This is a genomic window from Collinsella sp. MSK.8.10 (assembly GCF_019041915.1).
GTDB lineage: Bacteria > Actinomycetota > Coriobacteriia > Coriobacteriales > Coriobacteriaceae > Collinsella.
The window spans coordinates 1-46,563 of the sequence record NZ_JAHPYF010000010.1; the positions used below are offsets into that span (position 1 = coordinate 1).

Here is a 46,563-nt window from a genome sequence, read left to right on the forward strand (position 1 = left end):
GGGTCAGCCCGTGGGAGGCCAGGGCGCCGCTGACCGGTGGACGGCACCGAGCCGTACGCTTGAACTGAGAAGGGGGAGGCCTCGCGGCCTCCCCCTTTTTGCGTTATATACACGTTGTACTTTGGGACCTAGCTCCCCCGTATTCGCTCTTACTGTTTGGCTGTATTTTGAGTTCTTCTAGTGTATTTGAGCGATAATTACTCGCATTGGCGTTAGGGAGGGCTTGATGTTTACCGTATTTGTCTTGGGCAATATTGCTTCGGGTAAGTCGACTGCCTGCCGCTATTTCGAATCTCGTGGCGCTATGCTAATCGATCTGGATGAGCTTGCAAAATCGCTGTATGTGCCGGGCTCTGATATCGTCAATGCTCTCGCGGATGAATTCGGTTGGGACATTTTGGATGAGGATGGCGGCATTCGCCGCAACATCCTCGCTTCTCGAGCTTTTGCTTCTCCTGATTCGGTCGCACGGCTCAATGGCATTGTGCATCCCGTTCTCATTGAACAGCTTTCGCTTAGGATTCTCGATCCGGTTTGTTGTACGGTTTCATCTCCTCGTTATCGCTTTGCAGTGGTCGAGGTTTCTGCTCCGACTGGTTTTGAGGATGCATTTGGCTTGGCTGATGAAATTCTGGTCATCAGCGCCCCTTTGTCAGTTCGTCGCGAGCGCGCTATTCAACGTGGCATGGAGCCATCTGATTTCGATGCCCGTTCTGCTTGCCAGCCCGAAGAGTCTGCGCTGTGCAATCTCGCTACAACTGTGATTGACAATGCGGCAGACGATAACTCGCTCTTTGAACAACTGGACGCATGGCTTTCGCGCCATGGGTTCGGGGATGTAGTGGATAAGGAGGAGGCCGATGCCTAAGACACGTTTCCTTACGTGGTATCGCCTTATACCGCTGGTTGCCGTTTTTGCCTTCGGCCTTATTTCATTCGTTTACTCGTATGCTCCTGCCGCTTTCTTTAAGCCGCTGTATCCGATTGACTACGAGGCGTATGTAAAGCAATCCAGTATTTCGCATAATCTGGATCCGTATCTGGTGTGCGCTGTCATTAAGTCTGAATCGAATTGGGATCCCGAGGCCGAGTCGAATCAGGGTGCTCAGGGATTGATGCAGCTGATGCCCGAGACTGCCCAGGATATGATCGCCAAGGGCCTTGTCGACGGTGGCGAGTATTCGGCCGACAACCTTAACGATCCGGCTACGAATATCGAGTTTGGCTGTGCGTATCTCTCGTATCTTCTAGCGTATTTTAACGGGTCGACTGACAGTGCCATTGCCGCCTATAACGCCGGCATGGGCAATGTCGACGGATGGGCGCAGCAGAGTACGTCGCTTCATAATGCAATCACCTTTCCCGAGACGCAGGCGTATCTGATTCGTGTCAATAATGCCTGGGTTCGCTACAAGACCCTCTATCCCGATCGGTTCGTATAGGACTATGCCTGCCGCCTGCGTATACTGCAGATATATGAGTTAGGAGTATCCATGGCGGAATTTGAAGTAGAACGCGTTGGTGGTGAACTTAAGCGCTTTGGCGTTGAAGGCTCTGACGTGCCGTTTAAGGTCGTGTCTCCCTATGAGCCTGCCGGTTCCCAGCCTAAGGCCATTGAGTCGCTTGTGCAGGGCGTGAGGGACGGAGACCGCTATCAGGTTTTGCTGGGCGTGACTGGTTCGGGCAAGACCTTCACGATGGCAAAGACTATCGAGGCCCTGGGAAAGCCGACGCTGGTCATGGCTCCGAATAAAACGCTCGCCGCTCAGCTTGCGAGCGAGCTCAAAGAGTTCTTTCCCAACAACGCTGTGGTCTACTTCGTCTCGTACTACGACTACTATCAGCCCGAGGCGTATGTGCCGCAAAGCGATACATATATCGAGAAAGACTCCTCGATTAACGAAGAGGTTGAGATGCTGCGACATCAGGCGACCGCATCGCTGCTCTCTCGACGCGATGTGATCGTTGTCGCATCGGTCTCGTGTATCTATGGCATTGGCTCTCCTGAGGACTATGCGGGTCTGGCTCCAAACGTCGACAAGAAGGTGCCGCTCGAGCGCGATGACTTTATCCATGCACTTATCGACATTCAATATGATCGCAATGACTATGACCTGGCACGCGGCACGTTCCGCGTGCGCGGCGATGTTGTCGACGTGTATCCGCCTTATGCCGAGCATCCGTTGCGGTTTGAGTTCTTTGGCGACGAGGTCGAGCTGATTGCCGAGATCGATGAGGTCACCGGTGAGATGCTTCGTGAGTACGAGGCCATCCCCGTATGGCCGGCATCGCACTACGTGACCGAGAAGCCGAAGGTCAAGGCGGCTCTGAAATCGATCAGCGAAGAGTGCGAGAAGCGCGTGGCGGAGCTCAAGGCGACCGACAAGTTGCTCGAGGCGCAGCGTCTGCAGCAGCGCACCGATTATGATCTTGAGATGCTCGAGACGATGGGCTTTTGCAACGGCATCGAGAACTACTCGCGTCATCTGGACGGTCGCAAGCCGGGTGAGCCGCCGTTTACCCTAATCGATTACTTTCCCAAGGATATGCTCTGCATCATCGATGAGAGCCATGTGACGGTGCCGCAGATTCGCGGCATGCACGAAGGTGACCGCTCGCGTAAGGTGACGCTGGTGGAACACGGTTTTCGCCTGCCCTCGGCGCTCGATAACCGCCCGCTTCGTTTCGATGAGTTTGAGGCGAGGATTCCCCAGTTCATCTACGTTTCGGCAACACCGGGCGACTATGAGCTGCGGGTTAGCCAGAACGACGTTGAGCAGATTATTCGTCCGACCGGTCTGCTCGATCCCAAGATCGATGTGCGTCCGGTTCGTGGGCAGATTGACGATCTTGAGGACGAGATTCGCGAGCGCGTTGCCCGCAAGGAGCGCGTGCTGGTGACCACGTTGACCAAGCGCATGGCCGAGGACCTGACCGACCATCTGCTCGACGCGGGCATTAAGGTCAATTACATGCACTCTGATACGGCGACAATGGACCGTGTCGAGATCCTGCGAACGCTGCGCGAGGGCAAGATCGATGTCCTCGTTGGCATCAACCTGCTTCGCGAGGGCTTGGATCTCCCCGAGGTCTCACTGGTGGCAATTCTCGATGCCGATAAGGAAGGCTTCTTGCGCAACCGCCGTTCGCTGATTCAGACGATTGGCCGCGCGGCCCGTAACGCCGATGGCGAAGTCATCATGTATGCAGACGTTGTGACCGATTCGATGAAAGAGGCCATCGAGGAGACGCAGCGCCGTCGTGAGATTCAGATGGCATATAACGAAGAGCATGGCATTGTGCCCAAGACAGTGCGCAAGGCCATCAACGACATCTCAAGTTTTATTGCCGAGGCCGAAAAAACCGTGGGTTCCAAGGGGCGCTCGAAGGGCGACTCTCTTGGCCATGGCGCATTCTATACGCCCGATGAGTCGGGCGAGGGCGGCGTGCCGGAAACGGTGGCGCCCGAGCAGACACTTGCGGAGCAGATGGAAGAACTGCCGCATGACGAGCTTGTGCGGATTGTCGAATCCATGGAAGAGGATATGCGTAACGCTTCTGCCGCCATGGACTTTGAGGAGGCGGCGCGCCTGCGCGATGCCGTCGTTCAGATTCGGGCGATGCTCGAGGGCGCGTCTGAGGACGAGACGATCGAGCGCTTACGTTCACAGGCCCGCAAGGGTTCCACGTTCGCATCGGGCAGAAAACGCCAGGGCGCACGGTTTAAGAAATAGCGAACAGGCCCCGAGTTCCCTGTGGAGCTCGGGGCCTGTGTCTTTTGCGCACTGGAATTCGTGCGTTAGAGGTCTGCAATCAGGGCTTCGGCACAACGGATGCCGTCGGTGGCCGCGCTCATGATGCCGCCGGCATATCCAGCTCCCTCACCACAAGGGTAGAGGCCCGGGGTCGACACGGCATGGCACGTTCGGTCTCGGGTGACAGTGACAGGTGAGCTCGAACGAGTCTCCACGCCGGTAAGAACGGCATCGGGGCGGTCGTAGCCTCGTAGCTTTTTTCCGAGTAGGGGAAGTCCCAGGCGGAGCGACTCGACGATATGCTGCGGCAGGGCTTCGTCAATTGCCGTCCAGGTCACACCGAGCGGATAGGTGGGCTTTACCTTTCCGGGCGCCTTGCTGGCGCGTCCTGCGAGGAAATCTCCGACGAGTTGTGCCGGTGCGTTCCAGTTGGAACCGCCCAGGCGATAGGCGGCCGCCTCGCAGGCGCGCTGGAGCTCGATGCCGGCGAGCGGGTCATCGTTGGGAAGGTCCTCAGGCGTGACGTTAACGAGCAGGGCGGCGTTTGCGTTGCGTCCGTCGCGGGCATTGAGGCTGGCGCCGTTGACGCACAGGTGGCCCTGCTCGGAAGAGGCGGCGACAACCTGCCCGCCGGGGCACATGCAAAACGAGAACACGCTGCGGCCGTTGGGAAGATGGGCGACGAGCTTGTAGGGGGCTGCTCCGAGGGCAGGATGTCCCGCCAAGGCTCCATATTGGGCTCGGTCGATATCGCGCTGCGGATGCTCGATGCGAACGCCCATGGCAAAGGTCTTTTGTGCGAGGGCCACGTTGTGGTCCTTAAGGAGCTCAAAAATATCGCGAGCAGAATGCCCGCAGGCGAGGATGAGGTGCTTTGTCTCGATTGGCTCGTAAGCGGCGTCTTGGGACGATTGGACATCAATACCGGTGATGGCGCCAGACGCGTCGATGTGAATGTCGACGAGCTTTGTTCGATAACGGACGATACCTCCGAGCTGCTCGATGCGCTGGGATATAGCGGTGACAACCGTGGGAAGGATGTCGGAGCCAATGTGCGGCTTGGCATCCCACAGAATATCGCGGGGCGCACCCGCCTCGACGAAGGTTTCGAGGATAAGGCGATGGGCGGGATTTTTTGTTCCCGTATTGAGCTTGCCGTCCGAGAAGGTCCCCGCGCCGCCCAGACCAAACTGGATATTACTCTCGGGGTCGAGGATGCGCTCCTTTAGAAAGAGGTCGATCGCATGCGAGCGGCGAAATGCCGGGTCGCCGCGCTCGATGAGCAAGGGCTTAAGACCTGCTTTGGCGAGCGTTAGCGCGGCGAAAAGGCCAGCGCATCCGGCGCCGATGACGACGGGGCGCTCTTTGGGTGCGCCGGAAACGGGGAAGGGGAATGAAGGCTCATCGTCATCTATCGCGCGTACGTGCGAGCGGTCACGTTCGGAAACGCTGCCGACCGCCTCTCGCTCGAGGTGGGGACTGGTCAGCTCAACACGAAAGCTCAGGATAAAATGGACGTCTCGTTTTTTGCGAGCGTCGATTGACTTGCGGTGGAGCTCGATGGACTTGATCTCGGAGCCCTTGCAACGTAGGACGCGCTTGGCGACTCGCTTGCCAACAATGAGGCAGGCATTTTCATCGCCGGCTTCATCGAGCGACGCGTTGACTTGGGTGATTTCGATCATCGAGGTCTCCTTAGAGGCAAGAAAGAGGCCGTCCGGTATCCCAGACGGCCCGAATGCGTTTTTGATTATAGACTGCGCGGCTACAGGCTGCTTGCAGCGCGAATGCCCGAGAGCCATGCCCACGCAAGGTTAAAGCCTCCGCAATCGGCGTCGATGTCGAGCGCTTCGCCGCAGACGTAAAGCGGGGCGTCGACAACGCTGCGCGCGCGTAGACTGGGTGTTGAGATGCTCTCGACAGATATGCCACCACGCGTGACCTGCGCCGAGCGCTCCTCGGCGGTTCCTTCGACGAGCAACTTAAAGTGCTTGAGGATCGAGACCAGGTGGATGACATCGTTGGAGCCTGGATGGCACTGCTCGAACGCTGTGCAGACGACGCGGGAGAGTTGCGGGGCAAGCATACCGTCGAGCCAACGGGGATCGCGGGGCGAAAAGCCGCCGAGCAGCTCAACGCGCCGGTTAAGCATATCGAGCAACTCGTCTTTAGAGAGGTCGGGGAAAACGTCGAGCAGGATCGTATCGCCGCGCTGGATACGACGGGAGAGGTTGAAGACAGCGACGCCCGAGATACCGAAGGTTCGAAACAGGACTTCACCGTCTTCGTGCCAGAGCTCATTATGATTGCGGGCGAGCGTCAAGCGGGCGCGGACGCGCAGGCCATCCAACGTCTTGAGTGCCGCCCGATCGCCGACGACCGTTGCCGATACGGGGCAGAGGATGGGGCGCAGCGAAGTGAGGGGGAGGCGAAACGTATCGGCGATACCGGTGGGGTTGCCACCCGTGGCGATAATTACGGCATGTGCCTCCAGGGCCTCGTTCTTGCGAGGGACATCGGCGAGCGCTTTCCGAAGCGAGCGGAGCTCCGATTTTCGGTCGTCGTGCTTTTTTGCCTTGAGCGCCCGCGCTGGACGGTCTATTTGGAGTGCCCAGCCTTCGGAAGCTTTGTGTGCCGAGGCAACGTTGGCTCCGCAGATTAAGGTGATACCCAGGCGGTCGCAAACATTGAGAAGTGCGTCGCGCACCGATTCGGCGCGAAGGGAGCGCGGGTACAGCCGGCCTTCCTCGGAGGTTGTCATGATGCCCAGCGAGGAGAAGAAACCCATAAGCTCTTGTTCGGGTTGGGGGCCCATGACAGATTCGACGAATGCGGGGTGGTTATACCGCTGAGGATCAATCGATTCGTTGGAGAGGTTGCAGCGGCCGTTACCGGTCGCAAGGAGCTTAAGGCCGCAGGCGACATCGCGCTCAACGATGCAGACGCTTTTGCCAGCACGTGCGGCCGTAATGGCGGCGGCGAGGCTTGAAGCCCCGCCGCCGATTACCAGGACGTCATAGAAGGCGCTCGTGTTCACTTAGGCCTCGTTGGTCTCGTGCGGGGTAATAGCCTCGACGGCAGAGACTGCCTTGGGCAACATGCCATCGGGCAGCGCGGTCTCGACCTCGCCCTTATCGCAGGCCTCGGCGAGTGCCGGATTAATGGGAAGCGTGCCCAAGATGTCGAGGTTATAGCGCTCTGCGACCTCGGGGAGCTTGCTCTTGCCAAAGACCTCGATCTTCTTGCCGCAGTCGGGGCACTCAATATAGCTCATGTTCTCGACGATGCCCAGAATGGGGACGTTCATCTTCTCGGCCATGTTGACCGCCTTGGCGACGATCATCGAGACCAGATCCTGCGGGCTCGTGACGATGACGATGCCGTCGACGGGCAGTGACTGGAAGACGGTGAGTGCGACGTCGCCTGTTCCCGGAGGCATGTCGACCAGCAGGTAGTCGATGGGGCCCCACGAGGTCTCGCTCCAGAACTGCCTGATGGCGCCTGCGATGACCGGACCGCGCCAAAGGACGGGGTCGGTCTCGTTTTGGAGCAGAAGGTTGGAGCTCATGACCTTGACGCCGTGCTCGGAGATTTCAGGCAGCATGAGGTTGCCAAGGGCATGGACGTGGCGTCCGCTCATACCGAACATCTTGGGGATAGAGGGACCGGTGATGTCGGCATCGAGGACGCCGACCTTGTGGCCGTGACGGGCAAGCTCGGTGGCGATGGCACCGGTGACAAACGACTTGCCGACACCGCCCTTGCCGGAAAGCACGGCGATGACGCGTTTGACCTCGGACAGCGTGTTCTCCTCAAATTGCGACGGCGACGTTTGTCCGCCGGCGGCCTGTGCATGCTCGCAACCCATGTATGACTCCTTTGTATATGTTGGGGCCGGGGCCCCGTGATGTGACACGAGCGTCATTGTACCCTCGTTTGCGAGCGGGAGTCATTTGCGATGCATTTGGGCCGAGCGTGCTTGCAATACGATGGGTCCAAGCGAATGGGCGGGCTTACTGAACTTTGCTGGCGAACTCGAGGTATTGCATGCGCTGCAGCTTGTCGATCGTCGAGGCGTATGGGCTGTCTTCAGATTCCAAGTCGTAGCGCAGCCCGTCGGCACCAAGGTAGCCGGCGACATTGATGGTGGGCACATCTGACCTTGTTGCAAGCAGAGCCTTTTGATAGTCGGTGAGCGGGGCGCCGATCTTATTAAGGGTAATGGCTGCAATCTCGTTTGCCCCGACGGTGTCGTAGACGTTGAGCTCGGTATTGCCGGCGATTTCATAGTTAGCCCAGACAAAATATGTCGACTGATAGATACGGAAAGCGTGGCTTGCCGTATCTTCCTGAGGGTACAGCTCGTCGTTGAGAGTCGTTGCGGCGCTCGGCTGATGGTCGCCAAAAAAGACAAGGACAACCGGTCTGCCGATATTGCGGAGCTCGTTGATAAAGTACTCGAGGTCCCGGTCGGATGCGTCGATGCAGGTAAGATAGGTGTTGAGCGCGCTATTGGCACCCTCGCTGGCTCCCTCGACCCAATAGTTTGTCAGCTCCTCGGCGGGAACGGTGCCATAGTCGTAGCCGCCGTGATTTTGCATCGTGACGTCAAAGATGAACTGCGGGGCTTCGTCGGTTCTAAGCAGGTCGAGTATCTTGTCGTAGGTGGCGTAGTCGCATACGCCGGCATGGTAACAGGGCGCACCTTCGAAATCGCCGATTGAAAGAAAGTCTCCAAAGCCCAGCTGCTGATAGATTTTATCTCGATGGTAGTTGACGGGGTTTTGCGGGTGCATAGCGGTAGCGGTATACCCAAGCTCCTTAAGGTCCTTTGCCAGGCTGTTGACGCCATTCATCTGATATAGCTGATAGGGGATTTTGCCTAATCCGACAAAGGCCGTTGTCGCTCCGGTCAAAAATTCGAATTCGGAGTTCGCCGTTCCGCCACCGGCGACCGAAGCGAGCATGGTGCCGCGAACAAGTGTGTCGGGAAGCGAGTTGTAGAATGCGGGGCCGGTGTACCCGGCCGCCTGGAGCTGCTCAAAGCACGAAAGGTCGCTAAAACTCTCGTTCATGACGGCAACAATCGTCGGCTTGATTTCATTGAACTGGGCAACGGCCGCCGCGCGCTGCTCGCTCGAGCCATACGTGCTGTCGTAGGTGGCGGCGAGCTCCTGCTCGATGCTCTGCGCCTCATCGGGCGTATAGCCTTCGGGCTTCTCAATGGGCAACTCGTTGACCATTTCGGTGAACGAAGTGATAAAACCCTGAGACGCATACGTGGTGATGGGCTGCCAACGGTCAAATCCAAAATTCAGCGCCTGCTCCAAGTCGATGCTGGAAAAGCCCGAGAGCCCCACAACGGTCACTAGCAGAAAAGCGCAGAGGTTAGCGGCGATTGCGGGGAAGACATGGGTGGGCGTACGGAGCTTGTGCGGTCGGATAAGCGAAAGAAGCCCCAGGGAAATCTCCAGCAGGGCTAGAGAGGTTACGATTCCGGCGGTAAAGGTAAACTCGTATCCCTCGCTCACTTCCATTGCGGTGCCAAGGGCCAAGATATCGCTTGGCAGGATGGCCTCGCCTTTAAACGTTATGACGAAGTGCTCGGCAATGCCAAGGATGCAACAGACGACGGGCACGAGGGCCATGACGCCTCCATGACGCTGTCCCAGCAAATAAAGGGAGAGCAGAACCGTCGCGAGCAGCCCGACGGAAAACCCGAATGAGTTGGCGGGAATGCGATAGAACGTTTCGTTACAGGCAATTTCGAGTGAAACGAACGAGAGCGCTGAAACAGCGGCGATGACAAGGATGTCACGGCAAATACAGGCAACCGTTCCCGTCGCAAGATCGGTTTGGTCGATAAGTCCCGAAACCAAGGGCTCGACAAGAAGTATGACGGCGGTAGCACCGAGCGCCGAATAAGAAAGGACCCATAGGGAATTGTCCTCATTTACGAGCAATTGATTCGTAATCCATGCAGCTACCATGCCGAGCGGGATGAGGAGCGTCGCGCACCAAAAGACGCGGGCAATGGGCGGCTTTTCATTGTGTTTGATTGAAAAATATACGCGCACCACGACGATGGCCACGATAAGGACGGCGATGAATATGGGCAGATTGGCCATGTCGCTCGAAGTGATTTCAAGGGGGATATCTTCGGTCATGGACGTTCCTCTGTTACGGCAAATTAAGTTCAGTATTAGATTACTGTAACCTTTCCACGGCATTTCGAGAAACAAAGCGCCCGATACGCAAAGCTAAAGGTCTGCGAATCTTGTATTACGAACATCTGTGCGCGTCGAGTGCGCTAAACTCATCGGCAGTATGATTCGATGCAATAGGAGGCAAGGAGCTTCCATGTCTGATTCTTCTATCGTTATTCGCGGCGCTCGTGAGCACAACCTCCGTGATATCGATGTTTCCATTCCGCGTGACCAACTCGTGGTCATTACCGGTCTTTCTGGCTCGGGCAAGAGTTCGCTGGCATTTGACACTATCTATGCCGAGGGCCAGCGTCGATACGTCGAGAGTCTTTCGAGCTATGCGCGCCAGTTCTTGGGCCAGATGGACAAACCCGACTTGGATTCAATCGACGGCCTTTCGCCGGCGGTGTCGATCGACCAAAAGACGACGTCTAAAAACCCTCGCTCGACGGTTGGCACTGTAACCGAGATTTATGACTATCTGCGCCTGCTGTTCGCCCGTGTGGGCACCCCGCACTGTCCCGAATGCGGCCGCGTCATTGAGCGCCAGACGACCGACCAGGTTGCCGACAAGGTCTTGGCGGCGGGGGAGGGCCGCCGCGCGTTTGTGCTGGCACCGGTGGTGCGCGGGCGAAAAGGCGAGTACACCAAGCTGTTTGAGGACCTTCGCGCCGAGGGCTTTAGCCGCGTGCGTGTCGACGGCGAGGTTCGCTCGCTTGATGACCCTATCGATTTGGATAAGAAATTCAAGCACGATATCGAGGTCGTGGTCGACCGCATCGTGATTCGCGAGAACTCGCTGGGCCGTATTGCCGAGTCCGTTGAACAGGCGACTGCGCTGGCGCACGGCAATGTGAACGTATACTTGCTGCCCGACCGCGACGCTCCCGAGGGGACCGAAGGCGAGTTGCTGGAGTATTCGCTGGCGTTAGCGTGCCCGGAGCATGGACACTCCATCGATGACCTGCAGCCGCGTGATTTTTCGTTTAACGCTCCCTATGGCGCATGTCCTGAGTGCGACGGCCTGGGCTTTAAGAAAACCGTTGATGCCGAGGCGCTGATCGAGGACCCCTCGAAGTCCATTGCCGACGGAGTCTTTGGTAGCCTGTTTGGCAATTCGAACTACTATCCGCAGATTTTTGCTGCGGTCTGCAAACACTTTAAGGTGAGCGCTGATACGCCGTGGGAGGACTTGCCCCCTCGCGTGCGTCGTGCATTCTTGGATGGCCTGGGCGATACGAAGATCTCGGTCGACTACCAAAAGCTCGACGGACGTCGCAGCCAGTGGGATACCAAGTTTTCGGGCGTTCGCAACATCCTGTACGAACGCTATACCGAGACGACGAACGAGAACACCAAGGCGCGCCTGGAGAAGTACATTCGCGAGGAGCCGTGCTCGACCTGCCACGGCGCTCGTTTGCGCTCCGAGATGCTCGCCGTCACCGTGGGCGGTAAGTCCATTTACGAGGTTTGTTGCCTGTCGTGCCGTGAATCGCTCGAGTTTTTTGAGGGCTTGGAACTCACCGAGCGCCAACAGTTTATCGGCGGCCGTATCGTCAAGGAAATTCTGGAACGTCTGCGTTTTCTGGTCGATGTTGGACTCGACTATCTGACACTCGATCGCGCCTCGGCGACGCTTTCCGGTGGCGAGGCACAGCGTATTCGACTGGCAACGCAGATCGGCGCGGGTCTCATGGGCGTGCTCTATATTCTGGACGAGCCCTCGATCGGTCTTCATCAGCGTGACAACGAGCGCCTGATCAAGACGCTCGAGCGCCTGCGCGATATCGGCAATACCGTTATCGTCGTCGAACACGACGAGGATACAATCCGTGCCGCCGACTACGTGATCGACATGGGGCCCGGCGCCGGTGTCAACGGCGGGCACGTAGTCGCGGCGGGAACGCCTGCTGATATCATGGCGTGTCCTGAGTCGATGACGGGCGCTTATCTGACCGGCAAACGAATGATTCGGGTGCCTGATGAACGGCGCAAGCCCGGTCGCGGCTGCCTTAAAATTACGGGCGCTCGAGCCAACAACCTCAAAAACGTTACTGCCAAGATCGAGTTTGGTACGCTTACGGTTGTTACCGGCGTGTCGGGATCAGGCAAGAGCTCCCTGGTTACCGACACCATTGCGCCTGCCCTTACGAATGCTATTCACCGTTCGACGCGCCCCGTGGGTCCGTATAAGAAAATCGAGGGCATCGAGTGTATCGATAAGGTTATCGATATCGACCAGTCGCCGATTGGCCGCACGCCGCGTTCCAACCCTGCTACCTATATCGGCCTGTGGGATGATCTTCGCGCGCTGTTTGCGAGTACGCCGGAGTCGAAGGCGCGCGGCTACTCGCCGGGTCGTTTCTCCTTTAATGTGAGTGGCGGGCGCTGCGAGGCGTGCAAGGGCGACGGGCAGATCAAGATCGAGATGCACTTCCTTCCCGATATCTATGTTCCCTGCGAAGTTTGCGGCGGTAAACGCTACAACCGCGAGACACTCGAGGTCACCTACCGTGGCAAGACCATCTCGGACGTGCTCGACATGAGCGTCACCGAGGCGCTGGCCTTCTTTGGGAATATCCCGCAGATTAAGCGCAAGCTCCAGACGCTGTACGATGTAGGCTTAGGCTACGTGAGCCTGGGCCAGCCCGCCACGACGCTCTCGGGCGGCGAGGCGCAGCGTGTGAAGCTCGCCAAAGAGCTTCATCGACGCCAGACGGGCAAGACGTTCTATATTTTGGACGAGCCGACGACCGGGCTTCATTTTGAGGACGTCCGCCAGCTGCTCGATGTGCTGCAGCGCTTGGTCGATGCGGGCAACACGGTGCTGGTGATTGAGCACAACCTTGATGTCATCAAGGTTGCCGACCGCCTGATCGATATGGGTCCCGAGGGCGGTAACGGCGGCGGAACCGTCGTGGTTTCGGGTACACCGGAGCAGGTTGCGGACTGTCCGCAGAGTTATACGGGCAAGTTTTTGGCGCCGTTGCTCAGGCGTGACCGGGAGCGCCAGGCTCAACTTGATGCTCAATAAATAGGCGATTCAGTTTATGGGCGCCATCGACTCCTCGTGATTCGATGGCGCTTGCTGTGTCGAAGTGACGTATGCTGCCGAATTGGACATATACTTAATCTTTGCGTCCGAATGCGAGGGAAAGGATATGTCATGGCAAAGGCTGTAAAGACGCCAAAAACCAATGCGATGCGCGAGCTGGAAAGTGCCGGCATTTCCTATGTTCTACATACGTACGAAGACGATGGTGATGAGTCGGTGGGCCTGGGGGTCGCGATTTCGGAGCAGCTTGGCGAGGAGCCCGGTCAAGGATTTAAGACTTTGGTCTGCGTGACACCGTCCAACGACTATGTCGTGTGCTGCATCCCTGTTGCCGACGAGCTCGATCTAAAGTCCGCCGCGCGTGCCGCGGGGGAGAAGTCCTTGGCCATGATGCATGTGAAGGATTTGCTTGCGGCGACTGGCTACGTTCGCGGCGGCTGCAGCCCGGTCGGTATGAAAAAACGCTACCGGACGCTCATTGATGAGACATGTGTCCTTTGGGATACCATTTTTATTTCGGGAGGCAAGCGCGGTTATCAGCTCGAGCTTGCACCCGATGATTTAATTGCATTTTGCGGGGCGACGGTTGCCGCGATTACGAGAGAGGACTGAGCGATGCCGCAGGAAGAATTGAAGCGCGGAGCTCATTTTGCAAGAGAATCTGCGCCTCAGACACCCTCGTCCGAAGCTCCTTCGTCGCGAGATGACACTGACGACATGGGCTCGTCGGACTACTCCACGGTTGGTCGTTCCGCCGGGCTTATGACCATCCTGACCATCGTGTCTCGCGTCACCGGTTTTATCCGCACGTGGGCAATGGCGGCCGCTATCGGCATGTCGCTACTCTCGTCCTCCTATCAAGTCGCCAACAACCTGCCCAATATGCTCTACGAACTCGTGATGGGCGGCATGCTCGTGACGGCGTTTTTGCCCGTGTACATGGGCGTGAGGCGTGAGCAGGGTCGCGAGGCCTCGAACGAGTACGTGGGCAACCTGCTCGGCATTCTGCTTTTGGTGCTGGGTGGCATTTCGTTGCTGGGGACCGTGTTCGCCCCGGGCTTTATCTGGACGCAATCGTTCCTTTCGGGTGACGGCGGCAGCATGGATACCGCTGCGTTCATGTTCCGTTTCTTTGCCATCCAGATTCTGTTTTATGGTTTGGGCTCGGTGTTCTCGGGCGTTCTCAACGCACACCGCGACTACTTCTGGTCGACGTTTGCCCCGGTCCTCAACAATGTGATCGTCATTGCGAGCTTTATGGGTTTTGCGCCCGTGTCCGCACAGTTTGGCGAACGTGCCGGCATCATCTTGATTGCGGCCGGTACGACCCTCGGTGTCTTTGTTCAGATGGCATGTCAGATCCCCGCGCTTGGCAAGCACGGCGTGCATCCCCATATCCATATCGACTTTAAGGACCCCGCACTGCGCCAGACGATTGCGCTCGGTATCCCGACGCTGCTCGCCACGGTGTGCATGTTTGTCTCGACTTCTATCACCAACGCTGCCGCGCTGGTGGTCCAGCCCGAGACTGGTCCTTCCGTCATCGCCTATGCGCGCCTGTGGTACACGCTGCCCTACGCGCTGATTGCCGCCTCGCTTTCGACGGCGCTCTATACCGAGCTCTCTCACGACGCACAGGAGAAGGATTACGACAGCGTTCGCACGGGCATTTCGCGTGGCGTCGCCCAGATGCTGTTCTTCCTGATTCCGTTCGCGCTGTACCTGATTGTCTTCGCACGTCCGCTCAACATGATCTACTGTGCTGGCAAGTTCGATGAATCCGGCGTGACGCTGGTGTCCGAGTACCTTGTCTACCTGGCGCTCTCGCTGCCGCTCTACGGCGTGGTCGTGTTGATGCAGAAGAGCTTCTCTGCCTTGCTCGACATGAAGCCCTATAGCCGCTATTGCCTGTATTCCGCCATCGGCCAGGCCGGCTCGGTTCTGCTGTTTGGCGTTGTGCTGGGCTTCGGTATGCCGGCAATCGCGCTTTCGTATGTCGTCGATTACGTGATCTTGGTCGGTTGCTCGCTGTGGTGGCTGCGTCGTCGTCTGCGTGGCCTTCAGGTCAAATCTATCCTGCATGGCGGTTTCTTTGGCCTTTTGTTCGGCGGCCTGGGTGCTGCCGCAGGCGCCGGCGTCATGTGGGCGCTTGAACACTTTGTCGGGGCACTTGGCGGCTCGATTCTGATTACTCTTGGCTACGTTTGCGTTGCGGGTGTCGTCTCGCTTGCTGTTACCTTTGGCCTTGCCGTTGTCCTTAAGATGCCCGAGGTCTCGGCGCTGCTTCGTCGCAAGTAGGTGCGTGTGGCCGGTCACGACAACATTCCAACACTCGCCGAGCAGGTTTCGCGCGTTCCCACGCAGCCCGGATGCTACCTTTGGAAAGATGCCAAGGGCGATGTCATCTACGTTGGCAAGGCGAAAAACCTGCGTTCCCGTATGCGCCAGTACGTGACGCTGCAGGATGAGCGCCAAAAAATACCGCTCATGATGCAATTGGTTGCGAGCTTTGACTACATCGTTGTCGAAACCGAGCATGAGGCGCTTGTACTCGAGCGCAACCTGATCGGCCAGTACCATCCGTACTTTAACGTCGACCTCAAGGATGACAAGAGCTACCCCTTTATCGCCATTACAAAGGGCGACCTGTATCCCGCTATCAAATACACGCGTGAGCGTCATAAGCCGGGAACGCGCTATTTTGGACCCTATACCGATAGCCGTGCGGCACGTGAGACGATAGATACGCTGCGCAAGGTTATCCCCATCTGCTCTGCATCCTGTGCGGAGTGGCGTCGTTGTCGCCGTATCATCGAGTCCCACAAGGGCGAGGAAGACATCGTCAATATGATTTGCGCACAAAACGGGCGTCCCTGCTTCGACTACCATGTCGGGCGCGGGCCGGGTGCGTGTGTCGGCGCGATTTCCCCGGCAGACTATGCCAAGAACGTCAAGCGTGTCGAGCGCTTTTTGTCGGGCCATCGCAAGGATGTCGTCGACGAGCTGACTTCCGAGATGGCGGATGCCGCCGAGGCACTCGATTTTGAGCGCGCGGCACGCGTCAAGCGTCGTTTGGAGGTCATCAGGGGTCTGGACGACCGTCAGCAAGTCGTTTTTCCCTCCAGTGTCGATATCGATGTCATCGGTTTCTATCGCGAGGAGACCATCTCTGCCGCTTGCGTCTTTGTCGTGCGTGAGGGCCGAACAGTTCGCACCTGCGAGTTCATTCTCGACAAGGGTCTTGATGTTGACGAGGAAGAGCTCCAGTCGGGCTTTCTTAAGCGCTATTACGACGAGACGGCTGATATTCCAGCTGAGATAAACCTCTCTGTCGAGCTTGAGGATGCGGAGGCGCTGGGGGAGTGGCTTGCAGGTAAGCGCGAGCGTTCCTGCCATCTCCATAGGCCGCAGCGTGGCGAAAAGCACCGTTTGCTCGATATGGCATCCAAAAATGCGCGCCATGCCCTCATGCGCTACATGATGCGAACGGGGTACGCTGACGACCGCACCAATCAAGCGCTCCTAGAGCTCGAAAGCGCGCTGGCGCTGCCGGCGCCGCCGATGCGTATCGAGTGCTTCGATATCTCGACGCTGCACGGAACCTTTACCGTCGCCTCGATGGTGGTGCTTACCAACGGGCGCGCCGACAAGAGCCAGTACCGTCGTTTTAAAATTCAGGCCGAATTGGACGAGGCAAACGACTTCGTGTCGATGTCCGAGGTTTTGGGACGACGCTATGCTCCCGAGCGCATGGCCGACGAGCGCTTTGGCTCGCGCCCCGATTTGCTCGTTGTCGATGGCGGTAAGCCGCAATTGACCGCTGCGATCAAGCAACTTGAGGCTCTTGGGCTCGATATACCAGTTTGTGGCTTGGCAAAGGCCGATGAGGAAGTTTTTGTGCCTTGGGACGAGACTCCCGTCGTGCTGCCGACCGGGTCCGCGTCGCTCTATCTAATTAAACAGGTACGCGATGAGTCCCACCGATTTGCCATCACGTTCCACCGCGAGTTGCGCGATAAAGCCATGACGGTTTCGGTACTCGATGACGTTCCGGGCGTGGGACCCACCAGAAAACGTGCCCTTATGCGCCATTTTGGCTCGATGAAGCGTTTGCGCGCGGCGAGCGAGCAAGAGATCGCGGAAGTTCGCGGCATACCTGCCGATGTTGCCAAGGCGGTCCACGAGGCGCTCGTTGCATGGAATGCCGAGCGCGCCCAGACATCGGCCAACCGTTCCGAAAACTAAATGCGCTTCTAAACAACTGATATACATGATTGCGCGATTTTCAACCATTTATTACGCCATGATTGCCTGCTGGTTTCGGGTTTTATTAACGCTAAAACGTTTGACTAACCCAAGCGAAAACCCTGCTATCCTGCGGGTTGACGAAGACTGATATCTCACCTCGCCGATACATACTGTCTGGCGAATCGTTTGTCAACGAATTCGGTGAACGGTAGTAAATACCGTTCAAGCGTATGTATGTATCGGTCGCCGAGCGCGGCACCTCAGTTGGGTTCGTCGGTAGGTAAGGTATATATCGTCCGCAAGTTGCGCGGGGGCAAGTCTAGGTGCTCCCGAGTAAGATTCTCTATTGATAGGAGAAGACATGGCCATCATCAACAAGGGTATGTCCAGGCGTTCGTTCCTCGGCCTCACCGGCAGCGTCGCTGCTGTCGCAGGGCTTGGTCTCACCGGCTGCGGTGGCAGCTCTAGCGACGAGGGTTCCGCTTCCGGTTCCACCGATTCCGCCAACCGTGGCGGCGGCGTGATCACCGCTGGTTCCGCTTACGCTCCGTCCAGCTTCGATCCCGCCAGCACCGGCTCCGCTGTGGGCCTGGGTGCTAACTGGCACGTCGTCGAGGGCCTCTACGGCATCGATTACCACGACTACAGCACCTTCAACGAGCTCGCCACCGACGATCCCAAGTCTGTGGACGACACCACTTTCGAGGTCACCATCCGTAAGGGTGCCAAGTTCTCCGATGGCACCGAGGTCACCGCTGACGATGTCGTTGCCTCCTACACCGCTTGCGCCGCTTCCGCTACCTATGCTCCGTTCTTCCAGCCCTTCGAGTCCATCGAGGCCAAGGACGCCAGCACCGTGACGGTCAAGACCAAGGTCCCCAACTTCTCCCTGCTCAAGGATCGTCTGGCCATCGTCCGCGTTACCCCGGCCACCCAGACCGAGGAGGATCGCGCCAAGCAGCCGATCGGTTCCGGCCCCTGGATGTACGACTCTATCTCCGATACCGAGATCACTCTGGTTCCCAACCCCGAGTACAACGGTGAGTATGCTGCCGAGGATAAGAAGATCCAGTACAGCATCCTGACCGACCCCACCGCTCGCGTTACCGCTCAGCAGGAGGGCTCCACGCTCGTTATGGAGCTCGTTACCGCTGACGCCGTCGACCAGCTCGAGAGCGCCGGCTGCAAGATCGATAACGTTCAGGGTTTCGGCACCCGCTTCATCATGTTCAACGTCGCCAAGGAGCCTTGGAACAACGTCAAGGTCCGTCAGGCCGTCATGTATGCGCTCGACACCGAGAAGATGGTCAGCAACACCTTCGCCGGCCTTGCCACCGCTGCCAGCTGCTACCTGCCCAAGAGCTTCACCAACTATCATGAGGCTTCCACGGTGTACAAGACCGACGCCAAGAAGGCTAAGAAGCTCATCGAGGAGTCTGGCATCACCCCGGGTGCCATCACCCTGCGCACCACCGACAACGAGCAGATTAAGGGCATGGCCGCCCAGGTCAAGAACGACCTCGACGCTCTCGGCTTCGATGTGACCATCCAGACCGATACCTCGCCGGCTACCTACGCTGCCATTGACGGCGGCGAGGCCTACGATATCCTCCTTGCCCCTGGCGATCCTTCCTGCTTCGGCGCTGATCCCGACCTGCTGCTCAACTGGTGGTACGGCGACAACGTCTGGATGCAGACCCGTTGCCCGTGGAAGGAGTCCGCTGAGTGGCAGAAGCTCCACGGTCTCATGGACGAGGCTCTTGCCGCCGAGGGCGACGAGCAGCAGAAGAAGTGGAACGAGTGCTTCGACATCATTGCCGACAACGCCGTTCTGTACCCCGTTGTCCACGTCAAGACCGTCTCCGCTTCCTGGGACGATCCGTCCACTGCGCCCAACGGCGAGGCCCTCGATGGCTTCAAGGGCATCGGCACGACGAGCATGTCCTTCAGGGGCGTTGCGACCGTCAAGGCGTAAGACTCGCTTGAGTCTGTATGCAGGATGTCGGTCGTTGGGATCGTATCCTCATAGTTGAAACAAAGACCCGGGCGGCAACGATGTCGCTCGGGTCTTGTAATGAGTATCCGTACTCATATACCAGTTGGTCCTACCGACAAAAGAAAGGGGAGAGAACGTGAACAACTTGCTACGTTTGATTGGAAGGCGTCTTGTGGCGCTGCCGATTATGGCATTGGGCGTCACCGTCCTGGTGTTCTTCCTTATGTCGTTCTCCAAGACCGACCCCGCCTACACGGCGTTGGGTGACGGTGCCTCGCCCGAGGCGGTTGCCGAGTACCATGAGAAGTATGGTCTGGACGACCCCTGGCCCGTGCGCTACGTGCGCTATATGGGCGATTTGATCCATGGCGACATGGGCACCTATGGTGCTGCTCGCAACTCCGTTGCCAAGCGCATCTCCACGGCCCTGCCCGTCACGATGCAGCTGACCTTCATCGGTCTTGCCATCGGTGCGGTCGTTTCGTTTTTGCTCGGCGTCATCGCGGCACTGTATCGCGACAAATGGCCGGACCAAGTGATCCGCGTCTTTTCCATCGCCGGCTTGGCAACCCCGTCGTTCTGGCTTGCCGTTCTGTTGATCCTGCTGTTCTCTTCCTACCTTAAGGTGCTCCCGGCATCGGGTGCTCTGCCTCACTTCACCACGAATCCGGTTGGCTATCTGGGACGTATGATCATGCCCGCCATCGCCTTGGCATTTCCGCTGACGGGCCAGATGACTCGTATCGTGCGTACCGCCATGGTCGAGGAGCTCGACAAGGATTATGTCCGTATGGCTCGCGGCGCCGGCGTTCCCGAGAAGGTCGTCGTCGGCATCAACGTTCTTCGCAATGCGCTGATCACCCCGGTCACCACCCTCGGTCTTAAGATCGGTTACCTCATGGGCGGCGCTGTCGTCATCGAGGTTATCTTCAACCTCCCCGGCATGGGCACCGCGATTCTGCAGGGCGTTCAGGGCAACGAGGCGAACCTGGTTCAGGGCGTCGTCATCGTCGTTGCTCTCGCCTTCATCATCATCAACATCGTGGTTGACATGCTCTACCTGCTCATCAACCCGCGCATCAGGACGGTGTAGATTATGGTAAAGATTCGAGAGAAGCAAACCGAGCAGCTCGAGAAGGCTGCCTCCAAGGGGCTCAAGCTCGGTGGCTGGAAGAAGATGACGCTGTCTTCTAAGATTGCCGCCGTCGTGCTGGTGCTGGTCGCCCTGACTGCGATTCTGGCGCCCCTTCTTGCCCCCTATAGCCCGGTCGAGATCTTTACGGCTCGCCAGGCTCCCGGCAACGGATTTATCTTCGGTACCGACGATAAGGGTCGCGACATTCTGTCGCGTATGCTCTACGGTGGTCGTTACTCGCTGATTATCGGCTTTGGCGCCACTGCCATGGCTCTGGTCTGCGGCTCGGTCGTGGGCGCCCTTGCAGCGGTTTCGCGCAAGGCCGTCTCCGAGACGATCATGCGTATCTTGGACATCATCATGTCCATCCCGGGCATCGCCCTCGCGGCCGTCTTCGTCTCCATCCTGGGCAACTCCGTGCCGTCGATCATCTTCGCCATTGGCTTTATGTACACTCCGCAGATTGCCCGTATCGTGCGCGCCAACATCGTGTCCGAGTACGGCGAGGACTATGTTCGTGCGGTCATCGTTTCCGGCGCCAAGGCTCCGTGGATTTTGATCAAGCATGTTCTGCGTAACTGCATCGCCCCGATCATGGTCTTCACCGTTACCCTGGTCGCCGACGCCATCATCTTCGAGGCCTCGCTGACCTTCATCGGCGCTGGTATCCAGGAGCCCACCGCTACCTGGGGCAACATCCTCGCCGACGCCCGCGGCGGCGTGCTCGCTGGCCGTTGGTGGCAGGCGCTGTTCCCGGGCCTGGCCATCATGATTACCTGCCTGGCGCTCAACATCCTCTCCGAGGGCATTACCGACGCTATGGCCGCTGCCCCCTCCGCCGCCCTGGATCCGACCGATTCCTCCAAGCGTCGCGAGGCCGACCTGCTGGTCTCCGACCCCGTTCGCGCCTACAAGGAGCAGGCCCAGTCCCTCTCCGCTCGCCTTGGCGCCCTGCGCGATGTCGAGCTCAAGCGTGACGATCGCCATGTGCCCGACGAGTCTGTCGAACCGATTCTCTCGGTCCGTGACTTCTGTATTCAGTTTGAGCATCACGGTGATATCAACGTTGTCGACCATGTCAACTTTGACGTCCGTCCTGGTCAGACCATGGGCCTGGTGGGCGAGTCCGGTTGCGGTAAGTCCATCACCACGCTGGCCATCATGGGCCTGACCGACGATGACGAGCACCTTTCCGGCGAGGTCCTCTGGGAGGGCCGTGACCTGCTCAAGATGAGCAAGAAGGAGTGGTTCGGCCTGCGCGGTACCGATATCGCTATGGTCTATCAGGACGCCCTGTCCTCGCTCAACCCCTCCATGCTCATCTCTGCCCAGATGAAGCAGCTCACCAAGCGCGGCGGAACCCGTAGCGCCGAGGAGCTCCTGGAGCTCGTCGGCCTCGATCCCAAACGCACGCTCGAGAGCTATCCGCACGAGCTTTCCGGCGGCCAGCGTCAGCGTGTCCTGATCGCTATGGCCCTTACCCGCGACCCCAAGCTGGTCATCTGCGACGAGCCCACGACCGCTCTGGACGTTACCGTTCAGAAGCAGGTCATCAAGCTGCTCAACGATCTTCAGGCCAAGCTCGGCTTTGCCATGATCTTCGTTTCGCACGACCTGGCGCTGGTCGCCGAGGTCGCCCATAACATCACGGTTATGTACGCCGGTCAGGTTATCGAACAGGCGCCCACCAAGGAACTGCTCACCAACCCGATCCACGAGTACACCCGCGGCCTTCTGGGCTCCGTTCTGTCCATCGAGAGCGGTTCGGGCCGTCTGCACCAGGTGCCCGGCGCCGTTCCGAGCCCGCGCGATTTCCCCAAGGGCGATCGCTTCGCGCCCCGCTCGAGCCATCCGCGCATCGGCCTGGACACCCGTCCGGTCTTCAAGCGCGTGCCCGGCACCGAGCACTTCTATTCCGAGCTCCCCGACGAGGTGCTCAAGGCAAATGGTTTGACCCCTCACGCGGAGGTGATGTAGATGAGCGAGACCGCAGTCAACGGCGTCGAGCCGATCATCTTCCTTGATGACGTCCACGTCACCTTTAGGACCCGTACCGGCTCGATTCTCCACCCCAACCTGGTTCACGCCGTCCAGGGTGTAACGATTAAGCTCATGCCCGGTCAGACGATCGGCATCGTCGGCGAGTCCGGTTGCGGTAAGTCCACCACCGCCAACGTCATGTGCGGCCTGCAGGCCCCCACGAGCGGCAAGGTCTACTTTAAGGGCAAGGACGTTACCAAACGTACCGCCGAGGACCGTCGCCACATGGGTCGCGTCATCTCGGTCGTGTTCCAGAACCCGGCCACGGCGCTCAACCCCCGCATGGTCGTTCGCGAGCAGCTGCTCGACCCCATGCGCGTCCACAACCTGGGTACCGAGGCCGAGCAGGAGAAGCGCGTCAAGGAACTCTTGGAGCTCACCGGTCTGCCCAGCTCCGCTGCCGAGGTTCTTCCCGGCCAGCTTTCGGGCGGCCAGCGCCAGCGCGTCGCAATTGCCCGTGCCCTGTCGCTGAACCCCGATGCCATCATCGCCGACGAGCCCACCTCGGCTCTGGACGTTTCGGTCCGCGCGCAGATTCTGAACCTGCTGACCGACCTTAAGAAGGAGCTCGGCCTGGCCATGGTGTTCATCAGCCATGACATCCAGACGGTCCGCTATATCTCTGACGACATCATCGTTATGAATGGCGGCAGGATCGTCGAGCAGGGCGAGGCCAAGCAGGTCTTCCAGCACCCCCAGGACCCCTACACCAAGATGCTGCTCGGCGCTGCGCCGTCGCTGCTGCACCCCAAGCTCGGCGAGTAGCCTCGCTTTCCCTCCCGTGCGCCCGGTTCCCTTGCCGGGCGCACCTCCGTTGCGATTTCGAAAGGTTGGGTTCACGAGCCATGCCAAGTGCTCAGGAGCTACAACATCAATTTGGTGAATATCGAGGCGCCATGCCCCGTCCATCAGATTTCGATCTCTTTTGGAAGGATCGCATGGCCGAGGCCGACGCCGTCGGGCTTGACTATGCGATCGAGACGGCATCGGTCACCGATGCCGCGACCTGCCAGCTTTTCGACCTCTGGTATACCGGCATGTGTGGCGCTCGCCTGCATGCCAAGTACCTTAAACCCGTCTCGGACGAGCCCGTGCCATTGGTGCTTCAGTTTCATGGGTATCCGGGTGCAAGCCGCAGCTGGTTTGAGCAGGCGTCGTTTGCGGGCATGGGCATGGCACTCATCGCCCTCGACTGCCCCGGCCAAGGAGGTCCCTCCGAGGATATTGGTGGATTTGAAGGCACGACGGTTGCCGGGCATATCGTTGCCGGTATCGACGGCGACCCGGCCAATCTCTACTATGTCCGCCTGCACCAAGATATTCGCATCCTGTGCCGCATCGTTCGCGAGCTCGAGGGCATCGATCTTTCCCGTGTGTTTGTGAACGGCGCGTCGCAGGGCGGCGGTTTGGGCATTGCGACCTGTGCGCTTAACAGCGAGCTTATCAATCGCGCCGCCATCCTCTATCCCTTCCTGTCGGATTTCCGTCTGGTCTGGGATTTGGATGCCGACGACATTGCCTACGAGGGCCTGCGCTATTGGTCTCGCTGGTTTGACGAGGACTCGACTCGTATTGACGAAGCCTATGCCAAGCTGGCGTACTTCGATTCCAAGAACTTTGCCCCTATGGTCAAATGCCCCGTGCTGTTTGGCACGGGCACAGCCGATATCGTCTGTCCTCCGGCGACGCAGTTTGCGGTCTACAACAACCTGACCTGTGAAAAGCGTCATGAGTTCTTTGAAGGCTTTGGCCACGAGGAGATTCAGGATTTTGACGATCTGATCATTCCGTTTTTCTGTAAGGGAGGGGAGGCTCATGTCTAAGTGCGAGAGCAATATCGATGAGCTGATTGTCCCCGAGCTTGCGGGAATTGCTGGGACGGTTTCGTCAAGGCTCGCAGAATATCGGGACTGGCGCGGTGATGTCCAAGCAGATGTTTCCGATTTAGAGACATGCGCTTCGAATCTTGAGATTCAAGGTCCGGCCATTACGGCGATTGACTTTGTTAATCCCTGCGCCCGTTACTCGGAGGTCTCCTTTGAGCTCGGTGACGATGCGATTCACGCTCGTTTGATCGAGCCTGTCGGTCGTGCCCGAGTATCTGAGCGCGTGCCGCTGTGCCTGATGTTCCACGACATCGATCGGCCTGTGCGCGGCTGGCATCACATGACGAGATTTGCCGCCATGGGGTATGCCGTGCTTGCACTGGATGACGATGTTGCTGGTGCGGACGACCTGCAGAGGGGGATTTCTTCGCCCGCTTTTGTCGAGCGCGTCCGTTGGGGTTGCGCGCTGGCGAAGGTGGCGCGCAATCTTGATGGCATGGACCCCGACCGCATCTTTGCATGGGGTGAGGGTCTTGGCGGCGGAGTCGCGCTGGCGGTTTCTGCTCTGGACGAGCGGGGCCTCGCCTGCACGGCGGTTGCCAATCCGCTTCCTGACGGCCTCGAGGCGCTGTCGTCTCGGGTGCGCGGATCGGTGCTCATGGGCACATCGCTTATGGATACCGTGAGCGATCCCAAGGATCAGTTTGCCGTATTCAACGGTCTTGAGTGTGACCGGAGGCATATCATCTATGCCAAATACGCTCACGAGCGCATCAATGCGTTCGAAAACGAAGTCGTCGACTTCTTTAACCAAACGTTCTACCCGTGTTCTTTGGCCTAGACGGCCTGGACACTGCCAACAAGAGTGGGCGGCATAGGGCTGCCCGCCAGACAACTAAGGAGATTCTTGTGGCAACTCAGAAATTCACCGGCGTTATCCCTCCCGTCGTTGTTCCCGATACCGAAGACCACCAGCTCGATGTTGCCTCCTTTGAGCGCAGCATCAACCGCATGATCGATGCCGGCGTCGATGGCTTGTTCTTCTTGGGCTCCTCGGGCGAGGTCGTCTTCTCCACCGACGAGCGTCGCCGTCAGATCATCGCCGAGGCCGTCCGTATCGTCGACCACCGCGTTCCCGTTCTGGTCGGCATCATCGACACCGAGACCGAGCGCATGATCGAGCACGGTAAGGTCGCTCAGGAGCTGGGCGCCGATGCGCTTGTCGCCACCTGCCCGTTCTATGCCCTGCAGGGCATGACTGAGGTCGAGGAGCACTTCCGCATCCTGCATGAGGAACTCGACCTGCCCATCTTCGCCTACGACATTCCCGTGTGTGTCCACACCAAGCTCCCTTGGAAGCTCCTTGCCAAGCTCGGTGCCGAGGGCGTTCTGGCCGGCGTCAAGGATTCCTCGGGTGATGACATCTCGTTCCGCTACCTCGTTCAGGAGAACGAGAAGAACGGCCATCCGATGAGCATTCTCACCGGTCACGAGGTTGTTGTCGACGGCGCCTACCTCGGTGGCGCCGACGGTTCCGTCCCGGGTCTCGCCAACGTTGAGCCCGAGGGCTACGTGCGTCAGTGGAAGGCCGCTCAGGCTGGTGACTGGGCTACCGTCAAGGCCGAGCAGGACCGCCTCAATGAGATTTCGCACATCTGGGATGTCACCTCGGGCGTCCAGGGCTATGCCGGTGGCGTCGGCGCCTTCAAGACCGCTATGAACCTCATGGGCATCTTCGACAGCCCGACCATGCCGCGCCCGGTGAAGGCCATGACCGGCGAGAACGTCGAGGCGATTAAGAAGGTCCTTCAGGACAACGGTCTCCTTTAAAGCTTTCCCGGGCACCCGATCTTGGGGCTCAAGCGGTCGAGCGTGACCCATTAGGTCAACGCCCGACCGCTTTCACCCCAACCTCGGGCACCCGGGAAACCTTTACCAAGCTGCGGCGATAACGCAGCCTTCATTTCCTGTAGTTGTTTTTTATCTCCTAAGGAGAGCGACATGGAGAACAAGTACGTCTGCTCTGTCGATATCGGCGGCACCAAGATTGCGACCGCCATTATGGAGTACCCGGCTGACGGTAGTGTGCCCCATCCCGTTTTTGAGGCCGAGGTTCCCACCGAGGCCCAAGAGGGCGGCGAGGCCGTCTTCCAGCGTATCGAGGCGTCCATCAAGGCTGCTCTCGAGGCGAATCCCGATGTCGAGGTCCTTGGCGTCGGTATCGGTGCCGCCGGCGTTGTCGATCCCAAGACGGGTGCCATTGCGTATGCCAACGAGATCATGCCCGGCTGGTCCGGCGTTCAGTTGGGGCCGCGTCTGCGCGAGGACCTCGGTCTTCCCGTTGCCGTTGTAGGCGACGTGCAGGCTCATGCTCTGGGCGAGGCCCACTGGGGCGTCGGCAAGGGCAAGTTCTCCGTCTTGTGTCTTGGCATCGGTACGGGCATCGGCGGCGCATATGTCGAGAACGGCCGCGTGATGCAGGGCTTCCATGGTGCTGCCGGTCATATGGGCCACATCGAGTGCTCGGCTGCCGCCGGCATTCCCTGCGCCTGCGGGCGTTCCGGCCATCTGGAGTCGGTTGCTTCGGGCACTTCCATTGGTCGTATGTACGATGAGCGCTTTGGTCGCGTCGACCCCAGCCGTCCTTCGGTCGGTCGCGATGTGAACGACCTGTGCCGTGCGGGCGACGCAAAGGCGACCGAGGTCATCCATGACGCCGGCTTTGCGCTGGGTGCCAGCTTGGGCTCTCTCGCTAACATCCTGGACCCTGAGGTCATCGTGCTTTCGGGTGGCGTGATTCATCAAGGTCCCGATTGGCGTTCGCAGACGTGGAAGGATTCGGTGCACGAGGGCTATGCCAGCCAGGCGCTCGATCCGCTTCAGGACACGCCGATCCTCATCGGTTCTCTGGAGGGCGATGCTCCGCTCATCGGTGCCGCCGAACACCTTCTTGCATCGTTGAAGTAAACATAACTACCAAGTGCGCCTTCTGAGGTGCCGCAGATTGACGTGAAAGAGGAGCGAAGCGTACTTCGGTACGTGAGCGACGGTTTGAACGTCAAGGTGCGGTGTCTCAGAAGGCTGTTTTTAGAAAGGTTGAGTCGAACATGACCGTCGATCCTTTGATTCAATCCCTGAAGGGCAAGCTCGTCGTGAGCGTTCAGGCGTATATGGGCGAGCCGCTTCGTACGCCCGAGACCATGGCTCAAATGTCTCGCGCTTGCGAGCTTGGCGGCGCCGCCGCCATTCGCTGCCAGGGCCTTGCCGACATTGCCGCCATTAAGGGTCGCTGTGAGGTTCCCGTCATCGGCCTGTGGAAGGATGGGCACGAGGGCGTTTATATCACGCCGACGCTGCGTCACGCTCGCGCCTGCGTTGCTGCCGGTGCCGATATCGTGGCGATCGACGCCACCGATCGTCCGCGCCCCGATGGCAAGACGGTCGAGGATACCTTCCGCCCGCTGCACGAGGAGGGTGTGCTCCTGATGGCGGATTGTGCCACCATCGAGGATATTCGCCGTGCTGTTGATATGGGCTTTGACCTGGTATCCACCACGCTTTCTCACGGCGTCGCCGCCATCGACTGCACCATGGCCGATGGCCCCGATCTGCCGCTCCTGCGTCAGGCGACCGAGGAATTCCCCGGCCTTCCCATCATTTGCGAGGGTCGCGTGCATACGCCCGAGGAGGCTCGCGCCGCGATCGATGCTGGCGCCTGGGCCGTTGTCGTCGGCACCGCCATCACGCACCCCACGAGTATTACGAGTTGGTTCAAGGCTGCGCTTGAGGCGTAAGACAGGCCTCGTATCCGCTCGGGGCGGTATACTCAATATAGGCAATTGACCGCGCGGGATCCGGGTTGCTGGGTCCCGCGCTTGTTTTCGGGAGGCAGCACATGCAAAAGGGAGATGCCATGGATGCGGCGGAGCGCTCGGAGCGCATCCCCGATATCGTCATCATCACCGGAATGTCCGGATCGGGCCGCACGCAGGCCATGCACGTGTTCGAGGACATGGGCTATTTTTGCATCGATAACCTGCCTCCGCGTCTCATCGCCCAGCTTGCCGAGCTCGTCGGCATCAATACGGGCGTGGGCAGGCATCTCGCCGTCACCTGCGATTTGCGTAGCCAGGGACTGTTTGACGAGTTGCTCGATGCGGTCGCCGCGCTCGAAGAGCGCGAGATGAGCTGCGACATCGTGTTCCTGGAGGCTTCTGACGAGGTGCTGATTCGTCGCTACAGCGAAAATCGCCGCCGTCATCCCATTGCCAAGCCGGGGGAGACTACGGCCGATGCCATTCAGCGCGAGCGCCTTCAGCTTCAGGGCGTGCGCGACCGAGCCGATATGATTATCGACACGAGCCGTCTGCGCACCTCTGCGCTGCGCAACAAGCTACGTATGGCATTTTCCGAGCTGTCCGACCAGCAGCTCATGGACGTCCACGTGTTCTCGTTTGGCTTTAAGCACGGCATGCCCGTCGAGGCGGACATTATGATCGACGTCCGCTTCCTGCCTAATCCGTTCTACGATCCCGAGATGCGCACGATGACCGGTCTCGATAAAAAGGTCTCCGATTTTGTTCTGGACCATCCCAAGACGCAGGAGTTTTGGAAGGCTTGGACACAGCTGCTCGATACGGTGATGCCGGGCTATATCGCGGAGGGTAAGCCGCAGCTTTCTATCGCCATCGGCTGCACGGGCGGCCAGCACCGCAGCGTTGCCATTGCCGAGGCCACGGCCCGTTACCTGGAAGGCGCTCAGTACCATGTGAGCATCTCCCACCGCGACCTGTCGCGCGCCAACACGAAGGCATAGGCCTGCATGTCGTTTACCGCTGAGGTGCGCGACGAGCTTGCGCGCTGCGAACCCGAATGTGAATACTGCGACTTGTCGACGCTTGCCGCCCTCACGCGCGTGAGCGGTACGCTCTCGCTTACCGGCTCTGGGCGGTATCGTTTGACGGTTGCGACTGAGACGGGAGCCGTCGCGCGCACGATGATCACGCTGACGCATCGTATCCTTAAGCTCAAAACGGAGTTCACCGTCCGTAAATCTGTATTGCATAAGGTTCGAAACTACCTCATCACCTTGCCTGATCAGCCCGATTTGGATAAGGCTCTGGTGCTGCTGGGCATTCTCGACCGTAGGGGAGGGCTCGTCGCAGGTGTGCCGCGTCACATTGTCGCCCGTCCATGCTGTAGACTTGCCTATATCCGCGGCGCGCTCATCGCGGGCGGCTTCGTGGCCGATCCACGCGGCGATTTTCATCTGGAGATCGCTGTGCAGGGCGAGCAATATGCCAAGGGACTTTGCGAGCTGTTGGAGCAGATTGGGGTCCATGCTCGTGTTAATGCACGGCGGGGGTCATATGCCGTGTACATTAAGAGCGCCGAGGAAATCGAGCATCTATTAAAGCTGATTGGTGCCAAGCGCAGCGTTGCCGAGATTGAGGAGGCGCGCGCGGTCAAGTTGGTTAAGAACGATGTGAACCGTCGCGTGAATGCCGAGCTCGCCAACCAGACCAGAAGCGCCGGTGCTGCCCAACATCAGCTTGCGCTTATCGATGAGCTCGAGCAGCGTGGCCTTCGCGATGCGCTTCCGGATGCCTTGGCGGTCTTTTGCGACCTGCGCGAGCGCTATCCTGATCTGTCGCTGCGTGATTTGGGGGAGATGGCTGACCCTCCCTTGTCGAAGTCAGCCCTCTACCATCGTGTTTTACGGCTTGAAAAGCTCATTGAAGCAAACAGGTAGTTTGAAGTAACGACTTATATATGGATTTAGCTGCTATTTTAGTCTTTAAAACGTTTTAACGTAAATTTGATTTTCAATTTCGAGCATTCTCGTGAAATTCAAGTCAAAAAAAAGGTATATTAGGCGAGTGGTTAGTTTGTGGGCCTCAACGGCGGGCGCTGTAGCTCGCGGGGGCCTTACGAAAGGAGACACAATGGCAGTAAAGGTTGCTATTAACGGCTTCGGTCGCATCGGTCGTCTGGCTTTCCGTCAGATGTTCGGTCATGAGGGCTCCGAGATCGTCGCTATCAACGACCTCACCTCTCCCGATATGCTCGCTTACCTGCTGAAGTACGACTCCACGCAGGGCAACTACGCTCGCGATCACGAGGTCGTTGCTGGCGAGGATTCCATCACCGTTGACGGCAAGGAGATCAAGATCTACAAGGAGGCCGACGCCAACAACCTGCCTTGGGGCGACCTTGACGTCGACGTCGTTCTCGAGTGCACCGGCTTCTACACCAGCAAGGCTAAGGCTCAGGCCCACATCAACGCTGGCGCCAAGAAGGTCGTCATCTCCGCTCCGGCCGGCAGCGATCTGCCCACCATCGTGTACAACGTCAACCATGAGACGCTGACCGCTGAGGACAACATCATCTCCGCTGCTTCCTGCACCACCAACTGCCTCGCCCCGATGGCCAAGGGTCTGAACGACTTCGCTCCCATCGTGTCCGGCATCATGACCACCATCCACGCCTTCACCGGCGACCAGATGCCGCTCGACGGCCCGCAGCGCAAGGGCAACTTCCGTCGCTCCCGCGCCTGCTCCGAGAACATCGTCCCGAACACCACGGGCGCTGCCAAGGCCATCGGCCTGGTTCTCCCCGAGCTCAACGGCAAGCTCATCGGTGCCGCCCAGCGCGTCCCGACGCCGACCGGCTCGCTGACCAACCTCTACGCCGTCGTTGACAAGAAGGTCACCGTCGACGAGGTCAACGCTGCCATGAAGGCCTACGCCGAGACCATCCCCGAGACCTTCGCCTACAACGAGGACCAGATCGTCTCCCGCGACATCGTCGGCGAGACCCACGGCTCCATCTTCGACGCCACTCAGACCATGTGCTCTGACCTCGGCAACGGCCAGACCCTCGTTCAGGTCACCTCTTGGTACGACAACGAGAACTCCTACACCTCTCAGATGGTCCGCACCATCAAGTACTTCGAGAAGTTCGTTGCTTAATTTAGCTTTTAGCGAATAGCTCGTTGAGCGTCTAAAGAAGGGCGCGGCCTTATAGGGCTTACACCCTAGGGTCGCGCCCTTTTTATAAGAAATCGTCTGCCGTAATGGGAGGCAGACACGTACGAAAGGTAGAAGCAAACATGGCCTTTACCAAGAAGACCGTCCGCGACATCGATGTCGACGGAAAGCGCGTTCTCGTCCGCGTTGACTTTAACGTGCCTATCAAGGATGGCGTCGTTGGCGACACCACCCGTATCAAGGCTGCCCTGCCCACCATCAACTACCTCGTTGAGCACAACGCTCGCGTCATCCTCATGAGCCATCTCGGCCGTCCCGAGGGCACCGGCTTCCAGCCCGAGCTGTCCCTCGAGCCCGTCGCCAAGAAGCTCGCTGAGCTCTCTGGTCTCGACGTTGCCTTTGTCGCCGACACCTACGGCGAGAAGGCTGCCGAGGCTGTCGCTGCCGTCGAGCCGGGCAAGGTTCTCGTTCTCGAGAACGTCCGCTTCGATAAGCGTGAGAAGAAGAACGATCCCGAGATCGCCAAGAAGCTCGCTTCCTATGGTGACGTCTTCGTTCTCGATGCCTTCGGCACCGCTCACCGCGCCCAGGGTTCCGTCGTGGGCCCCGCCGCTTATCTGCCCGCCGTCGCCGGCTTCCTTCTCGAGAAGGAGGTCGACACGCTGACCGGCATCTTCGCCGAGCCCGAGCGTCCCTTCGTCGCCATCGTCGGTGGTTCCAAGGTTTCCTCCAAGATCGGCGTTCTCGATCACCTCATCGACTCCGCTGACACCCTGATCATCGGTGGCGGCATGGCCTACACCTTCTTCCTGGCTCAGGGCCTGTCCGTTGGCCAGTCCCTCAAGGAAGAGGACTGGGTCGAGCGCGCCGGCGAGATGCTCAAGAAGGCCGAGGAGAAGGGTGTCAAGATCCTGCTCCCCATCGACAACCGTGTTGCCGATCACTTTGGCGAGGACGCTGTCCCCGAGGTTGTTGCTTCCGACGCTATCCCCGACGATCGTGAGGGTATGGACATCGGTCCCAAGACCGAGGAGCTCTATGCCGAGGCTGTCAAGGGCGCCAAGACCGTGTTCTGGAACGGCCCCATGGGCGTCTTCGAGTTTGACAACTTTGCTCACGGCACCCAGGCTATCGCCGAGGCTCTCGCCGAGGCTGACTGCACCTCGATCATCGGCGGTGGTGACTCTGTCGCAGCTGTCAACAAGTTCAACCTGGCCGACAAGATGAGCTGGATCTCCACCGGTGGTGGCGCTTCCATGGAGCTCGTCGAGGGTAAGGCCCTGCCCGGAGTGGAGGCGCTTCTCGATGCCTAATCGCACCCTTCTTATCGCTGGTAACTGGAAGATGAACAACGACGTCGCCGAGGCCGCCAAGCTCGCCGACGAGCTGGCTCAGGCTCTGCCCGAGGTTCCGGCTGGCGTCGAGGTGCTCGTCTGCCCTCCGACCATCGACATCACCACGGTTCATGACCGCATTCAGGCTGCCCCCATCGCCCTCGGTGCACAGAACGTGTACTGGGAGGCCAAGGGTGCCTTCACCGGTGAGTCTTCTTGCGACATGCTCAAGTCCGCTGGCTGCACCTACTGCATCATCGGTCACTCCGAGCGTCGCGACTACTTCCACGAGACCGACGAGGACCAGAACAAGAAGGCCAAGGCTCTCGTTGCCGCCGGTCTTGTTCCCGTCTTCTGCTGCGGCGAGTCCCTCGAGGTCCGCGAGGCTGGCACCTATGTCGAGCACGTCGTGAACCAGGTCAAGGCTGGCCTTGCTGGCCTTGAGATCACCTGCCCCAAGCAGGTCGTCGTCGCCTACGAGCCCATCTGGGCCATCGGCACCGGCAAGACCGCTACCGCCGAGGATGCTCAGGAGGTCTGCGGTGCTATCCGTGAGACCCTCAAAGAGATGTTCGGCGAGGAGCTCGCTAACGGCATCCGCGTGCTGTATGGCGGTTCCGCCAAGCCCGGCAACATCGCCGAGCTCGTCGCCAAGCCCGACGTTGACGGCGCCCTCGTGGGCGGCGCTTCGCTCAAGGCTGCCGACTTCGCCTCTATGGTCGTCAAGGCAGGCGAGTAGGACATATGGCACAACGTCATCTTCCTGCACTCCTGATTATCATGGATGGCTGCGGCCTTGCTCCGGCCGATGGCGAGAATGCCGTCGCCGCTGCCAAGACGCCCTTCCTTGATGGCCTGTACGAGAAGTACCCCCACACCACGCTCGGTGCTTCGGGCGAGGACGTGGGCCTTCCCGACGGCCAGATGGGCAACTCCGAGGTGGGTCACCTCAACATCGGTGCCGGCCGCATCGTGTTCCAGGAGCTTTCGCGCATCAACAACGCCATCAAGGACGGCTCCATCGCCAAGAACGAGGTTTTTGTCAAGGCTATGGACGACGTCAAGGCTGACGGTAAGACTCTCCACCTCATGGGCCTTATGAGCCCGGGCGGTGTTCATTCTCACATGAACCACGTCGAGGCTCTGGTCAAGATGGCTGCCGAGCACGGTGTCAAGACCGTTCGCGTCCACGCCTTCATGGATGGTCGCGACGTTGACCCGCAGTCCGGTGCCGGTTACATGAGTGAGTTCTGCGCCTTCCTGGCTAAGATCTCCGAGGAGACCGGTTGCGACGCTCGCGTTGCCACCGTCTCGGGCCGTTATTGGGCCATGGACCGCGATAATCGTTGGGAGCGCATCCAGCGCGCCTACGACGTCATGGTCAACGCGTCCGATGCCGATACCGACCCCGTTGCCGGTATCAAGGCCTACTACGAGAAGGATCCGCGCGGCGACGAGTTCGTCGAGCCCTTCGCTGCCCACAACGAGGGCATTCACGAGGGCGACGCGGCCATCTTCTTCAACTTCCGTCCCGACCGCGCTCGTCAGATGACCCGCGTGTTCACGGACAAGGAGTTCGACGGCTTTGAGCGCGAGCAGATCAAGCTTTCGCACTTTGTGACGATGACCGAGTACGATCCGACGTTTGACGTCGAGGTCGCCTTCCCCAAGACGTTCCCCGAGAACGTCCTGGCCGACGTTATCGCCGCCAATGGCCTGAAGCAGCTGCACACTGCCGAGACCGAGAAGTACGCCCACGTGACGTTCTTCCTCAACGGTGGCATCGAGGAGCCCAAGGAGGGCGAGGAGCGCGTGCTCGTCGCTTCCCCCAAGGTTGCTACCTACGATCTGCAGCCCGAGATGAGCGCTCCCGAGGTTACCGAGAAGCTCGTCGCCGCCATCAACGAGGATCGCGCTGATTTCTACATCGTGAACTTCGCGAACTGCGACATGGTTGGTCACACCGGTGTCTTCGACGCTGCCGTTAAGGCTGTCGAGGCTGTTGACGATGCCCTGTCCAAGGTTGTCCCGGCGATTCTCGCCAAGGGCGGCTTTGCGCTGATTACCGCCGACCACGGCAACGCCGATCACATGTTTGACGTTGCTTCCGACGGTTCCAAGCATCCGTTTACGGCTCACACCACCAACCGTGTGCCGTTCATCATCGTTGATGAGAAGGCACAGCTCACCGGTATCGAGGACGGCCGTCTTTCCGATATCGCTCCGACCATGCTCACCATGGCTGGTATTGAGCCTTCCGCCGAGATGACGGGCCGCGTGCTCGCCACCGAGGCCTAATAGAAAACAAATACCGTTTTCTAGTAAGGGGGTTGTCCACGACCGGACAACCCCCTTTTTAATATTTCTGCCATTTGGGGACGGGGTAGAAATGGTAGAAATACTTTTCCTCTAAAGCTTGACTTCCCGTTTGCCTGTGAGGGTTTGCCGCTGGCTAGTTTTCTTTCGTTGCCAACCTTGTATTAATGCCTATCTGGGTAGAGTTTGATGCAAACATGCTTGCGGATTGTGAGGTCCAGCAATGACAAGGCAGGCCAGAGTTAAGTCCCCCTATGGCTATTACCACGTGATGATGAGAGGCTGTGGCAAGCAGTATCTATTCGAAGAGGATTATCAGCGCAGGTTTTTCATGTCCGTAGCAGGCGAAGCATGCACGCAGTACAAGGCATCGTTATGTGCCTGGTGCCGCATGGACAACCACGTGCATATGCTGCTTTCTGATCACGAGGACCATATGTGGGAGATTATCCATTACATAGGAACCCTCTATGGTCAGTTTTTCAACAGGGTGACCGGACGCTGTGGCCCTGTATTTCAGGATCGCTATAAAAGTAAGCCAATCGAGTCTAACGACTATTTTATGCAAGCAATTCGCTATATTCACGATAATCCGATTGAGCTTGGTTGCCGTCCGGAATGCTACCAATGGAGCAGCTATCAAGCCTACCTTGGTGAAGGCGGCCATCTGGACCGAAGCATCCTATTTAGTCTAATCGGTGGACAGGGAAATTTTGAATCCTTTAGCAAATCGGGCCGCAAGGATACCTATGTATTGAATACGGGTCGTTCGATGACGGTATTTGAGCAGGAGCGCAAGGCTAGGGGAGTTCTGAACGGCATGGATCCCCATGATGTTATAGGGCTTCCCGGTCCATTTGAACGTGCCGAGGCTGTTCGAAGGCTGTATGAGGCCGGCTTTAGTGAGCGACAGATTGTCCGTCTTACGGGGCTTGGACGCTATGTCGTTCAAACTGCTGTCAAATCACTTTAATAGATGAAAATCAAGAGCTATTTCTGCCATTTCTACCCCGTCCCCGAGTGGCGGGTAGGGGAGAGCGGGGGTTGTGGTACAGTACTGGAGTTTGAATTGTTCTATTAAGGAGCTTATCTATGGGTCCGTTCCAGATTCTTCTGTTTGTCGTTTGGGCTGTTTCTGCCGTGGCGCTGACGATTCTCGTCCTGATGCATTCCGGTAAGGGTACCGGCGTTTCGGATATGATCGCTAGCTCGCTGTATAACTCCAGCTCTGCCACAGGCGTTATGGAGCAGAACCTCGACCGCCTGACCGTCATCATGGCTGTCGTGTTTGCCGTGTGCGTCGTGCTATGTATGTTCTTCTTCCCGCAGGGCATCGTGGGCTATTAATCACGAGCTGCATAAGTACTTGTAAAGGGTTCCGCAAGTGCGGGACCCTTTTTTGTTTACATATTTGTAACAGAGTCAAAAATATCACCACATACTTCGCCCAACTAAAGAAATTCTTGACCGTTGACCGGAATCAGGCCCAATTTGTGCATAAAATGCGCTACTGTATTGCAAAACGTTGGCCTGTTGTGCATAACCAGCCATAGCAACGGGCGGCGTTTTGATGGTTCGGATCGGATTGTCTCGACATGTGTCCGACTGAACATTTCTTTGTCCTATCTCATAAGGAGGATGGCATGGCTGATTCTATGTTCCACCAGCCCGTTATGGGTCGTCGCGCCTTTGTTGGCGGCACCCTCGCTGCGAGCTCCATGGCTTTTCTTGCCGCATGCGGCAAGAAGGGCGGCGACGCTTCCGGTTCTGAGTCCGGTTCGACGCTGAACTTCTACATCAACAACCCGGTCTGCATCGACCCCTACAATGTCCAGGAGGACCAGGGCACTCAGGTCGAGTACCAGCTCTTTGACGCTCTGACCTCTTATGACGCCGAGAAGGGCGAGATCGTTCCGCTGGCTTGCGAGTCCTTCGAGGCCAACGACGACGCCACCGAGTTCACCTTCAAGATCAAGAAGGCCAAGTTCCACAACGGTGACGACGTCACTTCCAAGTCCTTCAAGCTCGGTTGGGAGCGTCTGGTCAACACCAAGTCGGCCATCGCTACCGAGTACGGCCCTTCTGAGGTCTCCTATCACCTTTCCATGGTCGAGGGCTATGACGACCTGCTTGCCGGTAACGCCACCGAGCTCAGCGGTGTTACTTGCCCCGACGATGAGACCCTCGTCGTCAAGCTGTCTTCCGCTTACGCCGACTTCCCCTTCGTCGCCTCTCACCCGGCTCTGTCCCCGGTTCCCGAGTGCGCCGAGTCCGATGCCAAGAGCTTCTATCTTGCACCGGTCGGTAACGGCCCGTTCATGATGGACGGCAAGTGGGAGGATGGTCAGGAGATCAACCTCAAGAAGTTCGACGATTACTATGGCGACAAGGCCAAGATCGATGGCATCCACTTCCAGGTCATCAAGGACATGGAGACCGCTTACAAAGAGTTCCAGGCCGGTAACCTCGATGTCTGCGACGTTCCCGTTGCTCAGATCGATGCCGCCAAGAAGGATCGCGGCGTGTCCAAGGACGGCTACACCATGGGCGACGGCGAGCGCATGCTGCTCGGCGCCGAGCCTTCCACCTACTATCTGACCTGCAACAACACGGCCGAGCCGTTCAACAACGCCGACCTGCGCAGGGGTATCTCCCTGGCCATCAACCGTGAGGCCATCTGCAAGACCATCTTCAAGGGTACCCGTACCCCCGCCGACGGCATTGTTCCTCCGGGCATCGATGGCTACAAGGAGGGCGCATGGGAGTTCTGCGCCTACGACGTCGACAAGGCTAACGAGTACCTCGACAAGGTTGCTCCCGCTGGCGCTGACGGCGATCGTGGCATTAACGTGACTCTGTCCTACAACCAGGACGGTGGCCACAAGGAGATCATGGAGTCTATCATCGGCGACCTCGCCAAGGTTGGCGTTACCGCTGTCTCCGATACCCCCGAGTGGTCTGCCCTGCTCGAGCAGTATCAGAACTTTAACTATCAGTTCGGTCGTCTGGGTTGGATTGCCGACTACCCGATTATGGACAACTTCCTGTATCCGCTGTTCCACTCCGACTCCCTCGGTGGCGACAACCGCTCCGGTTACAACAACCCCGAGTTCGACGCCAAGGTCGACGAGGCTCGCACTACTGTTGACGACGAAGAGCGCGTCGCTAAGATGCAGGAGGCTGACGCTATGGTCGCTGCCGACTGCCCGGTCATCCCGGTGATGTTCTACACGCACACCATCGTCGGCTCCGATCGCATCAAGCACCTCTATGTCGATCCGCAGAAGCATGCCGAGCTGGGTACCGCTGAGCTCGCCTAAGAGTTTGCAGCTTCCGTGAGGGTCAAGTATTTACGTAGACCTCATGGGAAACATACAGTTCTCCCTAACCTGGGGTAAACTGGCTGATGGTAATTTTGGGATGCCGGTCTGGCGATCGGCATCCCATTTAGGTTAATCCCTAGATAGGGGAGTGGTATGGGTAAGTACATCGTTAAACGTGTGCTTCAGTTCATCCCGGTGTTTTTGGGCGTTACGCTGATTTTGTTCGCCCTCCAGAATATCGTGCCGGGAGATCCGATCAAGCTGATCGGTGGAGACAAGGCTCTGTCCCCCGAGGTGGAGCTTCAGCTTCGCGTTCGCTATCACCTGGTCCAGTCGGACGAGGACGGCAACGCGATCCTTGACGAGAACGGCGACCCCGTTCAAACGTCGCTCGTGGACCGTTACTTGTATTACATGAACGGCCTGCTTCATGGCGATCTGGGCAATTCGTATCAGCGCAAGCTGCCGGTTACGGAAATCTTTGCCCAGAAGTATCCGTATACGGTCAAACTTGCCGCGTGCGCCATCGTGCTCGAGGCAATCATGGGTATCGGTGCGGGTATCATTTCGGCGGTAAAGCGTTATTCCTTCTGGGATATTTTGGTAACGCTCACCACGTCGATCCTCGTTGCCGTCCCGGCCTTCTGGCTCGGTATGTTGCTGCAACTGTTCTTTGGCGTCATTCTCAAGGACGCCACGGGCGGTGCATTCTCCATGCCGATCTCGGGTGCCGGCGGTGCCAGCTCTCAGTATCAGGATTGGATGCACTATGTGCTTCCGACCATTACGCTGGCTTCGGTTTCGACCGCTTATGCTGCCCGCATAATGCGCTCGCAGCTGCTTGACGTCATGAACCAGGATTACATCCGTACGGCAAAAGCCAAGGGTCTCTCCAATCGCGCGATCATCATCAAGCATGCGCTTAAGAATGCACTCATCCCCGTCGTTACCTATATTGGTGTCGACTTTGGCGGCATGCTTTCGGGCGCCATCCTGACCGAGACGGTCTTTAACTGGCCCGGTATCGGCTATGAGGTCTATCGCGCCATTAGCATGCGTGACTGGCCCATCGTTATGGGCGGCGTTACGCTCATCGTCGTCGTCGTCATGGTGATCAACCTGCTCGTCGACATTAGCTATGCATTCCTCGACCCGCGCATCCGCCTTGGCGGTCCGTCGGATAAGGCCTAAGGGAGGTACGTCTCATGCAGGAAACTGATTCTCAGTCTCAGGAGCAGGCTACCGCCACCAAGGCCGCATCTGCTCCCGCCAAGTCCCGCACGCTGTGGGGCGACGCTTTTAAGCGTCTTCGTAAGAACAAGCTCGCCGTTATCGGTGTCTGCTGGATCATCATCGTCGTTGTGGTTGCCCTGACCGCAGATCTGTGGGCTAAGCCCTGGCTCGGTTCGCCGACGGCTTCCGACTCGACCACCATGGCCCAGACGTCGCTGATGGCTCCGTGTGCAGAGCACCCGTTTGGCACCGACGCCCTTGGTCGTGACATTCTCGTTCGCGTTATCTACGGTGCACGTGTTTCGCTTTCCGTCGGTATTATGGCCACTGCGATCTCCACGGTGATTGGTCTGGTCATGGGTGCTCTGGCCGGTTTCTACGGCGGCATCTGGGATACGATCATCATGCGCTGTGCGGATATTTTCCTAGCGTTCCCGTACGTGCTTTTCGTTGTCGCCATGATCGCCGTTATCGGACGTGGTCTTCAGAACGTCTTTTTTGCCATCGGCATTCTCGGCTGGCCTTCGATTGCGCGCGTCTTCCGCTCTGCAATCTTGACGGTCAAGGAAAACGACTATGTTGACGCTGCGCGCGCGATGGGTGCATCTGATGCTCGTATCGTTGTGCGTCACATCTTCCCGAACTCCGTCGCCTCCATCGTGGTCTACGCGACCATGAACATTGGTGGCGCCATTCTGACCGAGTCCGCTCTGTCCTTCCTCGGCATGGGCGTTATTCCGCCTACGCCTTCGTGGGGCTCCATGATTCAGGACGGTCAGCAGTATCTTCTGACTGCTCCCTGGATGATGATCATGCCCGGTCTGGCAATTCTTTCGACGGTGCTCGCCTTCACCCTGCTGGGTGACGGTCTGCGCGACGCCCTCGACGTCAAGATGAAGGACGCATAAGGATGAAGAAGAACAAGAACTATGTGGACCTGAAGGACCAGCCGGTTCCCGAGGGCCAGCATCTGCTCGAGGTCGATGACCTTAAGATGTATTTCCATACCGAGGACGGCGTCGTTCGCGCTGTCGACGGTGTCTCCTACACGCTCGATCGCGGCGAGACCCTGGGCGTCGTCGGTGAGTCCGGCTCCGGTAAGTCCGTGACCGCCATGACCATCATGGGTCTTATCTCGATGCCTCCGGGAAAGATCGAGGGCGGCGACGTTCGCTATCGCGGTCGTTCTATCCTCGAGATGACCGAGGAAGAGATGCAGCACATTCGCGGTAACGATATCGCGATGATCTTCCAGGATCCTATGACCTCCTTGAACCCGGTCTATAAGATCGGCAAGCAGGTGGGCGAGGGCCTTCGTCTGCACCGCGGCTACTCCAAGCAGGAGGCACTCAAGCGTGCCACCGAGCTTTTGGACCTCGTTGGCATTCCCGAGCCCGAGAAGCGCGTCAATGAGTATCCCCACCAGTTCTCTGGCGGTATGCGTCAGCGCGTCATGATTGCCATGGCTCTTGCCTGCGATCCCGATATTCTGATTGCCGACGAGCCCACGACTGCCTTGGACGTTACCATCCAGGCTCAGATTATTGAGCTTATGCAGGAAATGCAGGAGAAGAACGGCAACGCCATCATCATGATCACCCATGACCTGGGCGTTGTCGCTGATATGGCCGACAAGATCATGGTTATGTACGCCGGCCGTCCCGTCGAGTTCGGTACTGCTGAGGAAATCTTCTACGAGAGCCGCCACCCCTACACCTGGGGCCTTATCCGCTCCATCCCGGAGCAGGCCATCGATGAGAAGAAGCCGCTTACGCCGATTCATGGCAACCCGCCTTCGCTCATGAACCTGCCCGAGGGCTGCGTGTTCTCGCCTCGTTGCCCCTATGCGACCGATAAGTGCCGCAAGCAGCGCCCCGAGCGCGTTGTCACCGAGTCTGGTCACTACTCTGCGTGCCACTACTCCGGTGACCCCGAGTTCCTCAAGAACGCTCCTGAGACGTCCCGTACGCGCAAGGATTCCAAGAAGGGAGGCGAGGCGTAATGGCAGATACCAACGAGCGTACTCCGCTGCTGAAGGTCGAGCACCTCTCTAAGGAGTTTCCCGCTGAGTCCGGCATGTTCGCCAAGCGCTTCTCCAAGCGTGTCGTCTCTGCTGTGAACGACATTTCGTTCGAGATCTATCCTGGCGAGACCTTTGGTCTGGTCGGCGAGTCCGGTTGCGGTAAGTCCACCACGGGCCGTACCATCATGCGCCTCACCAAGCCGACGGCCGGCAAAGTGTTCTTCCAGGGCAAAGACGTTGCCGAGATGAGCAAGCACGAGATCAAGGATATGCGTCGCGAGATGCAGTTCATCTTCCAGGATCCTTATGCTTCGCTCAATCCTCGTATGACTATCGGTGAGATCGTCTCCGAGCCCATGACCATTCACGGCGTGGGCACCAAGGAGGAGCGCATTGAGCGTGTCCGCGAGCTTCTCGACGTTGTCGGACTGAACCCCGAGCACATTAACCGCTATCCTCATGAGTTCTCCGGCGGTCAGCGTCAGCGTGTCGGCATTGCCCGTGCATTTGCGCTGAAGCCCAAGCTGATTATCTGCGACGAGCCGGTTTCCGCTCTGGATGTGTCCATTCAGGCCCAGGTTCTGAACCTGCTCAAGGAACTCCAGGACAAGTTCGGTACTGCATATTTGTTTATCGCCCACGACCTGTCTGTCGTGCAGCATATCTCCGATCGCGTTGCCGTTATGTATCTGGGCAAGATGGTCGAGGTTTCGGACTGGAAGACGCTCTACAGTGAGCCTCACCATCCGTACACGCAGTCGCTGCTGTCTGCTGTGCCGGTGCCCGATCCTGATATCCAGAAGACGCGCAAGCGCATCATCCTCGCTGGCGATCCGCCGTCACCGCTGGATCCGCCGACCGGTTGCCGTTTTCACACTCGCTGCCCGATCGCGCAGGGCATCTGCTCTGAGAAGCTTCCCGAGTTTAAGGAAGTCGCACCGGGTCACTGCTGCGCCTGCCACTTCGCGGAGCCGTTCCCGATCAAGGAATCGCACATCGACCTGTAGTCGGTTGTTATTGTCCGGGCCCGCCCTGAAGTTACTTTTCAGAACGTCCTCGGACATGCAAGAAACCCCCGCTGCGCACTTCGTGCGGCGGGGGTTTCTTGCGTCCTGCGGAGTGTTCTGAAAAAGTAACTTCAGGGCGGGCCCTGCGGTAACTCGGCATGGGGAGTGCGATTCCTTGATCGCTTACTTAATCTGATGAGAAATTGAGTGAGGCCGGAGCTTTGGCTCCGGCCTCCTTATATAAGGGCTCGGCAAAGTCGAGCCACCAAATTTACATCAGCCCCCAGAACATGTTTGAGAACTGTGCCTGAAGTATGTATTTGCAGGCCCCGAATCGGTGTTGCCTCCCGGCGCATTCCGCAGGGGGAGCGATATTTTGCAGCACGAAGTGCGCAACAAAATATCGCTCATGCCCGAGGACGCGCCGGGAGGCAACACCGATTCGGGGCCGAACATATAGATCTACCAGCGAATTTACAAATTCGTAAACTTTTTTGAAAAAAGTGCTTGCACAGTTCTCGAATCATAGGTTATTATCTTCCTCGTTGAACGCGCGGGTCCGACAAAACGAACCGTGAATCAACAACATAGCATGTCGGAGTGGCGGAATTGGCAGACGCGCTAGCTTGAGGTGCTAGTGACCGCTTTTTGGTCATGCGGGTTCAAGTCCCGCCTCCGACACCATCGCATTTGAGAAGCCTCTTCGGAGGCTTTTTTGTTACCGATAGACGGTGGGGTCCACGATGGAAACGCTTGAACGCAACGAGTGGGCAGACGTTGCCCAACTAGTCGAGATCACGAGCGATGCTGTCATCATCTGCGAGCTCGACGGAACCATTCTGCATGTGAATAATCGCTTACTTGGTTTGATGTGCGAGGAACGCGCCGACGTCATCGGTGGAGATGTTAAAGACGTCCTGTACTCGTCCGCTTTTGAACGTGCGACGGAACATCGTCTGCCATTTGAAACTGATGGCTCCGAGAACGAACTGATGCTCAAGTTGAGTGACGGCTCCTTTATCCCCGTCTTGGTTCGTGCGGGCTCCGTAACGCCTCCACGCATCTTTGGGCGCCGCGCGCCACGTGTCCTGGTGGCGCTCCATAGCATCGAAGAACAGTATTCGCACGACCGTCAGCTCAAGCGTGCTCTTTCGGAGCTTAGAGTGGCGAACAAGCGCCTCTCTGGCACGCTCTCGGTCATTATGAGTACCGTGGGCTCCGATGAGCTGCCCAGCCTACTTGATACCGTTTTGAACCAGCTTGTAGGAACGCTCGATGCTTCGGGTGCCGCTATCTATTTTTCTGAGAGCGGCGGTTTTAAACTTCGCGGTGTTTCCAAGGAGCTGTACGACAGCTACCTGCCTGAGTTTTTGCCGTATGGCGCTGGCATTCCGACGTATGTTCTTCGTGAGTCGCGTGCCTGTCGCTTGTCGATTCAACAGGACCTTGAGGGTGATAAGGCCGCCTCCGGTATGTTTATGGACTTGGACAATCGTTCTAAGCACCTGTTGCGCATGCAGGATATGCCTCCGTACCGCAGCGAGATCTGTCTTCCCGTTTTTTACGGTACGCAGATTCTTGGCGTGCTGGAAGTTGGTTGGAAACGCCCTCAAGCACCGCTCGCCTATGACGTTAATGTACTCGAGGTCATTTGCGATTACCTGTCTATCCAGCTGGTCGGCATGGCATCGAGCCTTCGCTCCCGTCGCACGGCCGAGCTTGGCCGCTCGCTCAATGTCTTGCGTGATGAGTTGTTTACCTTTCTAGACGATTCCGCCGCGGCTACCCAGGCGGTATCGTCCGAGATCTGCAATATGCTTAACTGCCATTTTTGCCCTGTTGAGTATGACGCCAGTCTGGATTCCTACGTCATAGATTTTGAAGGCGGCAGTCGCGTTGCTTTGCCGGACGATCCCGAGAAGCTTTTCTTTTCCACGACGGCGCCAGCGGCACGTCTGGGGGCTGGACCTGATGGCTTTGAGGCATCTGTTTTGGGAGGTACGAGTGCCGAGGACCTTAAACACGTCCGTATAACTCGCGTTGACGAATCGATGCCTATGGGAGGTTGGCTTAGGGCGCATGGTCTGCCTTGTCAAGGTCTCTACGTCGACTCCGGCATCGAGGCGGGGCGCCCGCGCTCTGAGGGTGATGGCAAGCACAGTAACGACGCGATTGTTCCTGCTTCTGTTGCGAAGAGCCCGACGACGCGCGCACTGCTGCTTCGTGATGGCAGCCAAGAGCCGATTGATGATCTTGAATATGACTACCTGGTGCACTTGGCGCATGACTTTGAACTGATCTACGAAGGCGAATCTCAAAAGCGCGAGGAGCGCCATATTGCTCAGACCCTTCAGATTGGCATGAGAAATTCCCTGGGGGATGTTCCGGGTATCGCAACCGATTCGGTGTACCTGTCGGCCACGAACTCGGCGTTGGTCGGCGGCGATTTCTATACGCTCATCCGTCTTCCCGACGACTGCGCCGTCATGATTCTGGGCGATGTGTCTGGCAAAGGCATTGAGGCTGCATCGATGTCTGCGCTCGTCAAGACGGCCCTGACGGCATATGCCTGGGAGGGCGCTGGACCGGCCCGCATGGCACGCTCCCTTAACAGCATGCTCATGGGCTTCTCGAGGGTCGAGACGTTCGTGACGGCCTTTATCGCCAAGATTGACCTTAAAGCCGGACGCGCAACGTATTGTTCGGCGGGCCATCCTCCGACCATGGTCATTAGGCCAGAGTCGATGCCGCTGGGTGGCGGCGAGGCCCGTGGAGGAGAGGTCGAGCTGCTTGGATGCCAATCGGGCGTAATCGGTGCCTTTGAGAGCATGGTGTACGAGACAGGCGTGTTTACGTTCGCTCCTGGCGACATGCTCTTCATGTATACGGACGGAACGATTGAGGCCCGCGACCGCACCGGAGCGTTCTTTGGCGAGCAGCGCCTTCGTGACCTTCTGCTCTCTGTCTCGGGTGAGGGCGTATCGGGAATCTGCGGCAAGGTCTTGGGCGAGCTTGACCGATTTACCGAATCGGCGCTGGACGATGACATTGCATTGGTGTCCCTTGAGTTTTTACGGGGCCGGTCCTAAACAGCGACGCTGGGCGCGTCGAATCCGCACGGTTGCGGAAACGCATGCATCGAACAAGCTCTTTTGGGGAACCATGGTCGTATGAATGAGTGGAATGACATAGCGGTTTTGACGCCACCAGGCGATATCGACATCGCCACGGTGCCTGCGCTGCGTCGGCGGTTGGATGCTTTGATTGGCCGCGGCGTGCGTCGTGTCGTCATCAACTGTCAGGCTGTTAGCTTTATCGATTCGACGGGCTTGGCATTCCTGCTTACGCGCGCTCGTGAGCTCATGAGGCGAGAAGGCCTGCTTTCGCTCGTCAATGCATCAGGTGAAGTTGTTCGCTTTTTGGAGATTGCTCGTCTTGTCGATATCCTTCATGTCGCGGGGCCGGCACGGGAGTCTATTCCCGCCATTCCGGTGGGGGAGCTGCCTCGCTGGAGTAAGAGCGTCGAGGTCCGTCAGGGTATCGAGAATCTTCCATACTACCGACATCGCATCGCCGAACTCCTTGAATCGCTCCCGTTGCGCCGTGACGAGCGCTACGATGTCGCATTGGCGTCGGGGGAGGCGCTGGGTAATGCCTATGACCATGCGGGCGGTATCGGGTGCGTCCTGACGGTTCAGGCCTATGGCGATCGCGTTGTGGTTGAGGTGCTTGATCGAGGTGCCGGCTATTCTATCGATGAAACGAGCGAACCGGTCGCATCCGAGGAACGCGGCCGTGGCATCAAGCTTATGCGTATGCTCGTCGATAACGTGGAGGTTGCTCGTCGTACGGACGGCGCCGGCACGCGCGTGCAGATGGTGAAGCTGTTTAGCGGAGCACTGGAATCGTGTGCCTAGCCAATCGCTTTAGCGCGTTTAGCTACTAAGAACATGCGGCAGACGAGTTTTTTGAAAAAAGTACTTGCGTCTTTTGGACAACTCGCGTAAATTAATAATCCGCAAGCGGACATGGCTCAGTTGGTAGAGCACAACCTTGCCAAGGTTGGGGTCGCGGGTT

General features: G+C 58.3%; 35 protein-coding genes and 1 tRNA gene. 32 read left to right on the top strand and 4 right to left on the bottom strand.

What is annotated here, in order from left to right; all coding sequences use genetic code 11:
• Window positions 1-226: 226 nt before the first annotated feature.
• From coaE to uvrB, 3 genes are read left to right on the top strand one after another with little or no spacing between them, the layout of a single operon-like run.
• On the top strand, window positions 227-868 hold the full coding sequence (coaE, locus tag KTF55_RS09285; protein ID WP_161145582.1) for a dephospho-CoA kinase: 642 nt from the start codon (window positions 227-229) through the stop codon (window positions 866-868).
• Window positions 861-1,442 (top strand): lytic transglycosylase domain-containing protein, encoded by a 582-nt coding sequence (locus KTF55_RS09290; protein ID WP_217108451.1) that lies wholly within the window; start codon window positions 861-863, stop codon window positions 1,440-1,442. Before coaE ends, KTF55_RS09290 begins: the two co-directional genes overlap by 8 nt.
• A gap of 51 nt (window positions 1,443-1,493) precedes the next feature.
• Window positions 1,494-3,734, top strand: coding sequence for an excinuclease ABC subunit UvrB (gene uvrB, locus KTF55_RS09295; protein WP_161144828.1), 2,241 nt, complete (start codon window positions 1,494-1,496; stop codon window positions 3,732-3,734).
• 65 nt (window positions 3,735-3,799) lie between these two features.
• Here the strand turns inward: uvrB and KTF55_RS09300 are convergent, their stop codons facing one another.
• The 4 genes from KTF55_RS09300 to KTF55_RS09315 form a co-directional block, all read right to left on the bottom strand.
• Window positions 3,800-5,440: an NAD(P)/FAD-dependent oxidoreductase gene (locus KTF55_RS09300; RefSeq protein WP_161144829.1), complete on the bottom strand. Its 1,641-nt coding sequence runs from the start codon at window positions 5,438-5,440 to the stop codon at window positions 3,800-3,802.
• Between the two features lie 80 nt (window positions 5,441-5,520).
• The gene (locus tag KTF55_RS09305; protein ID WP_161144830.1) at window positions 5,521-6,792 is read right to left on the bottom strand and encodes an NAD(P)/FAD-dependent oxidoreductase; all 1,272 of its coding nucleotides are present in this window, start codon (window positions 6,790-6,792) and stop codon (window positions 5,521-5,523) included.
• Window positions 6,793-7,623: an Mrp/NBP35 family ATP-binding protein gene (locus KTF55_RS09310; protein WP_217108452.1), complete on the bottom strand. Its 831-nt coding sequence runs from the start codon at window positions 7,621-7,623 to the stop codon at window positions 6,793-6,795.
• A gap of 145 nt (window positions 7,624-7,768) precedes the next feature.
• The gene (locus KTF55_RS09315) at window positions 7,769-9,922 is read right to left on the bottom strand and encodes an LTA synthase family protein (protein WP_217108453.1); all 2,154 of its coding nucleotides are present in this window, start codon (window positions 9,920-9,922) and stop codon (window positions 7,769-7,771) included.
• 193 nt (window positions 9,923-10,115) lie between these two features.
• On the opposite strand from KTF55_RS09315, the gene uvrA reads away from it, so the two are divergent.
• The 29 genes from uvrA (at window position 10,116) to KTF55_RS09460 (ending at window position 46,403) form a co-directional block, all read left to right on the top strand.
• Window positions 10,116-12,995, top strand: coding sequence for an excinuclease ABC subunit UvrA (gene uvrA, locus KTF55_RS09320; RefSeq protein WP_217108454.1), 2,880 nt, complete (start codon window positions 10,116-10,118; stop codon window positions 12,993-12,995).
• A 132-nt stretch (window positions 12,996-13,127) separates the two neighbouring features.
• Window positions 13,128-13,628: a Cys-tRNA(Pro) deacylase gene (gene ybaK, locus KTF55_RS09325; protein WP_006236166.1), complete on the top strand. Its 501-nt coding sequence runs from the start codon at window positions 13,128-13,130 to the stop codon at window positions 13,626-13,628.
• A gap of 3 nt (window positions 13,629-13,631) precedes the next feature.
• Complete coding sequence (murJ, locus tag KTF55_RS09330; RefSeq protein ID WP_226790592.1) at window positions 13,632-15,314, top strand: murein biosynthesis integral membrane protein MurJ; 1,683 nt, start codon at window positions 13,632-13,634, stop codon at window positions 15,312-15,314.
• Between the two features lie 6 nt (window positions 15,315-15,320).
• Window positions 15,321-17,261 (top strand): excinuclease ABC subunit UvrC, encoded by a 1,941-nt coding sequence (gene uvrC / locus KTF55_RS09335; RefSeq protein WP_367303221.1) that lies wholly within the window; start codon window positions 15,321-15,323, stop codon window positions 17,259-17,261.
• Window positions 17,262-17,625: 364 nt separating this feature from the next.
• Window positions 17,626-19,239 (top strand): ABC transporter substrate-binding protein, encoded by a 1,614-nt coding sequence (locus KTF55_RS09340; protein WP_035138897.1) that lies wholly within the window; start codon window positions 17,626-17,628, stop codon window positions 19,237-19,239.
• Between the two features lie 157 nt (window positions 19,240-19,396).
• A complete protein-coding gene (locus KTF55_RS09345; RefSeq protein ID WP_035138896.1) occupies window positions 19,397-20,353 on the top strand; it encodes an ABC transporter permease in 957 nt (318 codons plus the stop codon).
• A gap of 3 nt (window positions 20,354-20,356) precedes the next feature.
• Window positions 20,357-22,372 carry a dipeptide/oligopeptide/nickel ABC transporter permease/ATP-binding protein gene (locus KTF55_RS09350; protein ID WP_035138893.1) on the top strand — a complete coding sequence of 672 codons (2,016 nt, stop codon included), beginning with the start codon at window positions 20,357-20,359 and terminating at the stop codon, window positions 22,370-22,372.
• Window positions 22,373-23,200: an ABC transporter ATP-binding protein gene (locus KTF55_RS09355; protein ID WP_117848735.1), complete on the top strand. Its 828-nt coding sequence runs from the start codon at window positions 22,373-22,375 to the stop codon at window positions 23,198-23,200. It abuts the gene before it with no gap.
• Between the two features lie 80 nt (window positions 23,201-23,280).
• Window positions 23,281-24,258, top strand: coding sequence for an acetylxylan esterase (locus KTF55_RS09360; RefSeq protein WP_217108456.1), 978 nt, complete (start codon window positions 23,281-23,283; stop codon window positions 24,256-24,258).
• Entirely contained in the window at window positions 24,251-25,102 is an 852-nt protein-coding gene (locus KTF55_RS09365) for an acetylxylan esterase (protein WP_217108457.1), read from the top strand. Before KTF55_RS09360 ends, KTF55_RS09365 begins: the two co-directional genes overlap by 8 nt.
• A gap of 68 nt (window positions 25,103-25,170) precedes the next feature.
• Window positions 25,171-26,091 (top strand): dihydrodipicolinate synthase family protein, encoded by a 921-nt coding sequence (locus tag KTF55_RS09370; protein ID WP_035138887.1) that lies wholly within the window; start codon window positions 25,171-25,173, stop codon window positions 26,089-26,091.
• Between the two features lie 171 nt (window positions 26,092-26,262).
• Window positions 26,263-27,228 (top strand): ROK family protein, encoded by a 966-nt coding sequence (locus tag KTF55_RS09375; RefSeq protein WP_022094876.1) that lies wholly within the window; start codon window positions 26,263-26,265, stop codon window positions 27,226-27,228.
• 140 nt (window positions 27,229-27,368) lie between these two features.
• The gene (locus KTF55_RS09380; RefSeq protein WP_022094877.1) at window positions 27,369-28,055 is read left to right on the top strand and encodes an N-acetylmannosamine-6-phosphate 2-epimerase; all 687 of its coding nucleotides are present in this window, start codon (window positions 27,369-27,371) and stop codon (window positions 28,053-28,055) included.
• A gap of 101 nt (window positions 28,056-28,156) precedes the next feature.
• Window positions 28,157-29,077: an RNase adapter RapZ gene (rapZ, locus tag KTF55_RS09385; protein WP_022094878.1), complete on the top strand. Its 921-nt coding sequence runs from the start codon at window positions 28,157-28,159 to the stop codon at window positions 29,075-29,077.
• 6 nt (window positions 29,078-29,083) lie between these two features.
• On the top strand, window positions 29,084-30,013 hold the full coding sequence (gene whiA, locus KTF55_RS09390; protein WP_217108458.1) for a DNA-binding protein WhiA: 930 nt from the start codon (window positions 29,084-29,086) through the stop codon (window positions 30,011-30,013).
• A 193-nt stretch (window positions 30,014-30,206) separates the two neighbouring features.
• Complete coding sequence (gene gap, locus KTF55_RS09395) at window positions 30,207-31,232, top strand: type I glyceraldehyde-3-phosphate dehydrogenase (RefSeq protein WP_055286941.1); 1,026 nt, start codon at window positions 30,207-30,209, stop codon at window positions 31,230-31,232.
• A gap of 140 nt (window positions 31,233-31,372) precedes the next feature.
• A complete protein-coding gene (gene pgk, locus KTF55_RS09400; RefSeq protein WP_035138885.1) occupies window positions 31,373-32,563 on the top strand; it encodes a phosphoglycerate kinase in 1,191 nt (396 codons plus the stop codon).
• A complete protein-coding gene (gene tpiA / locus KTF55_RS09405) occupies window positions 32,556-33,323 on the top strand; it encodes a triose-phosphate isomerase (RefSeq protein WP_022094882.1) in 768 nt (255 codons plus the stop codon). Before pgk ends, tpiA begins: the two co-directional genes overlap by 8 nt.
• Before the next feature lie 5 nt (window positions 33,324-33,328).
• Window positions 33,329-34,882: a 2,3-bisphosphoglycerate-independent phosphoglycerate mutase gene (gene gpmI, locus KTF55_RS09410; RefSeq protein ID WP_217108459.1), complete on the top strand. Its 1,554-nt coding sequence runs from the start codon at window positions 33,329-33,331 to the stop codon at window positions 34,880-34,882.
• A 241-nt stretch (window positions 34,883-35,123) separates the two neighbouring features.
• Window positions 35,124-35,873, top strand: a complete 750-nt coding sequence (locus KTF55_RS09415; RefSeq protein WP_217108460.1) for a transposase — start codon at window positions 35,124-35,126, stop codon at window positions 35,871-35,873.
• A gap of 119 nt (window positions 35,874-35,992) precedes the next feature.
• Window positions 35,993-36,247 carry a preprotein translocase subunit SecG gene (gene secG / locus KTF55_RS09420; RefSeq protein ID WP_006236144.1) on the top strand — a complete coding sequence of 85 codons (255 nt, stop codon included), beginning with the start codon at window positions 35,993-35,995 and terminating at the stop codon, window positions 36,245-36,247.
• A gap of 296 nt (window positions 36,248-36,543) precedes the next feature.
• The gene (locus tag KTF55_RS09425; protein ID WP_226790587.1) at window positions 36,544-38,220 is read left to right on the top strand and encodes an ABC transporter substrate-binding protein; all 1,677 of its coding nucleotides are present in this window, start codon (window positions 36,544-36,546) and stop codon (window positions 38,218-38,220) included.
• A 156-nt stretch (window positions 38,221-38,376) separates the two neighbouring features.
• Window positions 38,377-39,414 (top strand): ABC transporter permease, encoded by a 1,038-nt coding sequence (locus KTF55_RS09430; RefSeq protein ID WP_195520694.1) that lies wholly within the window; start codon window positions 38,377-38,379, stop codon window positions 39,412-39,414.
• A gap of 14 nt (window positions 39,415-39,428) precedes the next feature.
• Window positions 39,429-40,364: an ABC transporter permease gene (locus KTF55_RS09435; RefSeq protein ID WP_152067641.1), complete on the top strand. Its 936-nt coding sequence runs from the start codon at window positions 39,429-39,431 to the stop codon at window positions 40,362-40,364.
• A 2-nt stretch (window positions 40,365-40,366) separates the two neighbouring features.
• A complete protein-coding gene (locus tag KTF55_RS09440) occupies window positions 40,367-41,458 on the top strand; it encodes an ABC transporter ATP-binding protein (RefSeq protein WP_117564867.1) in 1,092 nt (363 codons plus the stop codon).
• The gene (locus KTF55_RS09445) at window positions 41,458-42,486 is read left to right on the top strand and encodes an ABC transporter ATP-binding protein (RefSeq protein ID WP_022094888.1); all 1,029 of its coding nucleotides are present in this window, start codon (window positions 41,458-41,460) and stop codon (window positions 42,484-42,486) included. Before KTF55_RS09440 ends, KTF55_RS09445 begins: the two co-directional genes overlap by 1 nt.
• 594 nt (window positions 42,487-43,080) lie before the next feature.
• Window positions 43,081-43,170 (top strand) — tRNA-Leu (locus tag KTF55_RS09450).
• Between the two features lie 59 nt (window positions 43,171-43,229).
• Complete coding sequence (locus tag KTF55_RS09455) at window positions 43,230-45,575, top strand: GAF domain-containing SpoIIE family protein phosphatase (protein WP_217108462.1); 2,346 nt, start codon at window positions 43,230-43,232, stop codon at window positions 45,573-45,575.
• Window positions 45,576-45,656: 81 nt separating this feature from the next.
• Entirely contained in the window at window positions 45,657-46,403 is a 747-nt protein-coding gene (locus KTF55_RS09460; RefSeq protein ID WP_055286928.1) for an anti-sigma factor antagonist, read from the top strand.
• Window positions 46,404-46,563 lie beyond the last annotated feature (160 nt).

Excerpts from the sequence above, each read along its gene's own strand:
- KTF55_RS09425 (WP_226790587.1), top strand. The coding sequence starts at position 36,544 with ATGGCTGATTCTATGTTCCACCAGCCCGTTATGGGTCGTCGCGCCTTT.
- pgk (WP_035138885.1), top strand. The coding sequence starts at position 31,373 with ATGGCCTTTACCAAGAAGACCGTCCGCGACATCGATGTCGACGGAAAG.
- KTF55_RS09350 (WP_035138893.1), top strand. The coding sequence starts at position 20,357 with ATGGTAAAGATTCGAGAGAAGCAAACCGAGCAGCTCGAGAAGGCTGCC.
- uvrA (WP_217108454.1), top strand. The coding sequence starts at position 10,116 with ATGTCTGATTCTTCTATCGTTATTCGCGGCGCTCGTGAGCACAACCTC.
- KTF55_RS09445 (WP_022094888.1), top strand. The coding sequence starts at position 41,458 with ATGGCAGATACCAACGAGCGTACTCCGCTGCTGAAGGTCGAGCACCTC.
- KTF55_RS09300 (WP_161144829.1), bottom strand. The coding sequence starts at position 5,440 with ATGATCGAAATCACCCAAGTCAACGCGTCGCTCGATGAAGCCGGCGAT.
- rapZ (WP_022094878.1), top strand. The coding sequence starts at position 28,157 with ATGCAAAAGGGAGATGCCATGGATGCGGCGGAGCGCTCGGAGCGCATC.
- KTF55_RS09375 (WP_022094876.1), top strand. The coding sequence starts at position 26,263 with ATGGAGAACAAGTACGTCTGCTCTGTCGATATCGGCGGCACCAAGATT.
- KTF55_RS09415 (WP_217108460.1), top strand. The coding sequence starts at position 35,124 with ATGACAAGGCAGGCCAGAGTTAAGTCCCCCTATGGCTATTACCACGTG.
- murJ (WP_226790592.1), top strand. The coding sequence starts at position 13,632 with ATGCCGCAGGAAGAATTGAAGCGCGGAGCTCATTTTGCAAGAGAATCT.
- KTF55_RS09380 (WP_022094877.1), top strand. The coding sequence starts at position 27,369 with ATGACCGTCGATCCTTTGATTCAATCCCTGAAGGGCAAGCTCGTCGTG.
- KTF55_RS09340 (WP_035138897.1), top strand. The coding sequence starts at position 17,626 with ATGGCCATCATCAACAAGGGTATGTCCAGGCGTTCGTTCCTCGGCCTC.
- KTF55_RS09315 (WP_217108453.1), bottom strand. The coding sequence starts at position 9,922 with ATGACCGAAGATATCCCCCTTGAAATCACTTCGAGCGACATGGCCAAT.
- KTF55_RS09435 (WP_152067641.1), top strand. The coding sequence starts at position 39,429 with ATGCAGGAAACTGATTCTCAGTCTCAGGAGCAGGCTACCGCCACCAAG.
- tpiA (WP_022094882.1), top strand. The coding sequence starts at position 32,556 with ATGCCTAATCGCACCCTTCTTATCGCTGGTAACTGGAAGATGAACAAC.
- ybaK (WP_006236166.1), top strand. The coding sequence starts at position 13,128 with ATGGCAAAGGCTGTAAAGACGCCAAAAACCAATGCGATGCGCGAGCTG.
- whiA (WP_217108458.1), top strand. The coding sequence starts at position 29,084 with ATGTCGTTTACCGCTGAGGTGCGCGACGAGCTTGCGCGCTGCGAACCC.
- KTF55_RS09290 (WP_217108451.1), top strand. The coding sequence starts at position 861 with ATGCCTAAGACACGTTTCCTTACGTGGTATCGCCTTATACCGCTGGTT.
- KTF55_RS09355 (WP_117848735.1), top strand. The coding sequence starts at position 22,373 with ATGAGCGAGACCGCAGTCAACGGCGTCGAGCCGATCATCTTCCTTGAT.
- KTF55_RS09360 (WP_217108456.1), top strand. The coding sequence starts at position 23,281 with ATGCCAAGTGCTCAGGAGCTACAACATCAATTTGGTGAATATCGAGGC.
- KTF55_RS09455 (WP_217108462.1), top strand. The coding sequence starts at position 43,230 with ATGGAAACGCTTGAACGCAACGAGTGGGCAGACGTTGCCCAACTAGTC.
- uvrB (WP_161144828.1), top strand. The coding sequence starts at position 1,494 with ATGGCGGAATTTGAAGTAGAACGCGTTGGTGGTGAACTTAAGCGCTTT.
- KTF55_RS09430 (WP_195520694.1), top strand. The coding sequence starts at position 38,377 with ATGGGTAAGTACATCGTTAAACGTGTGCTTCAGTTCATCCCGGTGTTT.
- secG (WP_006236144.1), top strand. The coding sequence starts at position 35,993 with ATGGGTCCGTTCCAGATTCTTCTGTTTGTCGTTTGGGCTGTTTCTGCC.
- KTF55_RS09440 (WP_117564867.1), top strand. The coding sequence starts at position 40,367 with ATGAAGAAGAACAAGAACTATGTGGACCTGAAGGACCAGCCGGTTCCC.
- KTF55_RS09310 (WP_217108452.1), bottom strand. The coding sequence starts at position 7,623 with ATGGGTTGCGAGCATGCACAGGCCGCCGGCGGACAAACGTCGCCGTCG.
- gap (WP_055286941.1), top strand. The coding sequence starts at position 30,207 with ATGGCAGTAAAGGTTGCTATTAACGGCTTCGGTCGCATCGGTCGTCTG.
- gpmI (WP_217108459.1), top strand. The coding sequence starts at position 33,329 with ATGGCACAACGTCATCTTCCTGCACTCCTGATTATCATGGATGGCTGC.
- KTF55_RS09460 (WP_055286928.1), top strand. The coding sequence starts at position 45,657 with ATGAATGAGTGGAATGACATAGCGGTTTTGACGCCACCAGGCGATATC.
- coaE (WP_161145582.1), top strand. The coding sequence starts at position 227 with ATGTTTACCGTATTTGTCTTGGGCAATATTGCTTCGGGTAAGTCGACT.
- KTF55_RS09365 (WP_217108457.1), top strand. The coding sequence starts at position 24,251 with ATGTCTAAGTGCGAGAGCAATATCGATGAGCTGATTGTCCCCGAGCTT.